This window comes from Amycolatopsis sp. WAC 01416, assembly GCF_003947485.1.
In the GTDB taxonomy this organism is placed as follows: Bacteria; Actinomycetota; Actinomycetes; order Mycobacteriales; family Pseudonocardiaceae; genus Amycolatopsis.
This window is the reverse complement of record NZ_QHHX01000013.1, coordinates 115,344-173,014: the sequence shown is the minus strand read 5'-3', so window position 1 is coordinate 173,014 and position 57,671 is coordinate 115,344. Positions and strand designations below refer to the sequence as shown.

Sequence of the window (57,671 nt, the reverse complement as noted above, 5' to 3'; positions counted from 1 at the left end):
CTCGACTTCACCGGCGTCGAAGGCGGACCGGTGCACGCTGTGTTCATCCGCGCCCCGTGGGTCGAAAAGGCGGGCGACGGAGTCGAGGTACTCGCCAGTGTCCCCGAAATGCCGGGCTCGGACGACGCGGCCGCTAGGATCGTCGCGGTCCGGCAGGGGGCGGTACTCGCCACGTCGTTCCACCCCGAACTCACCGGGGACGAACGCGTGCACAGGCTGTTCGTCGACCTCGTGCGGCAGGCTTAGCAAAACCGACACTGTGCTCAGCGGCGGGCACAGGAGTAGATGGAGGAGAGATGAGCGGCCACTCCAAGTGGGCCACCACGAAACACAAGAAGGCCAACCTGGATGCGAAGCGCGGCAAGCTCTTCGCCCGGTTGATCAAGAACATCGAGGTGGCTGGACGGACCGGCGGTGGCGACCCGGATGGCAACCCGACGCTCTACGACGCCATCCAGAAGGCCAAGAAGAACTCGGTCCCGCAGGACAACATCGAGCGCGCGCGCAAGCGTGGTGCCGGTGAAGAAGCGGGTGGCGCCGACTGGCAGACCATCACCTACGAAGGCTACGGCCCGAACGGTGTGGCCGTGCTGATCGAATGCCTCACCGACAACAAGAACCGTGCCGCCATGGAGGTCAGGACCGCGCTCACCCGGAACAACGGCTCGCTCGCCGACCCGGGTTCGGTCTCCTACATGTTCAACCGCAAGGGCGTCGTGATCATGCCCAAGGGCGAGGCCGCCGAGGACGACGTCCTCATGGCCGTGCTCGACGCGGGCGCCGAGGAGGTCAACGACCTCGACGAGAACTTCGAGATCGTCTCCGAGGCGACGGACCTCGTCCCGGTCCGGAAAGCCTTGCAGGAAGCCGGTTTCGAGTACGAGTCCGCGGATCTCACGTTCCTGCCGTCGGTCAGCGTCCCGCTGGACGTCGAAGGCGCGAAGAAGGTCTTCAAGCTCATCGACGCGCTCGAGGATTGCGACGACGTACAGAACGTCTACGCGAACTTCGATGTGTCGGATGAGGTCATGGCAGAGGTCGGCTGATCGTTTTTCCAGCCGTACCGCGGAAATCGGTCCCGGGACTAGGTGCGAGCGCTCGCGTGGGGCACAATGTCGCGCGTGACGACCTCTGAAGCCGACGCCCTCACCGCCGAAGAAGCCGAACTCCTCCAGTGGATCGAGTCGCAGGCGGAGGCTAGAGGGAACGCGGTCATCGCGGTCGAGGGTGACGAGGAGGAAGCGGCCTTCTGCTTCACCGCGTGCGCCTGGGCGTTGCACAACGTCGCGGAAGCGGTCGTGATCGGACTGCCCGAGCACATGGGGCCGGTCCTGCTCGACGCCTACGTCGACCGTGCGGCCGCCGGTGAGATCTTCGAGGTCGGCAGGCGCTACGACGATTTCTTCGAGGGCGCGCCGGTGGTCTTCGAACGGGTCGCGAAGGGGCACTATCCCGAGTACTTCGGGAGCGCGTTCCTGATCTACCCGGACGGGGACTTCCCGGCGCTGCAAATGATCGTCGCAACGCCGGACGGGCACTTCCCGTGGCATCCGGACGCGCCCGAGGGCTTCGCGCGGTACCAGCCCGTGCTGACCGAATCCGGTGACCCGGAGAGCTGGACGCCGGGCGTCGACGGTCCCTGAGGTTCGTGGTCCAGGTGGTCGTGAGTGGCGATTCGGGTTCTAACCCGAATCGCCACTCACGACCAACCCGGCTCACTCCAGCCAGGGCGTCAGGTCGGCGGCCGCCTCGGGCCACTCCGCCGCCAAAGCGGTGGCGGCCCGGAACTCCACGCAGTCGTCCGTATAAGGCGGCACCACCACCGTCCCCACCAAGCTCCACTCACCGGTACTGACCGACGCCTGCCAGACTCCGGCGGGCACCGCCACTTGCGGCCGCTGACCGGCCGCGACGTCCGGCCCCAGCACCGGCCGCGAGATCCGCCCGTCCGGATGCAGCAGCAGCATCCGCACCGGCGCGCCGGCGTGGTGGGCGTAGATCTCCAGCCGGTCAAGGCGGTGCGGCGCAGACGTTTCCGGCGGAGCCAGCAGGTAGTAGATCGCCGAAGCGGTCTCGTCGCGCCAGCTCTGCGCCCAGCGGCCGCCCTCGACGGGCAGCGGTTCCAGACCCAGATGAACGGTGAACTCGTCGAGGCTCGGCATGTCCTCATCTTGCCCGGAGGGATCCCGGGTAGCCTCAGGCTCGAACGGATGTTCGCCGGAAGTGCGGAGGAAACGCGTGCGGGTACTCGGGGTCGACCCCGGTCTGACCAGGTGCGGGCTCGGAGTGGTCGACGGCGGCACGGGCCGCACCGTCCGCGCTGTGGCCGTCGAGGTCGTGCGGACCCCGCCGGACGCCGATCTCGGCGTGCGCCTGCTGGGGATCTCCGACGCCGCCGAGCGGTGGATGGATCGCTACAAGCCCGACGCCATCGCGGTGGAACGCGTTTTCGCGCAGCACAACGTGCGCACCGCGATGGGCACCGCGCAGGCGGGCGGCGTCGTCGCGCTCGCCGCGGCCAAGCGGGGGCTGCCGGTCGTGTTCCACACCCCGAGTGAGGTCAAGGCCGCCGTCACGGGCTCCGGCCGCGCCGACAAGGCGCAGGTCACCGGTATGGTCATGCGGCTGCTCGGCCTCGAGGTCAAACCGCATCCGGCGGACGCCGCGGACGCGCTCGCGCTCGCCATCTGCCATCTGTGGCGCGAACCGATGCGGGTCCGGCTCGCCGAAGCCGAGGCCAGGGCCGCCGAGATCGCCAAGAACCACAAGGCCCGGCTCGCGGCCGCGGCACAGCGCGCCAAGAAAGACGAAGCCAAAACGCAGGGAGCGGCTCGATGATCTCCTCGGTACGCGGTGAAATCCTCTCAATCGGTCTCGACCACGTCGTGATCGAGGTCGGGGGAGTGGGCTTCGCCGTGCAGGCCACGCCCGCCACTCTCGCGACGCTTCGCCGCGGCGAGGAGGCGATGCTGCACACCGCGCTCGTGGTCCGCGAGGATTCCTTGACGCTGTTCGGTTTCGCCGACGCCGACGCCCGCGAGCTGTTCGGCCTCCTGCAGACGGTCTCCGGGATCGGGCCGCGCCTCGCGCTGGCGACGCTGGCCGTCCTCGATCCCGACAAACTGCGCTCCGCGCTGGTCGAAGGCAACATCACCGTGCTCACCCAGGTGCCCGGCATCGGCCGCAAGGGCGCCGAGCGGCTCACCCTCGAACTGCGCGACAAGGTCACCGCGCTGGCCGGCCCGACCGACGGCACACCGGTGGTGGTGGCACCCGGCGCGCTGCGGGGGGAGGTCGTCGAAGCGCTCGCGGGCCTCGGCTTCCCGGCCAAGCAGGCCGAACTTGCCGTCGACAAGGTGCTCGGCGAAGGCGAAGGCCACACAACGGCTTCCGTGTTGCGTGCCGCTTTGGCGGGCCTCGGGCGGAAGCGGTAGCAGAGCCACATGGACTATGAAGCCGTGACGGATTTCGACGCCGACGACGAGACGCTCTCGGCGCTGCCGCAGACCGGCGAACGCGAGGTCGAGACCACGCTGCGCCCCCGCAAACTGGACGAGTTCGTCGGCCAGCCGCGGGTGCGCGAACAGCTCGAACTGGTCCTGGAAAGCGCGCGCCGCCGGGGTGTCCCGCCGGATCACGTCCTGCTCTCCGGTCCGCCGGGGCTGGGCAAGACGAGTATGGCGATGATCGTCGCCGCCGAACTCAACGCCGCCATCCGGATCACCTCCGGACCGGCGCTGGAACGCGCTGGCGACCTGGCCGCGATGCTGTCCAACCTGGCGCCCGGTGACGTCCTTTTCATCGACGAGATCCACCGTATCGCCCGGCCCGCCGAGGAAATGCTGTACCTCGCGATGGAGGACTTCCGCGTCGACGTGGTCGTCGGCAAGGGGCCCGGCGCCACCAGCATCCCGTTGGAGATCGCGCCGTTCACCCTGGTCGGGGCCACGACGCGGTCCGGTTCGCTGACCGGCCCGCTGCGTGACCGGTTCGGTTTCACCGGGCAGATGGAGTTCTACAGCGACAGCGAACTGGAGCTCGTCGCCCGCCGCGCCGCCACGATCCTCGACATCGACATCGACCGGGACGGCTGCGAGGAGATCGCCCGCCGGTCCCGGGGCACACCCCGGATCGCCAACCGGCTCCTGCGCCGGGTGCGCGACTACGCCGAGGTCCGGGCCGACGGCAAGGTCACGCGCAAGATCGCGCGTGCCGCGCTGGAGGTCTACGACGTCGACGAACTCGGCCTCGACAGACTCGACCGCGCGGTGCTGACCGCGCTGGTGCGTTCCTTCGGCGGCGGTCCGGTCGGCGTGTCCACGCTGGCCGTCGCGGTGGGGGAAGAACCGACCACCGTCGAAGAGGTGTGTGAGCCTTACCTGGTCCGCGCCGGTATGCTCGCCCGCACTCCTCGCGGCCGGGTCGCCACAGCGGCCGCCTGGGAGCACCTCGGCCTGCCGGCCCCGGCCGGTGCCACTCGTGGCGAGCAGGGCGGACCGAGCCTGTTCGACCAGGACTGACCGGACCGTTCACGCGGCCCGAGGCCCGCGGTGACGACGGGTGGTGGTGGAGTTTCCGCTGGCACCTGGCACACTCGGAGAGAGCACACCCCGCCAAATCGGACAAAACAAGCGCACCGCGCGGCGTCCGCTCGAAATGGAGAATCATGAACCAGTTATTGCTGCCGCTGCTCCTGATGCTCGTTGTGGCGATTCCGCTCGTCATGGGCACCCGTAAGCAGAAGAAGGCGGCGGCAGCGCAGCAGGAGCTGCTCTCGAGCCTGGCTCCCGGTGACCGGGTGATGACCACCTCCGGTCTCTACGCGTCTGTCGCCGACGCTTCCGCCGACACCACGATCGACCTCGAGATCGCTCCCGGTGTCGTGACCACCTGGCTGCGTCAGGCCGTCCGCGAGAAGGTCGAGCCGGTCGTCGAGACCGACGTAGACGACGCTGACACGATCGACGACGAGGCCGTCGTCGAGGAGCCGGCCGTCGAGTCGAAGGACGACGAGCGCGTCGAGGAGAAGTCGGGCGCGCAGATCGCTCCTCCGCTGGAGCACGGCAAGAAGTAGCGGGCTGTAAGGCCATCCCCGACACCAGACTTTCGTAGGTGCGGGGCCAACGCCGGGCTCACGCAGCACCGAGTAGTGTCTCGGTGCTGCGTGCGTGTCCGTCGTCATAGTCGTGCCCGTTCACCGGGCATCGTCAGCGAGGCAGGTTCGCGGTACCACCGGGCTCCCGTCCGGTGTGTGAACAGCCAAGTCCATTGGGGAACACCCAGTCCGTTCGAGGAGACCGAAGCACAGTGGCCGCACCGGCCGGGCATCTCCGCCCGGGACGCTATCTCGCCTTCTTCGCCCTGATCCTGGTGGCGCTGTACGCCCTGGTGTTCTTCACCGGTAGCGGCAAGCCGACGCCGAAGCTCGGCATCGATCTGCAAGGCGGCACGAGGGTTACGCTGACCGCCCGCAATCCCGACGGCGGCGACCCTCCGCGAGAGTCCCTCGAACAGGCCCGCTCGATCATCGAGCGCCGGGTCAACGGTATCGGCGTCAGCGGCACCGAGGTCGTCCTCGACGGCAGCAACGTCGTGATCACCGTCCCCGGCGAGCAGGGCGACCAGGCCAAGGCCCTTGGCAAGACCGCGAAGCTGGGCTTCCGGAAGGTCGTGACGTCGCAGCCGGTGACCCCGGTTCCGCAGCCGTCGACCCCGCCCGCTTCGGGCACGCCGTCTTCGGCGCCGCCCACGTCGCCGGGCGTAAGCGCTCCGCCGAGCAGCCCGGCCAACGGCGGCGGTGGCGCGGTCGGCGCGCCGCAGCAGCAGCCGGACGAGAACGCGGACGAGAAGACCAAGAGGGAGATCGAGGAAGCCCGGAACCTCCGGCAGAACCCCGATCTGCTGTCGACGGACCAGGCGAAGCAGGCCGCGGCCGCCGAGAAGGCCTTCGCGGCGCTCAACTGCGACCCCAAGGTGTCGGACCCGCTGGTCGGCAACGACCTCACCGACAGGCCGCTGGTCGCCTGCGGTGACAAGAACTCGATGAAGTACCTGCTGGAGCCGGAGTTCCTTCCCGGAACGCAGATCTCCGACGCCTCCTCGGCCTACGACACCCAGAACTCCCAGTGGGTCGTCAACCTGAACTTCAAGAGCGAGGGTTCCCAGATCTGGGGCGACTTCACCTCGAAGAACACCCAGAAGCAGGCGGCGTTCGTCCTCGACACGCAGGTCGTCTCCGCGCCGACCATCCAGTCCGCGATCCTCGGCGGTCAGACGCAGATCACCGGCCGGTTCAGCCAGACCGAGGCGAAGGACCTGGCGGATGTGCTGAAGTACGGTTCGCTGCCGCTGTCGTTCGAGTCCTCGGACGCGACAACGGTGTCCGCGACGCTGGGTCTCGCGTCGCTGCAGGCGGGCCTCATCGCCGGCGGTATCGGCCTGCTGGCCGTGTTCATCTACTGCATGTTCTATTACCGGCTGCTCGGCCTGCTGACGATTCTGTCGCTCGGCTTGTCGTTCGCGATCGTGTACGGGGTCCTGGTGCTGCTGGGGCGGTGGATCGGGTACACCCTCGACCTCGCGGGCGTGGCGGGCCTGATCATCGCGATCGGTATCACCGCGGACTCGTTCGTCATCTACTTCGAACGATTGAAGGACGAGATCCGCGAAGGCAGAACCTTCCGATCCGCGGTACCGCGCGGCTGGTCCCGGGCCCAGCGCACGATTCTCGCGGCGGACGCGGTCAGCTTCCTCGCCGCGGCGGTCCTCTACCTGCTGGCCGTCGGTGACGTGAAGGGCTTCGCGTTCACTCTCGGCATGTCGACGGTGCTCGACCTCGTCGTGGTCTACCTCGTGACGCATCCGCTGGTCGCGATGATCTCCCGGTCGAAGTCGAAGTTCCTGTCCAACCCCAAGAACCTCGGCCTCGGCGCCGTGCAGCAGCTGGGCTCGGAGCGCAAGGCGGCCCGTCCCGCCACCGGTCGCCCGAACGTCAAGGAGGCGTGACCGTGGTCGACGAGAAGAACACCACCGAGAACAAACGCGAGAGTGTCTTCCACCGGATGTATGTGGGCAGCGGCGTGTTCAACGTCGTCGGCGTCCGCAAGCGCTGGTACCTCTTCTTCGGCGCGCTGGTGCTGGTGTGCATCGCGTCGATGGGGATCAAGGGCTTCAACTTCGGCATCGACTTCGAAGGCGGCACCCAGATCCAGCTGCCCGCCAACGGCAAGAGCGGGCAGATCACCGAAGAGCGGGCCAAGGAGGTCTTCGCCTCCTCGCTGGGCAAGCCCGCCGACGAGGCGCAGAAGGTCGGCAGTGGCGTCTCGTCGACCATCCAGCTCCGTTCGGACACCTTGGACGCGGCCGAAGTCGCCAAGGTGAAGCAGGCCCTGTTCCAGGAACTGGGCCCGATCGGGACCTCCGGCCAGCCCAGCGTCCAGGCGATCAGTGACAGCGCGGTCAGCGCGTCATGGGGCGGGGAGATCTCCCGGCAGGCGCTGATCGCGCTCGGGGTCTTCCTGCTGGCGGTGACGCTGTTCCTGGCGTTGTACTTCGACCCCCGGATGGCGGCCGCGGCGCTGGTCACCCTGCTGAACGACATCGTGGTGACGGCGGGTGTGTACTCGCTGATCGGTTTCGAGGTCACGCCGGCGACGGTGATCGGTCTGCTGACGATCCTCGGGTTCTCGCTGTACGACACGGTGGTGGTGTTCGACAAGGTCCGCGAAAACACGCGTGGCCTGCTCGGCCTGACCCGTCGGACCTACGGGGAAGCGGCGAACCTGGCGTTGAACCAGACGCTGATGCGTTCGTTCAACACCTCGTTGATCGCGGCGCTGCCGATCCTCGGTCTGCTCGTGATCGGCTACCTCCTGCTCGGTTCCGGCACCCTGCAGGAGCTCGCGCTGGTGCAGCTCACCGGCACCGTGGTCGGCGTGCTGTCGTCGGTCGCGCTGGCGACCCCGCTCCTGGTCGACTTCAAGATGCGTGACCCGAAGTACCGGCAGCAGGCCGATCGGGTCGCCTCGCGACGTGCGAACCAGGCCCGCAAGGCCGCCGCGGAGCGCGACGACGACTTCGACCCGGCCGACGAGGACGCCTTGGCCGCCGAACTCCGCAAGGAGAAGGCGTACGCCGCCGCGGCGAGCGTCCCCGCCCGGAACCAGAAGGCCCACAAGGGCCGCCCGTCGGGCAAGCGTAAGAAGTAATCCCGGCCGTCAAACGCTAGGAAAGGTCCTTTCATTGCAAATTTTGCAATGAAAGGACCTTTCCTAGCGTTCAGGGACCGGAAGCACGACTGGAGAGCAGGAAGTACATGGAGCTGGACAAGGCACTCGACCTGATCGCCGACGTGCCGGACTTCCCGGAACCCGGCGTGCTGTTCCGGGACCTGAGCCCGCTGTTCGCCGACGCGGCCGGCTTCAAGGCCGTCACCGACGCCCTGGCCGCCACCGTCGATCCCGACGTCGACCTGCTGGCAGGAGTCGAAGCGCGCGGGTTCCTGCTCGCCGCCGCCGTCGGCTACTCCCGCGGTCTCGGCGTGGCGTTGATCCGCAAACCCGGCAAGCTGCCGCGGGTCGCGGGCCGGGTCGATTACACGCTGGAGTACGGCACCGCGACCGTCGAACTCCCCGAAGGCGTCGTCGCGCCCGGTCAGCGTGTCGCGGTCCTCGACGACGTGCTCGCCACGGGCGGCACGGTCGCGGCGACCTGCAAACTGCTGGAAGACGCGAAAGCGCAGGTCACCGGGGTGTCGGTGGTCATGGAACTCGCCGGGCTCGGCGGTCGTTCCGTGCTTGAAGGGCGTCGTGTGGAGGCCCTCCGGGTGTGTTGAGCGGGCGTCCCCAGTGTGCCGTACGGAGGAGCGGCTACGCTTGACGTCCGAAGGCCGCACGAAGCGCAGGAGGTGCGGGTGAGCCAAGAGCTCGATGCCGCGGTGTCCTCGAAGGACGGCACCGAGCAGAACGGTGTGACGCGACAGGGGGCCGCGCCGACACCGTCCGCGACGCGCCGTGTCCGTGCCCGTCTCGCCCGCCGGATCACCGCGCAGCGCGCCGCGCCGGTCAAGCAGGTACTCGAGCCGCTCGCCGTCATCCACCGTGAGCTGCATCCGAACGCCGACCTCGCGCAGCTCCAGCGCGCCTACGACGTCGCCGAAGAGCTCCACCGGGAGCAGCGGCGCAAGTCCGGCGACCCGTACATCACGCATCCGCTCGCGGTCGCGACCATCCTCGCCGAACTCGGCATGGACACCACGACGCTGGTCGCCGCACTGCTGCACGACACCGTCGAGGACACCGGCTACTCGCTGGAGAGCCTGAAAGCGGACTTCGGTGAGAAGGTCGGCGAGCTCGTCGACGGCGTCACCAAACTGGACAAGGTCAAGCTCGGCACCGCGGCCGAGGCCGAGACCATCCGCAAGATGGTCATCGCGATGGCGCGGGACCCGCGTGTGCTGGTCATCAAGCTGGCCGACCGGCTGCACAACATGCGCACGATGCGCTTCCTGCCGCCCGAGAAGCAGGCCCGCAAGGCGCGCGAGACCCTCGAGGTCCTCGCCCCGCTGGCGCACCGGCTCGGCATGGCGACGGTCAAATGGGAGCTGGAGGACCTGGCGTTCGCCATCCTGCAGCCGAAGAAGTACGACGAGATCGTCCGGCTGGTCGCCGATCGCGCGCCTTCGCGGGACACGTACCTGCGCTCGGTGATCACCGAGCTGACCGGCAACCTCGAAGGCTCGCGGATCACAGCCAAGGTCGAGGGCAGGCCGAAGCACTACTACTCGATCCACCAGAAGATGATCGTTCGCGGCCGCGACCTCGACGACATTCACGACTTGGTGGGCGTACGGATCCTGGTCGAGGACGTCCGTGACTGCTACGCCGCGATGGGTGTCGTCCACGCGCTGTGGCAGCCGGTCCCCGGCCGGTTCAAGGACTACATCGCGCAACCGCGGTTCGGCGTCTACCAGTCGTTGCACACCACGGTGATCGGGCCGGACGGCAAACCGCTGGAAGTCCAGATCCGCACCTACGAGATGCACCGCACCGCCGAGTACGGCATCGCCGCGCACTGGCGGTACAAGGAGACCAAGGGCACCCACAACGGGAACGCCGTGGACGTCGACGAGATGGCGTGGATGCGCCAGCTCCTCGACTGGCAGCGTGAGGCCGCGGACCCGGGCGACTTCCTGGAGTCGCTCCGCTACGAGCTCGCCTCGCGCGAGATCTTCGTGTTCACGCCCAAGGGTGATGTGATCACGCTGCCGGTCGATTCGACGCCGGTCGACTTCGCCTACGCCGTGCACACCGAGGTCGGGCACCGCTGCATCGGCGCTCGCGTCAACGGCAGGCTCGTCGCGCTCGAGCGCAAGCTGGAAAACGGCGAGGTCATCGAGATCTTCACCTCGAAGGCCGAAACGGCGGGCCCGAGCCGCGACTGGCTGCAGTTCGCCGGCTCGCCCAAGGCCCGCGCGAAGATCCGGCAGTGGTTCGCCAAGGAACGCCGCGACGAGGCGATCGAAGGCGGCAAGGAGGCCATCACCAAGGAGGTCCGCAAGGTCGGCCTCCCGATCCAGCGGCTGGTCTCCGCCGAGTCGATGGGCGCGGTCGCCACCGAACTCCGGCATCCCGACATCAGTTCGCTGTACGCCGCCGTCGGCGAGGGCCACACCAGCGCGAAGCACGTCGTGCAACGCCTGGTCGCGCTCATCGGCGGGGTCGACGAGGCGGAGGAGGAGCTCGCCGAGCGCGCGACACCGTCCACCGTCACCCGTCGCCGCGGCTCGAACGACGTCGGTGTCGTGGTGAAGGGCGCCAGCGACGTCTGGGCCAAACTCGCCCGCTGCTGCACGCCGGTGCCGGGCGACGAGATCCTCGGTTTCGTCACGCGTGGCGGTGGTGTCAGCGTCCACCGGACCGACTGCACCAACGCCGACGACCTGACGGCGCAGCCCGAACGGCTGGTCGAGGTCGAATGGGCGCCGTCGGCGTCTTCGGTGTTCCTCGTCGCGATCCAGGTCGAGGCGCTGGACCGGCACCGTCTGCTCTCGGACGTCACCAAGGTGCTCGCGGACGAGAAGGTCAACATCCTGTCCGCGTCGGTGACGACGTCACGCGACAGGGTCGCGGTCAGCCGGTTCTCGTTCGAGATGGGCGACCCGAAGCACCTCGGCCACGTGCTGAAGGTGGTTCGAGGAGTCGAGGGCGTTTACGACGTGTATCGGGTCACTTCGGCTTCGTGACCACCGGTGGGGCCCGGTTATGGTTCAGGGCATGACTGACGGGTTCGAGTTCACTCGCGACGGCGAGGTCGCACGGCTGACATTCACCAGGCCGGAGAAGATGAACGCGATCACCTACGGGATGTGGTCGGCGATCCCGGACGTGGTGGGGCGGGTGGAGGCGGACCCGGCGATCAAGGTCCTCGTGCTGACCGGCGCGGGCGCGCATTTCTCGGCGGGCGCGGACATCAGCGAGTTCCGTGACCTGCGGTCCACCGCCGAGGCGGCCGAGACCTACGACAAGGCCGTCGACGGTGCCGTGGCGGCGCTGACCGCGTCGCGGAAGCCGACGGTGGCGATGATCCAGGGGAACTGCATCGGCGGCGGCTGCCAGATTTCGGTCGCCTGCGACTTCCGGTTCGCCGCGGCGGGCTCGCGCTTCGGCATCACGCCGGCGAAGCTCGGGATCGTCTACCACTTCGATTCGACACGGCAGCTGGTCTCCTTGGTCGGCCCCGCGAACGCGAAGTACTTCCTGCTCTCGGGTGAACTCGTCGACGCGCGGCGGGCACGGGAGATCGGACTGCTCAACGACGTCTTCCCGGCCGATGAGCTGGAGGCTTCGACGGCGAAGTTCGTCGAGACGCTGGCTTCGCGCTCACAGGCGTCGGTGCGCGGGATGAACCGGATCATCGAGAAGATCGTTGCGGGACAAGAGGAATCCGACGCCGAAGTGGACGAGATCCGGCTCGGTGCCCTGCACGGCGAAGACTACGCCGAGGGCGTGGCCGCGTTTCTGGCGCGGAGGCCGCCGAAGTTCACCTACCGCTGAGGCCCGTTGGGCGTACCGCGTAGCCGGTCGGTCACCGCCCGACGAATGAGCGTCCGTTCGGCGGGAACCGGACGAGGCAAACGGCAGAATCACGGATTCCGATGGAGTAATTCTCGTCGCCGCGCCGCTTTGATTTCACTCGGCGTGCTCGATTGAATTCGAGCCGTTCGGAGGCGGTGCTCGCTGTTGACGAGGTGAATTCGGGCGGTTATTCTCGCCGAGATGGGAAAACTGGGGAAGTAAAGCAGTCGGCGTGCCTCGGCACGTCTCTGGTGGGAAACGTTATTTATTTTTTGTCCATGGTCTAAGTTTCGGCTTCAGTGGTCGTTTCACAGTGCGACCGCGTCTTTTGTGTTTTGGGCTGCCCTCTCTCGGGTGGAAATCCCCTTCGGTCCCGGAGTGCTCATCAGTGTCAACCGCACCGATTCACGTAGCGCCCGGCCGGCTCCGGAAAACGATCAGGGGATTCGATGTTCGTTCGTCGCGGCCGGAAAACCGGTACTGGTGATGCCGCGCTTTTGGCGTTTCTCGTGGCGTATTCGGTGTCGTCGTTCGGGACCTTTCTCAACCTGATCGCGCTGGCCTTGTTCACGCTGGAAGTGACCGGCGGGCCGCTCGGCCTCGGCGCGGTGATGGCGGTACGCATCGGCGCCGGTTTCCTGTTCGGCGTGCCGGCGGGACGGCTCGCCACGCGGTATGAGCGGCGGCGGCTGATGGTCGTCGCGGATCTCGCCCAGGCGGCGGCGATGATCGTGCTCGGCGTCGCGGGACAGGCGGTCGGGCTGGGCGGGCTGCTCGTGGCCGCCGCCGTACTGGGTGCGGGCAACACGGTGTTCTCGGTGTCGCTGCGGACGAGTGTGCCCTCGATGGTGGGACAGGGCCGGCGGGTACGGACGAACGGGCGGCTGGTCGCTGGGCGATCACTGGGGACGGTGCTGGGCTACGCGGCGGCGCCTGTCGTGGTCATGGCGGGCGGATTCGAGGCCGCGTTCCTGATCAACGCCGCGTCGTTCTTGGTTTCCGCGGCGGTGTTATGGCTGCTTCCCTTGAACACCAACGGTTCCGGCCGGGAGACGGCGGCCGTGCCGACCGGCGGTCCCCGGGCGCGGGTGACGGCCGGACTGTCGTCGGTCGTCCTCGGTCTGGTGCTCATCCGAGGCTCCGACGCCTTCGGTTCGGCGTCGCACAACGTGGCCCTGCCGGTACACGCGGGCGCGGAGTGGCCGGGCGCGCCGTACGCCTTCATGAGCTGGTTCTGGACGGCTTGGGCCGTCGGCACCATCGCGGTGCAGTGGGTCGTCCGCCGGACTGACCACGGCAGGGTGGCGTGGCTCGGCGAACGCGCGTTCGCCGCCGGGACCGTGCTGATGTCGGTGGCGTTCGTGGTCGCGTTCACCGGCTTGCCGATCCCGGTGCTGGTGGTGGTCCTGTTCGTGGCGGGCCTCGCCGACGGGCTCACCGAGGTCGCGTATCTGAGCAGATTGCAGGCCGCGCCGGAAGCGGAACGCGCGCGGTTGTTCGGCCTGTCGGCCAGCGCGGAGACCGCCGGGTTCGCCACCGGGATGGCCACCTGCGGCCTGCTGCTCGAGGTCGCGCCTCCGCCGGTCGTCGTCGCGGCCTACCACGCCCTCCCGGTCCTCGTGGTCGGGATCGTCCTGCTGCGCCTTCGGAGCCGCCGGTCGGGGGCCGTCGGTGTGTTGCCCAGTGTCGCGAAAGCAGCGAAGAAAGGATCGTGATGGGGGAAGCGTTGGTTCACGGGGGACCGCTCGAACCGGGGACGGGCGAGCGAGTGGATCTGGCCCAAGCGCTGCGGAACGCCGCGGCCGGCGCGCCCGATCGAGCGGTGGTGACGCTGGACGCGGCGGGAAAGTCGGCTCGCTGTCCCTACCCGGAACTCCTGGCCAAGGCGAGCGCGGTGCAGGCCCGGCTGCGGGACCTCGGAGCAGGCCCCGGCGATCCGATAGTCCTGTCCGGTCTGCCGCTCTCCGAGTTCTTCCCGGCCTTCTGGGGATGTGTACTCGGTGGCGCGCTGCCGGTGCCGATGGCGGGCGCGGCGGATGACGACACGTCGCGGCGGCGGCTGAAGTATGTGGCCGAGCTGCTGCGTGATCCCCTGGTGCTCGTCGACGGCACGGCGCCGGGCTTGTCCGGCTTGCGGCTCGCGCGGGTGTCGACGGAGCCGATGAGCGCACTGCCCGAACTCGGCCTTCACTCGCCGGCGCCGGACGATCCGGCCCTGGTGATGCTGTCCTCCGGCAGTACCGGCGCCGCCAAGGCGATCCCTCTGACGCATCGCGGCCTGATGGAGTTCGCGGCCGGGTCCCGCGAGGCGCTCGGCCTGCGGCCGGATGACACCACGCTGAACTGGCTTCCGGTGGACCACAGCGGTGCCTTGCTCCTCTACCACGTGCTCGAGGTCTACTCCGGCGTGACGAACGTGCACGTGCCGACCGAGCTGGTACTGGGCAGGCCGAGCCGCTGGCTGGATCTGCTCGCCGAGTACCGGGTCGCGCACAGCTGGTCGCCGACGTTCGGGTTCGCGCAAGTGGCCGCCGAGCTGGCCGGGGACACCCGCGACCGGGATCTGTCCTCGGTCCGCACACTGGTTTGCGGCGGCGAGCAGATCCAGCTGCCGGTGATGTCGCGCTTTCTCGAGCAGACCGCCCGGTTCGGCATCGAGGAGAGCCGGATCCGGCCGGTGTGGGGGATGACGGAGACGGTCACCGCGATCACCTTCGGCAGTCTCGGTACGCCGGACAGCGTGCACCGCGTGCTGAAGTCGAGCCTCGACGGCGAACTGCGCGAAGCCCCCGATTCCGCGGAAGAGCACGAGTGCAGCACGTTCGTGGCGGTCGGTTCCCCCGCGCCCGGGGCGAGCGTGCGGGTGGTGGACGACCGCGGCGAACTGCTGCGCGAGCGTGAGATCGGCAGGCTGCAGGTGCGCTCCGCCCGCGTCACCCCCGGATACCTGCACGCCGAGGAGGCGAACCGCGCCGCGTTCCCCGCGCCGGGGTGGCTGGACACCGGTGATCTCGCGTTCCTGGCGAACGGTCAGGTGGTGCTCACCGGCAGGGCCAAGGATCTGATCATCCTCAATGGACAGAACCATTTCTGCCACGAGATCGAGGAAGTCGTGTGCGCGGCGGGCGGTGCCCATGCAGGCGAGGTGGCCGCGGTCGGCCTGCCCAACGCCGAGTCCGGTACCGAGGACCTGGTCATCCTGATGGCGGCGCGCGCGGCCGGATTCGACGCGGTCGCGAAGACGGTGCGGGAGGCGGTGTTCGGCAGATTGCGGCTGACCGTGGCGAAGGTGGTCCCGGTCGCGCCCGACGAGTTCCCGCGGACCGGCGGCGGCAAGGTCCAGCGCGCCGAACTGCGGCGACGACTGCTCGCCGGGGAACTCGGGCGGGCGGGCGCCGGCGACGTCCGCGCCACCATCCTCGCGGCGGTCCGGGAGGTACTCGGCCAGGACGTCGATCCACGCACGCCGTTCTACGAGGCGGGGATGACCTCGGTGACCGTGGTCAGGCTGACCACGACGCTGACCGCGCTGCTCGGCCGGGAGGTGCGGCCGACCCTGGCGTTCGAGTACCCGACCCCCGCCCTGCTCGCCGACCACCTGTCGGGACAGGGCCGGGTGAAGGAGCCCTCCGTGGTGGCCGCCCCGGCACACGACGACCGGATCGCGATCATCGGTGTCGCGGTGCGGTTGCCCGGTGCGACGGACCTCGACGGATTCTGGGCCGACCTGCGCGACGGCGTATCCCGGGTGCGGACGTTCGACGGCGGGGAACCGGGGGTGGTCCCGGTCGCCGGCGCGCTCGACGACGTCGACTCGTTCGACGCGGACTTCTTCGGGATGAGCCCACACGAGGCGGCACTGACCGCGCCCGCGCACCGCCTGTTCCTGGAGTGCTGTCACGAGGCGCTCGAATCGGGCGGCTACGCGGCGGCGGCCGCGGGGACCAGGATCGGCGTGTTCGCCGGGACGGGCATGCAGCTTTACGGCCACCAACGGCGCGTCGCTCAAGACGCGCCTCCACCCGCCCCGGACGAGCTGACCGCGATGCAGACGGCGATGGGAACGGAGCCCGATTTCCTGGCGGGCCGGGTGGCGCACCGGCTGGGGCTCTCGGGGCCCGCGGTCGGGGTGCAGACGGCGTGTTCGACCGGGCTGGTCGCGCTGCACCTCGCCGGGCAGGCACTGCTCACCGGGGACGCCGACCTGGCCTTGGCCGGGGCGGCGGCCGTTCACCTCCCGCAGGATTCGGGTTACCGGCCGTACCCGGGCGGGATTCTTTCGCCGACCGGTGCCTGCCGGGCGTTCGACGCCGGTGCGGACGGCACGGTCGGCGGCAACGGGGTGATCGCGGTCCTGCTGAAACGGCTCGATCGGGCGATCGCCGACCGTGACACCGTGCACGCGGTGATCCTGGGTTCGGCGGTGAACAACGACGCGGGCCGCACCGCGGGGTTCGCGACGCCGAGCGTGTCCGGGCAGGCCGACGTCGTCCGGCTGGCACTGGCACGCGCCCGGGTGGCGGCATCGTCCGTCACCTACGTCGAGGCGCACGGCACCGGTACCGCGCTGGGCGACCCTGTCGAGTTCGAGGCGCTCAGCCAGGCCTACGCGGAGGACGGCCACACCGGGTTCTGCGCGCTGGGCTCCGTCAAGCCCGGCATCGGCCATCTGGACACCTGCGCCGGTCTCGCCGGCTTGGTCAAAACGGTGCTGATGCTGAAGCACGGAGAACTGGTGCCGACCCTGAACCTGAACCGGCCCAATCCGGAACTCCGGCTGGCAGGCAGCCCGTTCGTGCTGGCGACGGAGCACACGCCGTGGATCACCGACGGACCGCGGCGGGCCGGAGTCAGCGCGCTGGGCGTCGGCGGTACGAACGTCCACGTGATCCTGGAACAGGCCCCGCTGCCCCCGCCGGCACCGGCGGCGCGGGGACCGGTGCTGCTGCCCGTGTCGGCCGTCGACGCCGAGGGGCTGTCCGCGCTCACCGTAGCCCTCCGAGATCATCTGCGCGCGCACCCGGATCTGCGGGCGCCGGATGTGGCGGCCAGCATGGCGCTCGGCAGACCGCATCGGTCGCACCGGCTCGCCGTGGTCGGGGGTGACACCACCGAACTGGCGGCCGAGCTCGGCGCGATCAGCGAGGAATCCTCTGCGCCACACCAGTTCGGCACGCTCGCGTTCGCCTTCTCCGGACAGGGTGCGGCGTATCGGGGGATGGCCGCACGGCTTCGGGACACTTTCCCCGTCTTCCGCGAAACGCTGGATGAGTTGCTGGGGCTCGCCGAGGAATTCGGGGCCGCCGGTGTGGCCGACGCCCTGCTCGGCACGCCCGATCCGGCCGCCGCACTGTCCACAGTGCCTACAGCGGAGGGACAGCCCGCGCTGTTCTGTCACCAGTTCGCGCTGGCGCGGCTCTGGCTGTCGTGGGGTGTGCGGCCGGATTTCGTGGTGGGACACAGTTTGGGGGAGTACGCGGCGCTCGCCGCGGCCGGCGGGATCGCCGTGGCCGACGGTCTGCGGCTGACCTGCTTGCGCGGCAGGCTCATGCAGGGGACCGAGGCGGGCGGCATGATCGCGGTCCGCGTCTCGCCGGAGCGGGGCGAGCGTCTCGCCGTCGCGACCGGGACCGAGGTCGCGGTGGTCAACGGCGACCAGTCCTGCGTCCTGTCCGGACCGTCGGCGGCGATCGCGGCGGCGGAGACCCTGCTCGACCGGGAAAACCTCTCCTGGCAAAGGCTTCCGGTGGACAGGGCTTTCCATTCGGCGCTGCTCGATCCCGTTCTCGACGAATTCGAACGCGCGGCCGAAGCGGTGCGGTTCGGCCCGTTGCGGATGCCGTTCGCGAGCAACCTGGGCGGGGTGATCCCGGCCGGCGCTTCGGTCGACGCGCATTACCTGCGGAGGCAGATCCGTGAGACGGCACGTTTCGACGAGTCGCTGCGAGCGCTCGAACGCGCGGATTGCAGGGCCTACTTGGAGATCGGCCCGCGTGAGGTGCTCGGCTCGATGGGACGCGCGGCCCTCCCGCACCGGTACTGGCAGCCGTCCGTGGGCTCCCCGCCCGACGATGAGTGCGCCGCGGTGCTTCGCGCGGCCGCCGCGCTGTACCGGCGCGGCACCGACCTGGATTGGGCGGAGCTGGCGCCCGACGGCCGCCGCGTCCCGTTGCCCGGGTACCCCTACCGACGGGTCCGCTTCGCGCGGCCGTCGGCTCCCGCCCCGTCAGGCGCCGGGCAGGTGAGCTCGGGGGCGGTTCTCGCCGAGGTCCGGCGGCTCGCCGCCGACCGGCTCGGCGCCGACGACCTGCCCGAAGACACGTCGTTCGTGGCGGGCGGTGCCGATTCGCTCGCCCTGATGGGGCTGGCCCGCGAACTGGAGCGTGCCTTCGGCGTGCGGATCGGCATCCGGGAGCTGCTCTCCGAAGCGGGGACTCCGGCGAAAGTGGCCGAGTTGATCGAGCGAAGTGGCGGAGCGCCTCCCGCCCTCGGCGAAAGCGAGCCGGAACCCGGCACACCGGTCGAAGACGTGTCTCTTCACGGTTTGATGGACCGGCAGCTGAAGCTCGCCGAGACCATGATGAGCCAGATGACGGAGCTGATGCACCGGCAGCTCGACGTGGCACGCGGAGTGACCCCGGACACCGTGGTATCCGCGCCGAAGCCGGTCGATCACCCGGTCCGCCCAGCGGCGAAGCCCGTCATGTCGCCCCAGGAACCGGCGACTCCCAGGGCAGGCTGCGCGTTCAGCCTCTACTTCTTCGGCGACTATCCCGACCGGGATCAGCAGGACAAGTACCGGCTGATCATGGCCGCCGCGCGCTTCGCCGACGAGCACGATTTCCATGCGCTTTGGTTGCCGGAGCGGCATTTCGACTCCTTCGGCGCGCTCTTCCCGAACCCGTCGGTGCTGGCCGCCGCGCTGGCCGCCCGTACCGAGCGGATCCGGCTGCACGCCGGGTCGGTCGTGCTTCCGCTACACCATCCCGTCCGGGTCGCCGAAGAATGGTCCGTCGTGGACAACCTGTCTTCCGGCCGCGTCGGACTGTGCGTGGCGAGTGGCTGGCACACCAGGGATTTCGCGCTGGCACCGGAGAACTTCGGCAACCATCGCGACCTGATGTACGAGGGACTGGAGACCGTGCGCCGGCTCTGGGCGGGGGAGGAGATCACTCTCGTCGCCGGTGACGGCGAGGTGGCCGCGGTCCGCCTGCATCCGGCGCCCATCCAGCGGCGCCCGCCGATGTTCGTCGCCGTGGTCGGAAACCCGGACAGCTACCGCCGGGCCGCCGCGGCCGATCTCGGCGTGGTCACCAACCTGATGACCCAGGACGTTTCCGCGCTGGCCGACAATATCGCGCTCTACCGGCGCACGCGCGCGGAACACGGGCTCGATCCGGGCTCGGGACGGGTCGTGGTGCTGGTGCACACCTTCCTCGGCGCGGACCACGAACGCGCGCGTCAGCAGGCGTTCCGGCCGTTCTGCGACTACCTGCGCTCGTCGCTTTCGCTGCTCGGCCAGGTCGGGAACAGCCTGGGGCTGAACATCGACCTGGACGGCGCGAGCGACGAGGACATCGAGTTCATGCTCGGCGACGCCTACGAACGCTACTGCGGATCCCGTGCCCTGATCGGCAGTCCAGAGCGATGCGCGCCAGTGGTGGACGCGCTCGTGGCGGCGGGGGCCGACGAGATCGCCGCCTTCGTGGATTTCGGGGTCCCGCCGGACCAGGTGCTCGACGCGCTGCCTCTGCTCGACGGCCTGCGCCGCCGCTACCAGTCGTCCGACCTCGAGCCGTCCCCCGCGCAACGCCGCATCTGGTTCCTGGAAAGGATGTTCCCCGGCACCGGCGCCTACCACGAGCCCAAGGCGATCCGGCTGGACGGACGGCTGGACGACGTGGCGCTGCGGGAGTCGGTGTCGCGCGTGGTTTCGGCGCATCCCGCCCTGCGCACGGTCTTCCACGAGCGGGACGGCGTACCGCGGAAGTCCGTGCTGCCGTCGGTGACCGTCGAATGTCCGCTCATCGACCTGTCCGGGCGCACCGAAGCCGAGGCTCTCGCCGAGATCCGAGCCAGGTTCGCCCGGACCCGGCTCGCGCTCGACACCGGGCCGCTGGTCGCCTTCGCGCTGGTCCGGCTCGCCGAAGACCGCCATCTGTTCTGTCTGGTGGCCCACCACATCGTCTTCGATTCGGCGTCGACCGCGGTGTTCCTGCGTGATCTCGCCGCGCACTACCGCGCTTGGCCGGGCCCGCCCGCGATCCGGACCGGGCCGGTGCCCGAAACCGAGGTCGAGATCGGCGATCCCGGCGAGGATCTCGCGTTCTGGCGCGACGAACTGGGCGGGCTGCCCGAACTCGCGCTGCCGACCGACCGGCCGCGGCCACCGGTGCCGTCCCGGCGGGGAGCCGCACTGACCGACGAGCTGGCGGCGGGTCTCGGCGAACCGCTGCGCGCCGTCGCGGCCGCCTGCGGCAGCACCGTGTTCATGGTGGTGCTCGGCGCGATCGGCGCCGTGCTCGGCCGGTACGGCGGGCAACGGGACTTCGCGGTCGGCACGGTCGTCAGCAGCAGGCCGGACTCCGCGAGGGACGCGATCGGCCTCTTCCTCGACACGGTCCCGGTCCGCCTCGATCTGTCCGGCGACCCCACCTTCGCGGAGTCGACCCAGCGCGTCAGGGACCGCACCACCCGGGCGTACGAGCATCGGACCGTCCCGTTCGACGAACTGGTCGGCCTGCTGAATCCCGATCGCGCAGCGAACCGCAATCCCCTGTTCGACGTGCTGATCGAATTCGAAAACGCGGTGGACGAGCCCTTCGCGCCGCCGCTGACGGCCACCGCGCTGGACATGGCCCGCGACGAGGTTCCGTTCGACCTCGCCTTCTATCTGACGGCGCACGGTGACGGGGTGCGCTGCCTGGTCGAGTACAGCACCGACCTGTTCGACGAAGCGACCATCACCCGGGCGCTGAATCTGCTGAAACAGGTTCTGCGCCAAGCCATCGCGAAGCCGTCGGCACGCCTTTCCGAGCTCACGACGCCGACCAGGGAAGACGTGGCGCTGCTCGACCGGTGGCAGCACGGCGCGCCGGAACGGGCGGCGGGGTGTCTGCACGCCGCGGTCGAGCGGCAGGTCGCCAGTACGCCCGACGCCACGGCACTGATCAGCGACGACGGTGAGCTGAGCTACCGGGAACTGGACCTTCTCGCCGAGGCGATCGGGCGTCTGCTGGTCGGTCTCGGCGTCACCCGCGGGCAGATCGTGGCGGTCTCCCTGCCGCGTGGTCCCCAGCTGATCGCCGCGCTTTACGGCGTGCTCAAGAGCGGCGCGGCGTATCTGCCGCTGGACCCGCGACTGCCACCGCAACGGTGCCGGTTCATGCTGCGGGACAGCGGTGCGGTGCTCGTGCTGACCACGAAGGCGGTCCTCGTCGCGCAGCCCGCGCTAGGGGAGTTCCCGGTGCGGCTCGCGGAGGAGATCGTGCCGGATCCGAAGGCGCCGGAGCTGCCCGAAGTGCGGCCGGATTGGCCCGCGTACTGCATGTACACCTCGGGATCCACCGGAACCCCGAAGGGCGTTCTCGTCTCGCATCGCGGTCCGGCCAACGTCATCGCCTGGCAACGTGATCAGCATCCGCCGATGCGGACCCTGCAATGGACGTCGCCGAGTTTCGACATCAGCGTGCAGGAGATCTTCTCCACCTTGGCCGCCGGCGGCGCGCTGGTGCTGCTCGACGACGAGCGGCACAAGGACCGCGACGCCGTCGCCGAAGTGATCGAACGGCACCGCGTGGAGCGGATCCTGATGCCGTTCACCCCGCTGAAGCATCTGGTCGAACCCGGCCTCACCGCGCCGTCGTTGCGCCTGATCCTGTGCTGCGGGGAGCCGCTCGTGCTCACCCCGGCGTTGCGCCGCTTCCTCGCCGAGCATCCCGATTGCGCGCTGCACAACCAATACGGCCCGACCGAGGCGTCGATCATCGCCACGGATCACCCGGTGGATCCGGACGGCGAACCCCGGCCACCCATCGGGGCCCCGATCGACGGCGTGCGGCTGCTCCTGCTCGACCAGGCCGGCCTCCCGGTCCCGCTCGGCGCCATCGGCGAGATCCATCTCGGCGGGGCCGGGCTCGCCGAGGGCTATCTCGGCAGACCGGAGGAAACCGCCGCGGCCTTCGTCGAAGCCAGGCCCGGTGAACGGTGGTATCGCACGGGCGACCTCGGCCGGTGGCGCGGCGACGGAACCCTGGAATTCCTCGGCAGACTCGACGACCAGGTGAAGATTCGCGGCAACCGAGTCGAACCCGGTGAGACACAGCGGGTGCTGGCCGCGTTGGACGAGGTGGCGGACGCGGCCGTCGTCGTCCGCCGGGATCACCGTGGCGACGCGGAACTCGCCGGCTACGTCGTGTTCGCCGGCCCGTCCGCACCGGATCCGTGGGCGCGGATCACCGAAGCACTCGCCGAAGAGCTGCCCTCGTACCTGATCCCGACCCGCTGGGTCGCGCTCGACCGGCTGCCGACGACCACCAGCGGCAAGCTGGATCGCTCCGCTCTGCCCGAGCCGACGTCGACGGCGGTGGAGGGGGACGACGCTCTGCCGTCCACGGACACCGAGCGTCGCCTGCACGCGCTCTGGTGCGCGGAACTCGGCCTGAGCGAGGTGGCGGTCGATCGGTCCTTCTTCGCCGTGGGCGGGCATTCGCTCGCGGTGGTCAGACTGGCCGGCCGGATCACCGAGGAGTTCGGGATACCGGTCTCGGTCACGGAGTTCTTCCGCGCGCCGACGATCCGCGCGATGGCCGCGCGGCTGTGCGGCCCGCCCGAACCCGCCGTCACCCGGACCGTTCCCTTGACGTCACTTCAACGCAGGCTCTGGAGACGTCAAGCGGAGAACCCACGGCCGCAGGTGTACAACGTCGGACATCGCGTGGACCTGCGGGGTGAGCTGGACCCGCCGGCGCTGCACCGCGCTCTCGACCGGCTGGTGGCCAGGCACGACGCCTTGCGCGGTCGTGTCGCGTTGTCCGGTGACGGGCCTCGGATCGAGGTCCTGGCCCCGTTCACGCTCGATCTGCCGGTGGAGCATCTGGGTACCGAAGGCGCGATCGGCGACTGGTGCGGCGCGGTCGTCGCGGAACCGTTCGTGCTCACCGAGGCGCCGCTGCTGCGTGCCCGGCTCGGCCGGATCGCCGTCGATCGCTGGGTACTGGTGCTCGTCCTGCACCACCTGGTCTGTGACGGCTGGTCCATGAACATCCTGTGGCACGAGCTTTCCGAGCTGTATGCCGCCGAGATCGGCGCGACGTCCACGCCGCTGGCCGAACCCGAGGCACAACACTCGGACTACGCACGTTGGCAGACCGGGAACGAGCACGCGGCCGACGTCCGCCATTGGCGAAGCGAACTCGCGGACGCCGACCTGCGCTGGAGGCTTCCGTACGACCGGAAACCGCCTGCCCGGCCCAGCGGTAAGGGCGATCTGTATCAGGTCTACCTCGCCCCCGAACGGCTTCGCCGCATCGACGAGGTGGCCGCGGCGGCCGGCACGACCCGATCCGTGCTCCTCGCGAGCGTGTTCCTGCTGTGGGCGCGAGAGACCTGCGGTCAACAGGACCTCGTCCTCGCCGTTTCCAGCGCCCGCCGGACTCGCCGGGAACACGAGCGGACGGTCGGCATGATCGGCGAGGCCGTGCCCCTGCGAGTCCGGCTGGGGGAAACGGAGGAACTGCCCGACGTCATGGCGGCGGTGGCGGAGAAGCTGTTCGCCTTGCTCGATCATCAGGAACTTCCGCTCGACGAGACGATCGCGCTCGCCCGGCAAGGCGTCGATCGGTATCCCGCCGTGTTGTTCACCGTTGTCACGACACCGCCGTCGGAGCTGAACCTGCCTGGTTTGTCGGCCACGGTGCACGATTCGCCGGTGGCGGGCTGCGCCAGAACGGAGCTCTACCTCGTGTTCGCCGAAGACGAGGCCGGGCTGAGAGTCACCTTTGAATATTCCACGGATTTGTTCGACGCGGCCACCATCGGCCGCTTTGCCCAAGACATCCTGCGAATGCTGGAGTGCTGCTCCGAATGAGCTGACCCTCGACGCACAACTGCGGCATCAGGACGGAAAGGAGGTTATTGAGGGGGTAAGGCAAAGGTGGCAGGTTGCGAAAGCCACTTTCGCAACGTCGGGAGCGGGGTGCGGTAGCGACGAGAGGGCCTTTCGCTGAAACCCATGGTCGAGATGCGTCGCCCCACGGCCGCGAGTGAATCCCCGCGACCCGACCCCTTTGCCTTACCCGCTAGATCTCGTCCCAGGGATTGCTTTCGTACGCTTCGCTGAGGAGCCGGGTCGTCTCCGGCGCGAACGGCAGCACGACGTCGTCCACCGAGGCCACCGGCCAGCCGACCGACTCCGAGTTGGTCAGGAACATGGCGTCGAACCCCGGCAGATCGGCCGGTCGGACCTCGCGGGTCTCTTGCGGGATCCCGTTTCGCTCGAGGCCGCGTCGCACGAGTTGCTGCGTGATGCCGTCGAGCACCGGGGCCTGCGGCCAGACCACCGTGCCGCCGTCGAGGAAGCCGACGTTCCAGATCGACGCCTCGCTGACCCGGCCCTGATGGTCGACGAACAGCACGTCGTCGTAGCCTGCCATCATCGCCTCGCGCGTGTGATGGAGCAGGCCGAACGTGCCGACGTGCTTGACCTCCGGGAGGACCCGCTCGTAGCGCACGGATCGCAGGCGCAGCGGTGTCAGCTCATGTTCCTTGGGCGGCCCGGTGCGGACCAGGACGTCCGGTGCCGCCGGTGCGCCGGGATCGGACCAGTCCATCGCGCGGGAAAAGATCAGCACCCGCACGGACAGCGCGTTCTCACCTCGAATCGCCTGCCGCACGTATTCGAGCACCGCGTCGGTGTCGAGGTCGCTCGCGAACATCCGCCGTGTGCTCGTCGCCAGACGGCGAAGGTGGATGTCCAAGCCGCGGACCTTGCCGTGCCGGACCTGCATCGCCGTGAAATGGCCGTAACCGAACGCGCCCGCCAGGTCTTCCGGCCGGGCGGGCGCGCCGTTGAGCTCCAGCTTCACGTCAGGCGTTGACCGTGACGCCGGTGAACTTGACCTCGGTGTTGGGCGGGCCGGTGCCGTCGCCGTTGCCTGCCTGCGCGTTCGCGCCGGCCTTGGCGACCTTGTCGAGCACCTTCAGGCCTTCGTCGGAAATGCTGCCGAAGACCGAGTACTCGGCGGGCAGTTCGGCCTCGCCGTAGACCATGAAGAACTGGCTTCCACCGGAGTTCGGCTGCTGCGTCTTCGCCATCGCGAGGATGCCGCGGCCGTACTTGATCTCCTTGAACGCCTCGTCCGGCATGGTGTAGCCCGGGCCGCCCATGCCGCTGGCCTCGGGGTCACCGCACTGCAGCATCTGCAGGCCGGAGGTGCCGAGCCGGTGGCACTTGGTGTCGTTGAAGTAGCCCTGCTGGGAAAGGCTGATGAAGCTCTGCACGGCGCACGGGGCGAGCGCCCGGTCCAACGTCAGCGGGATGTCGCCCGCGGTGCTCTTCAGCACGACGTTCACCGTGCCGTTCGAAGAGACGTCCTTGCCTTCCGGCTTGTTCACCTTCTTCGACGCCGGCTTGGCGGAGTCGTCCTTGTAATCACAGGCCACCGGGTTCGCCAGCGGCGTCGGCCGCTTCGGCATCGGAGCGCGCTCCGTGGGGATGGTGACCTCGGGGGTCGGAGGAGCCGAGCTCGGGGAAGCATCGGAGGCGGCATCGTCACCACTGCTACTGCTGACGATCCACCACACCGCGCCCGCCACGATGGCGACGACGCCGACGACCGCCACCGAGCCGACGATCTTGCGCCGCTTGGCCTGTTCGGCCCGTCGCACGATCTGTCGCTCGAGCTTGCGCTTCGCGGCTTCGCGGCGCTGCTGGTTGGTCGGCACCCGCCCTCCCGGTTTCCACTCGATGTTCACACGTCTGAGGTGGGAGGAGTCTATGGGCACAGGCTGTGAGACCCCTGTACAGGGGCCGCTACGCTTACTTGATCGTGATCAGGGCCATCCTGTCACCTGTTCGGCGGAAGATCTGAGGAGGCGTTTCGTGCTGGTTGTCGGTTTTCCGGCAGGCCCCCTCGAAGCCAACTGCTACCTGCTCGCCCCGGACGGCGGCGGTGAATGCGTGATCGTCGATCCCGGCGAGGACGTCGTCGAGCCGCTCGAAGCCGCGCTTTCCGCGCACGGCCTGACGCCGGTCGCGATGCTCGCCACCCACGGCCACCCTGATCACGTCGCTTCGGCGGCCGAGGTCGGGGCGCGCCACGGGATACCTCTCTATCTGCACGAGGCGGACCGGCCACTGCTCGGTCATGACGCCGGGGAACGGAAGGACGGGATCGTGCCACTCGTCGATGGCCCGCTCAGGCTGGCCGGACTGGAGATCACGGTGTCCCGCACACCGGGTCACACCGCCGGTTCGGTGGTCTTCGGGCTGACCTCCGCCGAGGGCGGCCGCATCGCGCTCACCGGGGACAGCCTGTTCGCCGGTTCGATCGGCCGGTCCACCGGTGACGGCGACGAACTCGTGCGGTCCCTCGGCGCCAACGTGATGACGCTGCCCGACGACACCGTCGTCCTGCCGGGGCACGGTCCGGCCACCACGATCGGGCAGGAGCGGGCGGGCAACCCGTTCCTGGCCGGGACGGGCGCGTGATGGCGGAGCCGACCGGGACCCCGGAGACCCCTGAACGTCTCCCGCTGTTCCACGACGACCCGAAGCTGCGTCGCAGGCGCGGCTGCTCCAGCATCGCCGGCGTCGTGATCTTCGCGGCCGCGTTCGGCGGCCTCGGCGGGCTGATCGGCGGTGAGATCGCCGGGCTCGTGGTCGCCGGCGTGATCGCGGTGCCGCTGCTCTACGTCATGTTCTACAACCTGCGCCGCCGAGTCTGGCTCGAAGGCGAAACGCTCATCGTGCGGACCTGGGGTGTGCGGCGGATCGATCTGACCGCGGCCGAACGCATCGACCTGGTGATCAGCGACGTGCGCGGCACCCGGACGGTCAGCCTGCTGGTCAACGCGGGCAAACGCCGCAAGGTCGCGAAGGTCGACATGGCCGTGTACTCCGGCGCGGGCGGTCGCGAGCTGGGCATCCTGCAGCTGCGCAAGCTGGCGAACGCGCTGCTGAACAACACCGATGCGAACGGCCTGGTGTTCTCGGAGCTGCTGGTGGCGCAACTGAAGTCGGAGGCGCGCGGGGACGCGGCGGCGGAACGGCCGCTCTACCGGCTCGCCTCGGCGGCGCCCAGCGGGAAGTACATCCAGCGGTTCACGATGGAAGCGGTCAGCCGGTTCGTGGCGACCTTGGACTGACCGGTGCGCCGCCGAGTGTCATGAAAGGGTCGTTCAGGACGAAAAATGTCCTGAACGACCCTTTCATGACATTTGCTCAGGGCGGGCCCTCGCGGTCTCCAGCTTCTCCAGCCGTGTCTTGATCTCTTCCAGCTGGTAGACGATCTCCGGCAGTTCGCCCGCGGCGAAGGTCGCCAGCCGTTCGGAGTGCTTGAGCGTCGCCCGTATGTCGTCGAGAGCGGCGGCGATCTTGGGGACCGCCTCGACGGCTTCCAGCGTCGAGACGAGCACGCGCCGCGCGACGGCGGTCAGCTGTCTCGGGACGGCGAAAACGTCCAACATGGCCCCTCCGATCACGCGGCGAACCTCGGGTGCGGCCTCTTCGTACCCGACTCCGGCCCGTGATCGCGCGGTGGGCTCGCGCTTTGAGGCGGCTGTGACTACAGGGACTCTTGTGGCTCCCGCGAGGCGATCAGCGCGGCCAGCACGGTGGTGACCGGGACCGCCGCGACGATGCCGACGCTTCCGGCCAGCGTCCGCACGATCTCCTGCGCGATGTTCTCCGCGCCGAGGATCGAGCCGAGTCCGACGCCGGAAAGCGAGGTGTACAGCAGCACCGGCAGCGCCGCCCCCGCGTACGCCATCACGAGGGTGTTGACCGCCGAGCCGACGTGGTCACGCCCGATCCGCAGGCCCGCGCCGTAGAGCTCACGCCAGCCGAGCGACGGGTTCGCCCGCCGGAGTTCCCACACCGCGCTCGTCTGCGTCACCGTGACGTCGTCCAGCACCCCGAGCGCGCCGATCACGACGCCCGCCAGGAGCAGCCCCCGCGCGTCGATCCCGTGCCCGAGCGAGCCGATCAGCTGTGAGGTGCTGTCGTCCAGCCCGGTCAGCGACGCCGCGGCCGAGAAGATCGCCGACAGGACACCGATCAGGACCAGGCTCACCAAGGTGCCCAGCACCGCCACCGAGGTTCTCGCGGACAGCCCGTGTGTCAGATACAGCGCGACGAACATGATCGCGCCGGCGCCCGCGATCGCCACCAGCAGCGGACTTTCCCCGGCGAGGATCGACGGCAGCACGAAGAGCGCCAGCACCAGGAAGCTCAGCCCGAGCGCGATCAGCGCGGCGAGCCCCTGCCAGCGGCCCAGCACGATCACCGCGAGCGCGAACAATCCGGCGAGCAGCAGCAACGGGGTGCCTCGCTGGAAGTCGACGATCTGGAACGACGCGGGGTTCGCGACATCGCCGCCGTTGTAGGACAGCACCACCTTGTCGCCCGCGGCGAACCGCGGCGTGCTCGGCTCGATCGGCAGCGTCAGCTTCAGCGGCTTTCCCGCCCCGGGGCCATCGGTCATCGTCAGTTCGCTGGTGAGACACGGTTTCGCGTCCGGCGGCGGCTCGCCGACCTGGACCTGTCCCTCGGCGAGACACGGGCCGGTGATCGTCCCGGTGACCGTGGCGTTCACCGGGACTCCCTGTGGGAAGACGCTTTTCGCCGGATCCTTGCCCCACGGGTAGAGCAGGATCATGCCGGCGACGGTCGCGACGGCGAGCGGGATCAGCAGCCACATCAGCAGCAGCCGGACCCGGCGCGACGCGGGCGCCGCCGGTCCGTGGCCGTGCGTGTGCCCGTGGCCGACCGGTTCGGGCTTCGGTTCGGCGGCGCGACGTCTGCCCGGTTCGGCCTGCCGCGGCCGCTGTGCCGGGGGACGGGGGCGTCGCGCGCCCTCGGGGCGCGGCGAACGGGACGTTCCGGGCGAACGATCGGACGGGGTGTCCGTAACCCGGCGAATCGGGCCGGTGTCGTCGTCGGAGAGGTCGCGGCGGTTCACCCGCATATCCTCCACAGTGCGTGCCGCGTGCCGCACACGGCCTAGCCGAACGCCTGCCGAAGGTGGACACGGCGATAGGCCGACGGCGGGGTGTCGAAGTGATCGATGAACGCCTGGCGAAGTGTCTCGGTGGAGCCGAACCCGCATCGCCTCGCGATCGAGGTCAGCGGAAGTTCGGTGCCGCACAACAGTTTCGCCGCGTTCTCGGTCCTCGCCGCGCGTACGTACCTGCTGGGCGTGGTGCTGAGGTGCGCGTCGAACAACCTGGTCAGCTGCCGGGTGCTGATCCCGGCCCGTTCGGCGAGGACGGTGGTGCCGAGGTCGCCCGCGAGGTGCTCGGCGACGTACGCGGTGATGTCGCGGACCAGCCGGTTTTCGGGCGGCGGGCCCGACAGGAACATGCTCACCTGCGCCTGGTTCCCCGGTCGTTGCAGGTAGGTCACCAGCATGCGGGCGACCTCCCTGGCGACGCTCGGGCCGTGGTCCTCTTCGACGAACGCGAGCGTGAGGTCGATCCCGCTGGTCACCCCGGCCGCCGTGTAGACGTTGCCGTCGCGCACGTACAGCGGCACCGGATCCACGTTCACCTGCGGGTAGCTCACCGCCAGCCGGTTCGCGAACCGCCAGTGGGTGGTGGCGCGGCGTCCGTTGAGCAGCCCGCACGCGGCGAGCACGGTCGCGCCGGTGCACACCGAGGCGACGCGGCGGGTGTCCTGCGCGAGCCTGCGGATGTGGGAGACCATCCTCGGATCCGCGGCGGCGGTCTCGTGCCCGGTGCCGCCCGCGACGATCAGCGTGTCCAGTTCGCCGGTCACCTGGTCGAGCCGGTGCTGTGCCTGCAACGTCAGCCCGGACTCGCAGCGGATGCCGCGGCCGTCGACGCTGGCGAGCATGATCTCGTATCCCGGCTTGCCCCCGATTTTGGTCGCGGCGTCCAGAACATCCGCCGGACCGGCGATGTCGAGCATCTCCGCATTGCTGTAGCCGACTATCAACACTCGTCTGGGTGAACCCGGCATGATCGAACGCTAGCAGTAATGCCCGGCCGTCGGACGTTGTTCGCAGGAATCCGGACATCCGGCCCACCGCGGCTCCGCGTCTGCGACACGTTTGTCCCATGACAGACGACAAGAAGACGATCGCGTTCGTGGTGTATCCGGGGATGACCCCGCTCGATCTGGTCGGGCCGCTGACCGTGCTGGACGGGATGGCGAGCACGGTGCAGGAGTACCGGACGGTCGTGGTCGGTGAGACGAAGGAGCCGGTCACCACCGACAACCCGCTGAAGCTCGTGGCGACCCACACCTACGACGAGGTGCCGTCGCCGTACGCGCTGCTCGTGCCCGGCGGCGCCGCTCCGACGCTGAAGGCACTCGCCGACGAGAAGCTGATCGGCTACCTGCGGAAAGCCGGGGCGAACGCGGAACTCGTGACCTCGGTGTGCACGGGATCGCTGCTGCTGGGGCAGGCCGGACTGCTGGCGGGCCGTCGCGCCGCGACGCACTGGATGTTCCGTGAACTGCTGGGCGCGTTCGGGGCGGAACCGGTCGCCGAACGCTGGGTCGAGGACGGGAACGTGATCACCGCCGCCGGCGTGTCGGCGGGGATCGACCTCGCGCTGCACCTGGTCGAGCGGCTCGTCGGAGCCGAGATCGCGCGGACGATCCAGTTCGTCATCGAATACGACCCGGAGCCGCCGCAGGGTCCGCTCGACTGGTCGAAGCGGCCGTACGGGGACCTCAAGCCGCTGCTGGAGCACACGGTGAACGAAGCACTCGCGGACGAACCTGCCCTGCGAGACCGGCTGCTCGCGCACACGGGGAAGTGAGGGGGCGGCCATCCGGGTGAGAAATCGCCGATACGGGCATAGCACCGGGTTACATTCTGGTCATCCGTACAGGTGATAGGTGGTTCGTGAAGTTCCAGGTGCTCGGCCCGCTCGCGGCCTCGGTCCCGCTGCCTTCGGCGGCTCAGCCCCGCCGGGTGCTCGCCGTGCTCCTGACCCGGCCGAACGAGTTCGTCCACCGGGACACCCTCGTGGACGAACTCTGGCCGCAGGGGCCGCCGTCGAGTGCCGCCGCGGTCGTGCAGATGGCGGTTTCCAAGCTGCGCAAGGCATTGTCACCCGGCGTGCCGTCGGACGACGTCCGGCAGCGGCTGCGGGCCGGCCGGGGCGGTTACCGGCTGACGGTGTCCGAAGGGGAGCTGGACCTCACCGGCTTCTCCGAGCTGACCGCCGCGGCCGCGCGGGCGACCGGTGACGAGCGCGGGGCACTGCTCGAACAGGCGCTCGGACTGTGGCGTGGCCGGGCCTTCGCCGACGTTCCGGCTGGTCCGCTGGTGGAGGCGCACCGGCTGTGGCTGGAGGATCAGCGGAGTTCGGTACTGGGCAAACTCGTCGAGCTGGAGCTGGCGGCCGGTGACCACAAGGCCGTCGCCGACCGGTTGGGACCCGAGCTGGCCGTCCGGCCCGCCGACGAACGCCTCGCCGGATGGCTGGCCGAGGCGTTGCACGGGCTCGGGCGGCGGGACGCGGCGCTGGCCGTCCTCGACCGGTGCCGTCACGCGCTGTGGGAGCACGCCGGTGTCTCACCGGGGGAGGAGCTGCTCGCGGCCCACCGCCGGATCGCCGGAACCGGGTGGTCGGCAGGCCGAGCGCCATGCCGTCTACCGCCTGCGACGCCGGATTTCACCGGCAGGGCGACGGAATTGGCGGAAGTGGTCCGTGCGCTGCGAAGTCCCGCGCCGGTCGTGCTGCACGGGGCGGCGGGAGCGGGGAAGAGCACGCTGGCCGTGCAGGCCGCGTGGCGGGCGCGCAAGCGGTTCCCCGACGGGCAGCTCGTCGCCGACCTGCGGGAGACCGGTGACGTGCTCGTCGGGCTCCTTCGTGCGCTCGGCCTTGCGGAAGCGGAACTCCCCGCCGACCGGCCGGGACTGATGTCGTTGTGGCAGAGCCACACCGCGGACCGGCGGCTGTTGGTGATCCTCGAGAACTGCCGGTCCGAGGCCGAGGCGCGGCCGTTGCTGCCGAGCGGTCCCGGCTGCGCGACGATCGTCACGACGCGGCGACGGCTGGCCGGACTCGTCGGCGCCAGGCCGGTCGAGATCGGCACGCTGTCCTACTCGGAAGCGCGGGCACTGCTCGGAGCCATCGCCGGGGAGACCCGGTTGTCCGCCGAACCCGACGCCGTCCGCCGGGTGCTGGCCTGCTGTGACGGCCTCACGCTGGCGGTGCGCGCGGCGGGGATGAAGCTGCTGCTGCGGCCGAGGGTGAGCGTCGCCGAGTTCGCGACCCGCCTGGAGAACGAGCGCCTGCGCCTCGACGAACTCTCCGCCGGCGACCTGGCCGTCCGCCCGGTGCTCGCCGAAGCGCTTGCCGAGCTTTCGCCACGGCAGCGGAATTCCTTGCGGTTGCTCGGTTTCCCCGGTGCCACCGAGATCGCCGACTGGTTCGCGGCGGCCATGCTCGGCCGTTCGCCGGGCGAGACGGCCAAGCTGCTCGACGAACTGGTGGACGACCACCTGCTCCACGCCGGGCCCGACCGATCCGGCGTCCTTCGGTACCGGCTGCCGGATCTCGTCCGGCTCGCGCTCCGGGAGCCGCCTGATCCGGCAGCCATCAACCGAGCGCTGACGGTCATGGCGGCGTTGGCCGAACACGCTTCCGCCGCCCTCGTCGACGGATGCCCGCCGTCTCGACGGGGTGACGCTCCCGCGGCGGCCTCGGATCGCGTCGCGGCCGATCCGATCGGTTGGCGTGTCGCGGAAACCGCGAATCTGGCCCTCGCCGTCCGGACCGCGAAGAGCCATGGCTGGACCGAGCTGACCGCGCGGCTGTCCAACGCCTACAGCGATCTCGTCGGGCCGCGCAATGGCGGGTCTCCGGCCTGGGTCGGGTTCGGCATCGTGCGCGATCGCCTCGATCTCCCCGCGGAGGCGCGGAAACTGCTGAAACTCGGGCACGCCCACGCCGACGCGGGGGACTTGGCCCGGGCGAGAACCTGCTTTTCGCTGGCCGAGGCGAGATTTCGCGCCGCGGGTGACCAGCCGGGCACCGGGGCCGCACTCGTCGCGCTCGCCGACGTCGACGCGGACTCCGGCCGGGCCGGTTCGGCGGTCCACGCCCTGCGGGAGGCGATGGACCTGTTGCGGGACTGCGGTGATCTCGCCGGGCAGGCGATGGCGTCGGCCCAATTCGGCTCGCTGTGGGACGACCTCGGCGACTTCCGCCGGGCGAAGGAATGTTTCGAAGCGAGCCTGCTCCTTTCGCTCCATTGCGAGGACGGGCGGCAACACGACCGGTCCGCCAAACGGTACGCCGACGTCCTGCGACGGAACGGTCGCGTGGACGAGGCCGGTGAGCTGCTGACGAGTGCCCTGCTCGGCACCCGTAGCTCGCGCGAACGCCACTGGGAGGCGCACGTTCTCCGTAGTTTCGGGGATCTCCACGCGAAAACCGGCGACGGGGGGGGGAGAGCGAACGGTGTCTTGCGCGGTCGCTGGAGCTGTTCGAGGACGTCGGGCACCGGCACGCCGTCGCCTACACGCATCGAAGCTTCGGTGAATCGCTGCGTCTGGCGGGTGAACATGGCCGGGCCGCCGAGCATCTGGACCTCGCGATGAGTACGTTCCGTGAGCTCGGAGACCGGCGCGGCGGCGGATATGCCTTGCTGAGCTTCGGTCGTCTGCGGGCCGACGAAGGCGTCGCGACCGAAGCCGCCGAAGGGCTCCGCACGGCGGCGGGACTGTTCCGCGAGCTGGGCTTCCCGGTGTGGGAACTGCGTGCGCTCCGGGACCTCTCCGCCGTGGACAGGAGCGGGCGCCAGCGGGATCGGGCTCGTGAAGCGTTGACCAAGATCCGCTCCAGGGTGACTCCCGCATAGCCCGGCGAAGGAGTACCGGCGACGGCGTTTGGCGAAGTTATGGCGACGGCGTGTCGACTGCGGCTGAGGCGAGCGGACTTCGCGCCGTCCCGAAATCGCGGGACTGGGGGTGGCGGCGCGTACTCGTGGCCGGGTGACGCCTTCCGAGGGCAGGAGGCGTCACCCGGTTCGACGGCTAGGCCGTGTCCTGTAAGTCATGTTCGCGGTCTTCGCGCCCAGGCGGTCCCTGACGGCACGGGCGGATGCGGCCGAGTACGACCCGGTACGAGGCCGATCCGCCCGCACCGCCAGGAACCACCTGGATCACGAAGCCCATCGAACAGACTTACCGGACACGGCCTAGGCGCTGACGTGCAGGATCACGTCCGCGTCGCCGAGAATCCCTTGGTCGAGCGGGAAGTAGCCCTGCCGCGGAGTGGGATCGGTCCGGACGCTCGCGGGCGGGACGTCGGTGGCGGGGAGCAGGCCCCAAGCCGTGGTGACGTGTTTCTGAAGGAATCCTTCGTAGGTGTCGGGTTCCGGCTCTTGGAGCGCTATGGCCTCGCACCGGCCGAGGCTGGTCGCGACGAACGTGTAGCGATCGCCGAGCAGCGGCGCCACCAGCGCGCCGGCGGGAAACCAGTGTGTCTCCGTCCCGGCCACGCGCATCGTGCTCGATTGACGGCGCAGGTGGAGATTGTGGGCGAAGACCAGCGTCCTGCCGCGAACGGCTTCGGCGGCGCGGATGTCCAGCAGATTCCGCGCCATGATGGCGTCCCTGGTGGCGACAAGGGGCGCGTATCGCTCGTGCGGCTCGAGAGGTTCGGCGCATTGCCGGTGGTAGCGCAGCAGATCGATGCCTGCCATGAGGTGGACCTCCGCCCGTGACCAGTCGTCCGTCACCGGCTCCGGTTTCCGGGAGCGGAGCGCGTCGAGCAAGTCGGCCGCGATCGCTCGCAGCCGGTAGGCGTCGGCGGTGGCGCCGGGCGACGCAGCCGCGTCCATGACGGCTTCGGTGCGGCTCCAGCGCTCGTCGTCACCGGCCGGGCCCGCGATGTCCACGTCGAGCTCCAGGAAGTCGCGGGCGTACTCGAGGTAGCGCCGCGGACTGGGCGCGGAGGTGTTCTCGGTCTGGGTGTCGAAGCCGTGGAACGAAAGCCGCTCCTCGGGAGGCCGGTTTTCGTTGTACTCGCGCATCCACGCGATCAGTCGCCTGTTCGCCTCCACACCACCGAAGACGTGTGTGAAGCCCTCGCTCATCGCCAGGTCGAGGGATCCGGTGCCGTCCCGGACGAAGTCGTTCGCGACGAGCGCGGCCACGCGATCCGTTTCGAGGGCGATCGAACGGAAACCGCGGTCGACGAGTTGGGCGAACAGCTCGTTGCGGACGTCGGCGAAGACCGGGGTCGCGTGCGTCGGCTCGCCAAGGGCGAGCAGGTCACAGGAAGGGGTCACGAAGTCTCGGATGTCTTGACTCATGAGGTTCAAGCGTATCGTTGATTCTTCGGTTGAAACTTTGCCTGCTTGCGACTAGGTCCGTGGCGGTAAAGCTTCAAACCGGCTGTCAGCTGGTCAGAGTCAAGGGTGCCTTAGGTACCTACATGGTTTCGGCTGCGGTTGATGCCAGGCCCGAGTCCGTGAAGGCCTCCTTGAGGGACCCAGAGTCCCTCAAGGAGGCCTTCACGGACTTCGGTCATCGCCACGGCGCTAGCAGTCACGACACAAGAGTTGGCCGACCCGCCACCTCGCTCCCGGCGCCACCCGCCGTGAGGCGGACAGGCAACGGCCGCCTGCCGTACCGCAACAAATCCACTTCCGAATAACTCGCCCGCATTTACTTCTTCCGCTATAAAGTTAAAGAACCCTTCGCGCGCGAAGGCGCTTCGCTTGCGAAGTGGCGCTTCGCGCATATGCGCGAGCGCAAGTTATCAGCAGTTGAGGTGAATTACCGCGTGGCAATCACCGCGCGGCCGGAGTTCGGCCCTACTTTGGCCCGCATGGTTGAGAAGGATTCGACGGCGCGGACCCGGGAACTGGGCCACCGCATGAGGGCGTTCCGGCAGCGCAGGCACTTCAGCGGAGCCGACGTCAGCCGCCGTAACGGCTGGTTGCAGAGCAAGGTCACGAGGTGGGAACAAGGGCTGCGCGAGCTGTCCGTGGTGGACGCGGCGCTGTATCTCGCGACCTGCGGCGAGGCGGAGCCCGAACGTGACCTGCTGCTGGAATTGACGCAGCCCGGCGGAGACCTGTACTGGGTGCGGCCGTACTTCGACGAGCTCGTCGACCCGATGGAATCCCTGGCTATCCAAGAGAATCTCGCGCACACGCTGGTCCGCTACGAGTCGTTGACCCTCCCCGGGCTGTTGCAGACCGAGCCGTACGCCCGCACCGCCTTCGAGCTGATCGGCAACCGCGACCAGGCGCAGCTGGACATGATCGTGAGCGCGCGGATGGACCGGCAGCGGTTGCTGCAGCGCGACAAGCCGCCGAAGTGCCGGTTCTACGTCCACGAGCGCGCGCTGCGGTCGGTCATCGGCGGTCCCCGGATCATGCACGAGCAACTGCTCCATCTCGTCCTGTCGGCGAACCTGCCCTATTGCTCCATTCGTATCGTCCCCGAAAGCAACGAGGTGAGCAGAACGATCGAGAATTCTTTCACCATCATGGAATTCACGGAACATCCGGCGGTGGTGTACACGGATTCCTATGCGGCCGGAGTGTTCGTCGACGACCGGGCGGCGGTCGAGGCGTATTATTCACTTGTCGCGCGCCTGGAAAGCGATTCCTTGACCGAGGAGCGGTCACGCCAGCTGCTCGCCGAGTGGGCGGACCGGTACGACCGGATGGAGGAGTGACCCTGACGAGGTTTCCCTCGGCGGCCTCCTGGGGTAATCCTTCCTGTAGCCGAGGAGAAGGAGTTCGTCGTGTCGAAGACGCAGGGTGGTGCCCCGGTCGCCGAGGCGGAGATCGAGCGGAAGTACGACTTGGCGGCCGACAGGCCGATCCCGCGGTTGGTCCCGGTAGGTCCCGTGACGAGCCAGGCCGATCCGAGGGTCGACCTCCTCGACGCCACGTACTTCGACACTCCCGACTTCCGGCTCGCGCAGGCGGGTATCACGCTGCGGCGGAGGCTCGGCGGAAGCGACGAGGGCTGGCACCTGAAGCTCCCCGTCGGTGAGGACAGGCGCGAGGAACTCCGCCTCCCGCTGTCCGGCAAGCCGGACAAGGTGCCCGGCGCGCTGGCGAGGCTGGTCCGGGCGCACACCCTCGGCGCCAAACTCGTCCAGGCCGCGCATCTGCGCACCGAGCGCACGTCGTACGCCTTGCTCGACGTCGAGGGCCGCGAGCTGGCGACGTTGACCGACGACGTCGTCACCGGTGAGGCCGGCGGGGACGAGGCGCACCTCGACCGCTGGCGGGAGATCGAGATCGAACTCTCGCCCGGCGCCGATCCCGCCGTGCTCGACAGCCTGGACCAGGCTGTCGTGAGCGCGGGCGCGGAGCGGTCGAGGTGGCCGTCGAAGCTTCGGCGGCTGACCGATGAGCTCGTGCCTTCGGCGCGGGGAGCGTCCGGGTCGGTGCTGGCGGATTATCTCGCTGAGCAGCTGGATGTGCTGCGACGCAACGACATCGGGGTGCGCCGGGACGTGGGGGACGCGGTGCACAAGATGCGGGTCGCGAGCAGGCGGCTGCGCAGCGGCTTGAAAACCTTTGGTCGCTCGTTCGACGCCGATGTCGCGAACGGGCTCACCGCCGAACTTCGCTGGCTCGGCGGCGAACTCGGGCCGGCGAGGGACACCGAGGTGATGGCCGCACGCCTGCACGACGAGGTCAAGGCACTCCCGGCCGAATTGGTACTCGGCAACGTCGAGCAGCTGATGACCAGGCACTTCGCGCGCGAGGCCGAAGAGTCGAAGGCGCGCGCCATCCGGGCGCTCGACAGCAAGCGGTACACGGAATTGTTGCGAGCGCTGGAAAAGCTCGTCGGCAAACCGCGGAAGATCAAGGAAGGCAAGAAGGAACTACGCAAGGCGGTCGCGCGTACGGACCGGAAGTTGCGCAGCGCCGTCGCCGCGGCGAGTGAGCTCGAAAGCGGCGCGGAGCAGGACGCCGCGTTGCACGAGGTGCGCAAGAAGGCGAAGCGTGCCCGGTACGCGGCGGACGCGGTCCGGCCGGTGACCGGCAAGAAGCTTCGAAAATGGCGAAAGAACGTCAAGGAGGTGCAAAGCACGCTCGGTACGCACCACGACTTCGTGGTCACCCGGGAGACCCTGCGGCTTCTCGGTCTCCGTGCCTACGCCGAGAACGAAAACGCTTTCACGTATGGCCTCCTGCACGGACGTTCCGTCGCCTCCGCCGAGGCCGAGCGTCGGCGCTTCGCCGGAGAATGGCAAGAGATGAGTAAAGGTTCCCACCCGAAATGGCTCAAATGAGGTAGCCCGGGTTGACCTCTCGCCCTCGCTGAGTACGGTCGAGGGAACTTGGTGGTCTGGAGAGAGGCGCCCCCAATGTTGCCTGGCCAGCGCGTTCCCGGCGAACAGCCGCCCCTGGCCGTGACCACCCGCCGCCGGAAAGACGGCGTCGTCGTCCTCACCGCGGTGGGGGAGATCGACGCGGCCACCGTCGGACGGTTCCGTACCGAACTCACCGGCGCGTGTGGCACGGGCAAGCAAGTGATCCTGGACCTTTCCAGGGTCGGTTTCCTCAGTTGCGCGGGGCTGCACGTGCTCGAAGAGGCCAACGCCGTGGCGCCCCGGTTCTCGGTGATCGTGAAGACCCCATTGGTGTCACGGATTCTGGACGTCAGCGGGGTCGGAGCCGATCTCGACGTCCGGCGTGACGTGGAGGACTTACAGGACAGCGCCTAGGCGCTGTCCTGCAAGTCATGTTCGCGGTCTTCGCGCCCAGGCGGTCCCTGACGGCACGGGCGGATGCGGCCGAGTACGACCCGGTACGAGGCCGATCCGCCCGCACCGCCAGGAACCACCTGGATCACGAAGCCCATCGAACAGACTTACAGGACAGCGCCTAGGCCCCGTCGAGTTCGACCTCTTCGGCGCTGACGTCCGGCAGCAGGCCACGCCACCGCGGATTCCGCAGGCAGCCGGACTCGGTCCAGCCGCCGAAGACGACCTCGCCGACGACGGTCGGGCGCGACCAGCGCGCGTCCCGTGCCTGTTTGTCCGGGACGGAGCGGAACGGGGATGTCTTGCGTTCCAACCGGGTCAGTCGCCGGGACAGCTCCTCCAGTTCGTCGGCCGCGAAGCCAACGCCGACGTTTCCGATGTACCGCAAGCCATCCTCGTGTGGGACGCCGAGCAGCAACGAGCTGAACGTGCCCGCCCGGCTGCCGCCACCCGGCCGCCAGCCGCCGAGCACCACTTGCTGGACCCTGGCCCCGGTGATGGAAAGCCATTCCCCGGTACGCCTTCCCGGGTGATACGCGGAGTCGGCCCGTTTGGCCACGATGCCGGCCAGCCCGTGTTCGCGGGCCGCACGTGCGACCGCGCCGCCGTCTCCGGGGTAATACCGGGTGACCTGCCAATGCGGTCCGGCGAGCCCGAGCTCGCCGAGGAGTTCCCGCCGTTGGACATAGGACGACTCGACGCAGGAACGGCCTTCCAGATGCAGCAGATCGTTCACCAGGTAGAACGCCGGATAGCGCGAGGTGAGCCGTTTCGCGGAAGCCTTCGTCGCCCGCGCGCGGTGCCCGAGCCCGTCCGGACTCGGCTTCCCGCCGTCGAAGACGACGATTTCCCCGTCAAGAAAGGCTTCCGTGGTACCGAGTTGTTCGCCGAGCCCGCGGAATTCGGGGTACAGACCGGTGACGTCGTCGCCTGAATCGTCGTACGCGGTGATCCTGCCCCCGGTCACGCGGATCAAGGTGCGGCGTCCGGACCAGTCGAATTCGTAGGCCCATTCCGCGTCTTCGGCGGTCGATGGGAGACGGCCCGGTCTGGACAGCATCGGGGCGAGGAACGAGGGGAGTTCCACGCGGCCGGGATCGGCGGGGTCGAGCCGTTTGAGCAGCCAGCCGCGATCCTTGCCGTCCTTCTTCACATTGAGGAAGAGGTATTTCCCGCGTGCGCGTTTCCCGTGGAAGACGACCTCGACCTTGTGGTCGTTGAAGTGCAGCGTTTCGTATCGGCCGGTGTCCCAGATCGTCATGGTGCCACCGCCGTATTCGCCGGCGGGTATGTCGCCTTCGAAGGTCAGGTATTCCATCGGGTGGTCTTCGGTGTGCACGGCGAGGCGTTCGAGATCGGGCGACATCGGCAGGCCTTTCGGCACCGCCCACGAGACCAGTACCCCGTCCCGTTCGAGCCGGATGTCCCAGTGCAGGCTGCTCGCATGGTGTTCCTGGATGACGAAGAGATCGTCGGCCCCGGTCTCCCCGTCGCGATCGGGAAGGGGTTCGGGTGTCCGCCCCGGTCTGCGCTTACGACGGTAATCGCCGAGTTTCTCCGCCATGGTCGGCCAGCGCACCCCTTTCCGGGTCGGGTCACGCAAGCCTAGCGCCGTTCATGGTCTTCCCGTGCGATGAAGGCCCCTTTTCCTGTGGTGAAAGCAGGAAAAGGGGCCTTCGTACCGATTTGGCTCAGTCGGTTTCGGCCAGCGCCTCCGCGAACTGCGCGGCGTAGAGCCGCGAGTACGCGCCCCCGGTGAGCAGCAGCGTTTCGTGATCGCCCTGTTCGACGATCGAGCCGTTCTCCATCACCAGGATGACGTCCGCGTCGCGGATGGTGGAGAGCCGGTGCGCGATGACGAAACTCGTCCGCCCCTCGCGCAGCGAATTCATCGCCCGCTGGATCAGCACCTCGGTGCGGGTGTCGACCGAGCTGGTCGCCTCGTCGAGGATGAGGATCGCGGGTTTCGCCAGGAACGCCCGCGCGACGGTGATCAGCTGTTTCTCGCCGGTGCTGACCGTGCCGCCCTCGTCGTCGATCACCGTGTCGTAGCCGTCCGGAAGGGTGCGGACGAACCGGTCGACGTGGGTCGCCTTGGCCGCTGCCACGATCTCCTCCTGCGTGGCGCCCGTGGAACCGTAGGCGATGTTCTCGGCGATGGTGCCGCCGAACAGCCACGCGTCCTGCAGCACCATGCCGGTCTTGGCCCGCAGATCCTCGCGGTCCATCCCGGCGATGTCGACACCGTCGAGGGTGATGCGGCCGCCGTCGAGTTCGTAGAACCGCATGAGCAGGTTGACCAGCGTGGTCTTCCCCGCGCCGGTCGGGCCGACGATGGCCACGGTGTGCCCCGGTTCGACGGTGAGCGACAGATCTTCGATGAGCGGCGTGTCCTCGGTGTACCGGAACGACACGTGCTCGAACTCGACCTGGCCCCGGAGCTTCTCCACCCGCGCGGGTTGGGCGGGCTCGGGCTCCTGCTCGTCCGCGTCGAGCAACGCGAAGACCCGCTCCGCGGACGCGATCCCGGACTGCAGCAGGTTCGCCATGCTGGCGATCTGCGTGACCGGCTGGCTGAACTGCCGCGAGTACTGGATGAACGCCTGGACGTCGCCGAGCGACAAGGTCCCGGAGGCCACGCGCAGCGCGCCGATCACGGCCACCAGTACGTAGCTCAGGTTGCCGATGAACATCATCGCGGGCTGGATGGTGCCCGAGATGAACTGCGCCTTGAAGCTCGCGCCGTAGAGCGTGTCGTTGTGCTCGCGGAAGACCTCTTCGGCCTCCTCGCGGCGGCCGAACACCTTGACCAGCGAGTGCCCGGTGTACATCTCCTCGATATGCGCGTTGAGCCGCCCGGTGGTGGACCACTGCTTGATGAACTGCGGCTGCGCCCTCTTGCCGATCTTGGCCGCGACGATCACCGACGCCGGCACCGAAAGCAGCGCGACCAGCGCCAGTACCGGTGAGATGACGAACATCATCACGAGCACACCGACGACCATCAGCAGTGACGACACGATCTGCCCGAGGGTCTGCTGGAGGGACAGCGCGAGATTGTCGATGTCGTTGGTCGCCCGGCTCAGCACCTCACCGCGCGGCTGGCGGTCGAAGTAGCTCAGCGGGAGCTTGGCGAACTTCTCCTCGATCCGCTCCCGCAGGTCGAACACGGCCCGCTGGACCAGGGTCGTGGTCAGCCGAGTCTGCAACAGCGAGAAGAACGACGCCACGATGTAGAGCAGCAGAACCCACAGCAAGACCTGACCGACGGCGTCGAGGTCGATGCGCTGACCCGGGACGAAGTCGATCCCCGAGAACAGGTCGGCGAGGGTGTTGTCGCCTTCCGCCCGAAGCCCGGCGATGACCTGTTCCTTGCTCACCCCCGAAGGCATGTCCTTCGCGACGACGCCCGCGAAGATGAGGTCCGTCGCCATGCCGAGGATCTTCGGGCCGATGACGCTCAGCGTGACACTGGCGATGCCGAAGATCAGGATCCCGTACAGCATGGCTCGCTGCGGTTGCAGCAGGCGCAGCAGGCGTTTCAGTGATCCCTTGAAGTCCAAGGCCTTCTCGGCGGGCTGGCCACCCGTGAAGCCGCGCCCGAAACCGCTTCCGCCGGAGCCGGGGCTCCGTGCCGCGCTGGCGCGCTCGCCCACCGGTTCGGCCGGCGCGTTCGTGCTGTCCGAAGTGGACTCTGTTGACTCGGGCGCGCTCATCAGGCGGCCTCCTGCTCGGTCAGCTGGGACAGCACGATCTCCCGATAGGTTTCGTTGCCGTCCATGAGTTCGGTATGCGTGCCGCTGCCGACGACGCGGCCTTCGTCGAGCACGATGATGCGGTCGGCTTGGCGGATCGTGCTGACCCGCTGCGCGACGATGACCACGGTCGCTTCGGCGGTTTCGGCCACGAGCGCCCGCCGCAGCGCGGCGTCGGTCGCGTAGTCGAGCGCGGAGAAGGAGTCGTCGAAGAGGTAGATCTCGGGGCGCCGCACCAGCATCCGCGCGATCGCGAGCCGCTGTCGCTGCCCGCCCGAGACGTTGGTCCCGCCCTGGGAGATGGGGGAGTTCAACCCCTCGGACATCCGTTCGACGAACTCCTTGCCCTGGGCCACCTCCAGCGCGTGCCAGAGTTCCTCGTCGGTGGCGTCGGCCTTGCCGTAGCGAAGGTTGCTCGCGACCGTCCCGGCGAACAGGTACGGCTTCTGCGGCACAAGTCCGACGGCGTCGGACAGCACGGTCTGATCCAGTTCCCGGACGTCGACGTCGTCGACACGCACCGAGCCGTCGGTGGCGTCCATCAGCCGGGGGATCAGGTTGAGCAGCGTGGTCTTCCCGCTGCCGGTACTGCCGATGATCGCGGTGGTCTCACCGGGCCTGGCCAGCAGCGAGATCCCTTGCAGCACCGGCTTTTCCGCGCCGGGGTAGCGGAATTCCACATCGGACAGTTCGAGTCGTCCGTGCACTTCGCCGGGGCTGATCGGGTTCGCCGGGAGGACGACGCTGGAGTGCGTGTCGAGCACCTCGGTGATGCGCTCGGCGCTGACCTCGGCGCGCGGCACCATCATGAACATGAAGGTGGCCATCATGACCGCCATCAGGATCTGCATCAGGTACGACAGGAACGCGGTGAGCGCGCCGATCTGCATGCTGCCGTCGTCGATGCGGAGCCCGCCGAACCACAGCACGGCGACGCTGGAGGCGTTCATCACGAGCATGACGATGGGGAACATCAGGGCCATGAGCCTGCCGACGACCAGCGAGACGTCCAGCAGGGAGGTGTTGGCCTCGGCGAACCGCCGCCGCTCGTGGGTGTCCTTGACGAAGGCGCGGATCACGCGGATGCCCATGATCTGCTCGCGCAGGATCTGGTTGATCTTGTCGATGCGCTTCTGCATCAGCCGGAACGCAGACCGCATCTTCGCGATGATGACCCCGACCGAGATGCCGAGGATCGGCACCGCGAGCACGAGCAGCCAGGAGAGGGTGACGTCCTGGTTCAGCGCCATGATGATGCCGCCGAAGCACATGATCGGCGCGGAAACCATCAGGGTGAACGTCATCAACGTCAGCATCTGCACCTGCTGGACGTCGTTGGTGGTGCGGGTGATCAGCGAGGGCGTCCCGAACTGGCCGACCTCGCGGGCGGAGAAGTCCTGCACCCGGTGGAAGATCGCGCCGCGGACGTCGCGGCCGACCGCCATCGCGGTGCGGGCGCCGTAGTAGACCGCGCCGATCGAGCAGGCGATCTGCACCAGCGACACCAGCAGCATGACGCCGCCGACGCCGAGGATGTAGTCGATGTCGCCCTTGACGACGCCGTCGTCGATGATGTCGGCGTTCAGCGTCGGCAGGTAGAGCCCGGCGAGGGTCTGGACGAACTGCAGCAACACGATCAGCCACAGGTCTCGCCGGTACGGGCGCAGGTGAATGCGCAACAGCTTGGTCAGCACAACGGTTTCTCCCCCAGTGGTGGGTAGGGTGTCACTTCTGGTTCGGGTTCGGGCCGGTGAGCGAGGGGACGCCCGCCGAGGCTTCGCGCAGGAGGACGTCGAGCGTCTCCAGGAACGGCCTGGCGCCCTCGTCGACCAACCAGCTGAAGAACGCCGTCTTCACCGCGGACTCCACGATCGCCGCCATGAGCCGCGCGTTCAACGCGTTTTCCGCGTCCGCGCCCGCACGTTCGAGGATGGCGCCCGCCAGCACCTGTTCGACCTTGGCGTGCGCTTTGAGGAACTCGCCCTGCACCGACGGGTGCAAGAGCAGCGACCGCGCCAGCTCGACCGAGCCGCGATTCGGCTCCCCCAGGCTGCCGTAGGCTTCCAGCGTCGCGGTGCCGACCGCCTCCCACAGCGTCTCTCCCGCAGGCCGCTCGCGCAGCGCCTCCCGCAGGAGTTCCTGCCGTTCGACGATGAACGAGCAGATCGCCTCCTCCTTGCTGGAGAAGTAGTTGTTGAACGTGCGTGGCGAGACCCCGACGGCGGTGGCGATGTCCTCGACGCGGACCTGTTCGACGCCCTTTTCCATGGCGAGTCTGAGTGCCGCCTCGCTCATGGCACGACGGGCCGCGCGCTTCTTGCGTTCGCGCAGCCCCAAGGGCGCGGGCGGGTCGAGGGGCATGCGACCAGCCTAAGGAAAACTTGCGTGGCACGCAAATTTATGCGCAATCCGCACTTTTCGGACATCCCCCGTGGCGTGGAACACGCAAGATGCAGCCGAATGGCCTAGCGTGCGGCGCTCACCAGCCGTAACGCGTTCGTGACCAGGTCACTGCCAGCGGTCGAACGGAAACCGACTGTGGACACGGATAGTGACTTCTGCTTGCATGGCCGTCGTTGTGCTGGGGAGTGCGACACGGGTCCGGGTATGCGAAGAGAAAGAAGTGGAAGCACATGGTGACGCGGGCTCGAGGCTTGCTTGACCGCTCACGGGTTCTTCTGGACCGTTCCAGGGTCGCCGCGGCGCAGTTCCTCGCCGCACCGCCCAGGCACGCTCCGTCGGCTCCGCCGGTCGAACCGGCGGTGGAACAGCGGCCCGCCGTGGACGCGCCGGAGGCCGGTGCGCTCGCGGGCGTCTGTTCCAATGTCGCGCTGCGCGACCTCAACCTGCTCGACCAGCTGCTGGCCCAGCTGGAGACGATGGAGGCGGGGGAGGAGAACTCCGACCGTCTCGCCGAGCTCTACCGGCTCGACCACCTCGCGACCCGCTTGCGGCGCAACGCCGAGAACCTGCGCGTGCTCGCCGGCCGCGACGCCGACGACACGACGGCCGGGATCTCGTCCGTGCTCGACGTGATGCGGGCCGCGATGTCGTCGATCGACCACTACTCGCGGATCACGATCGGCCGCGTCGTTTCGCTCGGTGTCGTCGGCTTCGCCGCCGAAGACGTCAGCCGGATCCTCGCGGAACTGTTCGACAACGCGGCGAACCAGTCTTCGCCGAGTTCGCCGGTCAGCGTCAGCGCGCACCTCACCGAACAGGGCAGCGTGCTGATCCGCATCGAGGACGAAGGCATCGGCATGCCGCCCGAACGTCTCGCGGCGCTGAACGAGCGGCTGGCGGCCGGCCCGGTGCTCGACGACGATTCCGTGCGGCATATGGGACTCGCGGTCGTCGGCAGGCTCGCCGACCGGCACGAGATCACCGTCAAACTCGACCGCCGCACCCCGCACGGCACGGTCGCGACCGTGCTGCTGCCGGTCCCGGTGGTGTCGGAGCTGGCCGAGAAGCAGTGGTCCGGTTCGCAGACCGTCGTGCTGCCGCAGGCCAGGATCACCAACGGAGCGCCCGTGGGCGACCCGGTCGCGACGCCGTCCGGGCTGCCGAGGCGCCGTCCCGCCCCCACCCCCGCGGCGGAACCGGAACAACGGAAGCCAAGCCCGCGTCCGCGCACGGCCTTCGAGCCGCCCGCCGACGGCGGCACCACGGCCAGCGGCCTTCCGCGCCGGGTTTCCCGCAGTATCAGGACTTTGCCCGACGAACCGGCCCCGCCGACCACCCCGCTCGCCGACGCGGCGGACGGGCACGAGGCGCTGCTGGCCGACCTCGATGCCTTCAGCGACGGCGAGCGTGCCGCTCTCGACGACCGGCACGAGCGTGAGACCGGAGGAAACACCCAGTGACCGCCCAGGACGCGACCACGGATTTCACGTGGCTGCTCGACGACTTCGTGCGCAAGGTGCACGGCGCCAGTCACGCGCTGATCATGTCCGTCGACGGTTTCCCTTTGACCGCTTCGGAATCGGTGTCCAGCGACGACGCCGAACAGCTTGCCGCCATCGCGAGCGGCCTGCTCAGCCTCGCGGGCAACAGCGCCACGTTGTTCGGCAAGGGCACCTGCGAGCAGATCATCATCCGGCTCACCCGCGGCTACTTCCTGTTCATGGGGATCGGCTCGGAGGCCGGGCTCGCGGTGCTCACCGAGCCGGACTGCGACATGAAGGTCGTCGCCTACGAGATGACCCAGTTCATCACCAACGCCGGTCACGCCCTCACTCCCGAGGTGCGAGCGGGACTCCGGCAGGTCCTGACCGCCCGACGGCCGCAGGCCTGAGAATCCGGAGAAGGAAGGGATGACCGTGTCCACCGACCAATCTCCGGACCGGCCCGTCAAGATGCGCAGCCGCAGAATCCGGCCGTACGCGCTGACGGGCGGCCGGACCAAGAGCAGCCAGCTGCTGCTCGTGGAGACCCTGATCTCGGTCCCGCGCTACGACCCGTCGCTGGCCGAGGCCCTGATGCCCGAATCGCGCGCGCTGTACGAGCGCGCCCGCGACCGCTCGTCGATCGCCGAGCTTTCGGTGGGACTGGATCTGCCACTCGGCGTGGTCCGGGTGCTCATCGGCGACCTCGCCACCCAGGGCGCCGTCTTCGTGCACCCGACGGCCCACGCCTACAACCACGATACGAACGTGCTCGAGAGGATCCTCGATGGACTCAAGCGCCTCCCGGTCTGACGCCGATCTCTTGGCGATCTCCGCCAAGATCGTGGTCGCCGGTGGATTCGGCGTGGGCAAGACGACGTTCGTCGGCTCCGTCTCCGAGGTCCCGCCACTGAGCAACGAGGCATGGATGACCGAGGCCGGCGCCGGGGTCGACGAGCTGGTGCCGCCCGGGACCAAATCCACCACCACGGTCGCGATGGACTTCGGCCGGATCACCCTGCGTGAAGACCTGCTCCTGTACCTGTTCGGCACGCCGGGCCAAGCCAGGTTCTGGTTCCTCTGGGACGACCTCTCGCGCGGCGCGCTCGGCGCCGTCGTGCTGGTCGACACCAGCCGGATCGACCAGTCATTCGCCGCGATCAACTACTTCGAGAACGACTCCGAGCTGCCGTTCATCGTCGCGGTCAACCAGTTCGAGGGCATGCCGGTGCACGACCTCGACGAGGTCCGCGACGCGCTGGCGCTGTCCCCGGACATCCCGCTGGTCACGTGCGACGCCCGCGATCCGAAGTCCGCGGTCGCGACGTTGCAGGAACTGGTGTCGCACACGCTGTCCCTCGCGGTGGTCTCCGGGCCAGGTCGCGAGTTCGCCTCACTCAGCTGAACGGTTTCTGGGAGGAACGTCGAGGATGCGCAAGGTTCTGATCGTCGGTGCCGGGCAATCGGGGTTGCAGCTGGCTTTGAGCCTGCTGTCCCACGATTACGACGTCACGGTGATGTCGGCGCGGACGCCGGACGAGATCCGGTCCGGCAAGGTGATGTCGACCCAGTGCATGTTCCACTCCGCCCTGCAGCACGAGCGGGACCACAAGCTGAACCTGTGGGAGGACGAGACCGTCAAGGTCGAGGGGCTCGGCGTGTCGATCGCCGGACCGGACTCCAGCCGCGTGCTGGACTGGTTCGGGCCGTTGGAGCACTACGCGCAGTCGGTGGACCAGCGGGTGAAGATGGCGGCCTGGCTGGAGCTGGTGGAGGACCGCGGCGGCAAGGTCGTCATCCACGGCGTCACCACCTCGGATCTGGCGCCGCTGGCGAAGCTGTACGACCTGGTCGTCATCGCGGCGGGCAAGGGTGAGCTGGTCCAGCTGTTCGACCGGATCCCGGAGCGGTCGCCGTACACCGAACCGCAGCGCGCGCTCTCGCTGGCGTACGTGCACGGCCTCGAGCGACGCCCCGAGCATCCGGACAAGGCCGCGGTGCGGTTCAACATCATCCCCGGCGTGGGTGAGCTGTTCATGATCCCCGCGTACACGCTGAGCGGGAACTGCGACATCCTGTTCTTCGAGGGTGTCCCCGGCGGCCCGCTCGACTGCTGGGACGACCGGCCCTCGCCGCAGCAGCATCTCGACCGGATCCTGTCGCTGATGAAGCAGTTCCTCCCGTGGGAGTACGAGCGCTCGAGGAACGCCGTGCTGACCGACGCGAAGGCGACGCTGGCGGGCGGATACACGCCGGTCGTGCGGAACGCGGTCGGCAAGCTGGACTCGGGGACCGCGGTGCTCGGCATGGCCGACGTCGTGGTGGCCAACGACCCGATCACCGGCCAGGGTTCCAACAACGCGAGCCACTGCGCGGCGTCCTATCTGGACTCGATCCTCGATCGCGGGGACAAGCCGTTCGACGAGGAGTGGATGGCCGCGTCGTTCGAGAGGTACTGGGAGTACGCCCAGCACGTGACGACCTGGACGAACGCGATGCTGCAGCCGCCGCCCCCGCACGTGCTCCAGATCATCGGCGCGGCGGGGGAGAAGCCCGCCGTGGCGAAGCGGTTCGCGAACGGGTTCTCCGATCCGACCGATTTCCAGCACTGGTTCCTCGATCCCGCGAAAGCGGAGAAGTACCTGGCCGAGGCCTGATTCCGGAGCCGCGATGGTCCCGCGATCGGGTTCGCGGGACTGTCGCGTCGCGCCGTTTCGGGCTACCGTGGTCACCGTGCGTGAGTACGGTCGGTGACGGCGGTGGAGGTGCGGCGCGATGCGTTCGATGTGGAAGGGCTCAGTGTCCTTCGGACTGGTGAGCATCCCGATCCAGCTCTACGCGGCCACCGAGAACAAGAACGTCTCGTTGCGCCAGGTGCACGAGTCCGACGGCGGCCGCATCCAGTACAAGCGGTTCTGCACGATCGACGGTGAGGAAGTGCCCTACGCCGAGATCGCCAAGGGCTACGAACTGCCCGACGGTGAGATGGTCGTGCTCACCGACGAGGACATGGCGGAACTGCCGCTGGCGTCGTCGCGGGCGATCGACGTCCTCGAATTCGTGCCGCTGGAGTCCATCGACCCGATCCAGTTCGACAAGACGTACTACCTCGAACCACAGAAGAACGCCGTCAAACCGTACGTTGTCCTGCGTGACGCGCTGCAGAAGGCAAGCCATGTGGCGGTCGCGAAGGTCGCCATCCGGCAGCGGGAGACGCTCGCGATCCTGCGGGTCCACAGCGACGTCCTGACGATGACGACGATGTTGTGGCCCGACGAGGTCCGCGTCCCCGATTTCGGGTTCCTGGACGAGGATCCGCCGCAGGTGCGGCCGCAGGAGCTGACGATGGCGGGTTCGCTGATCGACTCGCTTTCGGAGCCGGTGTTCGAACAGGAGAAGTACGCCGATTCCTACCGCGAGGCCCTGGAGGCCATGATCGAGGCCAAGGCCGCGGGGAACGAGACCACGAAGCCGAAGGCCGTGGGCGCGAAGGCCGACGTCGTCGACCTCATGGAGGCCTTGCAGGCCAGCGTGAGCGAGGCGAAGAAGAGCAGGAAGCCTTCGACGGCCAAGAAGACCACCGCGGCGAAGAAACCCGCGTCCGGCAAGCGAACCCCGAAGAGCGCTTGACCCTCCTTTGTGGACGGTTGTGCCCGGTGTCACCGCGACACGCCGCGCCGTATGTCAGGATCTGTCGCCCCTCGGTGGTAGTAAGGCAATCGAGGAGAACTTTTCCGAAGCGATCTTCGACCTGATCGCGGGAGGCGGCATGAACATGGAGTGCGCGTTCTGCTCCGGCGGACTCGACCACTGCCACGGAACCCTGGTGGTCCACCTCGACGGTGGTTTCACCGAATGCGGCGAGGACGGCTGCGTCGATCACGACTTCGCCCGGCACACGCTGACGATCGACTGCTTCGACGTCGATGACGGCTGCACCTGCGCCGAGGTGGAGGCCCGGCTGCTGCTACGGGCTTCTTGACCGGCGGCCAATACAACACTCCGGCCCGATTCGGGCGATCACGACCGATTGCCACTCGAAGGTGTGGGCGTTCGTGTACATCGTGGCCGGGAATGTGTTAACTATGACGGGGTCCTCCGGCTCTCCCTCCCCCTCGGAGCCGGGGGACCCCTTCATGTCACGGTGCTTCCTTCGCGGTGTCGTGGATCGGAGCGCCGTCACAGGCGCGCACCGCCTCCCAGACTCGTTCTTCATCCGCGTAGTCCCGCGCGGGAAGGGCACCCAGCGGACCGAGGACGTCATCGCCCGCTCCGGCCGCCGCGGCGGCCCTCAGGAGTTCGTCGCGTCCACACGGGTAGGTCGCCTCCGTCAAGTACGGGCGAGGGTCCGTTCCTGCCATCGGCTCTGCCTCCTTCTCGTCGTCCGAGGCGGATACCCGGCGAGCGGTGAACGGAAACAGACCGGGCACCCGGCGTGAGGGGGAACGCCGGGTGCCCGGTCTGTTTCAGCGCCGGTACCGGGGGCTCGGTACCGGTTCGGTCCGGTGCTCAGTACCAGTGGGCGCGACCGCCGATGGCCTTCCCGGTGTTCCCGAGAACGGCCAGGATGATGCCGATGACCGCGACCGCGATCCCGATCGAGTACAGAACCGGGATGCTGGCGATGACACCGACGACAATCAGGATGACGCCGAGAATGATCACGGGAACACCTTCTCCTTCGTAGTCGCCCGGCCTGGGTGCTGCCGGGGTGGGGCTACTCAAGGGATTCCCGCTTCAATCCAGGAGAAACAGGTCCATCCGGCCGAAGTTTTCACGCATTCGGCCTAGCGGCCGCCCAGCCTCGTGAGCGGCGAGGATGGTGCTGGCGAGCTTCCTCTCAGGTGCACCAGCGGTCACAGTGGCTGCGCGTGAAGGACTCCTTCCCTCGGTACATGAAGGACCCCTTCCTGTACCTAGGCGCAAGGAAGGGGTCCTTCATGTACTGGGGCGGGCAAGGTCACAGTCGTGAAGGGGCCCTTCACGACACCCCACGGACCGCGACCGCTTACGTGAGCGCCTGACTGGAGGCCTTCACGGACCGGCCTGGCATCAACCGCAGCCGGAACCCACGTAGGTACCTAAGCCACCCTTGGCTCTGACCGTCCGTGCCACTCACGAGGCGGCGTGCCTCAGTACCGGTAGTGGTCCAGCTTGTACGGACCCTCGACGTCCACGCCGATGTACTCGGCCTGGCGCTTGGTCAGCTTCGTCAACCGGACACCCAGCGCGTCGAGGTGCAGACGGGCCACCTTTTCGTCGAGGTGCTTCGGCAGCACGTGGACGTCGGTGGCGTACTCGCCCTGCTTCGTGAACAGCTCGATCTGCGCGATCGTCTGGTTGGTGAAGGAGTTCGACATCACGAAGCTCGGGTGGCCGGTGGCGTTCCCGAGGTTCATCAGCCTGCCCTCGGACAGCACGATGATCGAGTGCTTTTCACGGCCGTCGGTCGCGGGGAAGACCCACTCGTGCACCTGCGGCTTGATCTCGATCTTCTCGATCCCGGGGATCTTCGCGAGCCCGGCCATGTCGATCTCGTTGTCGAAGTGGCCGACGTTCGCGACGATCGCGTTGTGCTTCATCTTGGCCATCTGGTCGGCCATGATGATGTCGAAGTTGCCGGTGGTGGTGATGAAGATGTCGCCGCGCGCGACGACGTCGTCGAGTTCCACGACGTCGAGGCCCTCCATCGCCGCCTGCAGCGCGCAGATCGGGTCGATCTCGGTGACGACCACGCGGGCGCCCTGGCCGCGCAGCGATTCCACCGCGCCCTTGCCGACGTCGCCGTAGCCGCAGACGACGGCGACCTTGCCCGCGATCATCACGTCGGTGCCGCGGTTGAGACCGTCGATGAGCGAGTGGCGGATGCCGTACTTGTTGTCGAACTTCGACTTCGTCACCGAGTCGTTCACGTTCATCGCCGGGAAGAGCAGCTCGCCTTCCTTGGCGAGCTTGTACAGCCGCTTGACGCCGTTGGTGGTCTCCTCGGTGACCCCGCGGACCTCCTTGGCGATTCGGGTGAACCGGCCGGTGTCGCGGCCGAGGCTCTCGCGCAGGGTCTCCAGCACGAGGTGGTACTCCTCGGGGTCTTCCTCGGTCGGCTGCGGCACGGCGCCGGCGGCCTCGAACTCGACGCCCTTGTGGATCAGCATGGTCGCGTCGCCGCCGTCGTCCAGGATCATGTTCGGGAGGCGGCCGTCGCCGAAGTCGAAGAGCTGGTCGGTGCACCACCAGTATTCGGCGAGCGTCTCACCCTTCCAGGCGAACACCGACGAACCCGACGGCTTGTCGACGGTGCCCTCCCGGCCGACGACGACGGCCGCGGCGGCCTCGTCCTGCGTGGAGAAGATGTTGCACGACACCCAGCGAACCTCGGCGCCGAGCGCGACGAGCGTCTCGATCAGCACGGCGGTCTGGACGGTCATATGCAGCGAACCCGCGACCCGCGCGCCCTTCAGCGGCTGCGAGTCGGCGTATTCGCGGCGCAGTGCCATCAAGCCGGGCATTTCGACCTCGGCGAGGCGCAGTTGCTTGCGGCCGGCCTCGGCGAGCGAGAGATCGGCGACGGCGAATTCGATCCCGTTGACCTTGGACAGGGTGGGGCTCACAGGTTCTCCAATCATCAAGGAAGGCAGGGCGGAGCCGTCCTTCTCGCCGGTGGCGGGAAGGACGGTGTCAGTGCGGGGGTTCAGCGCACGGCCTCGACGACGAAGGCCGGAAAAGGGTTTCGACGCAAAGAAAGGCACCTCCGCAGTGGGAGGCGCCCTTACGTCTGTCGCGGCGGGCCGAGCGTGGCGGAAGAATTCCGTCGCAGCGCCTCTCGGCCCGGAACCCAGAATGGCAAAACGCCGCGAGCGCTGTCAAGGCGACGCGGGCGTGGCGAATTCGGCGCGGACGCCCAGCAGGCGGACCGGTCTGCCGAGGTCGAACATGCCGAGAACGGCCAGTGCCGCCTTCTCGATCTCGGCGGGATCCGAGGTCGGGGCGGGCAGGGTCACGCTGTGTGCATGGGTGTGGAACGGTGCGAACCGGACCTTGACCGCGATCCGCGCGGCGGGCCTGCCTTCGTCCGCGACGTCCTGTGAGACGCGTTTCGCCAGCGCGACGACCTCCGCGGCCATGACCCCGGGATCGGTGAGGTTCTGCTGGAAGGTCGTCTCGCGGCTGCGGGATCGCGCCACGTACGGCGTCGCGGTGACCTCGGCATCGCCGATGCCGCCGGCGAGGAGCCGGTACCACGGGCCGAGCTTCGGACCGAACCGTGCGGCGAGGTCCGCCGGATCGGCACCCGCGAGCTCCAGCACGGTGCGATAGCCCGCCTCGGCGAGCTTCTTCGTGGTCTTGGCGCCGATGCCCCACAGCGCGTCCGTCGGCCGGTCGGCCATGACGTCCCACCAGTTGTCCTGGACGAGACGGAAGATCCCGGCCGGTTTGGCGAAGCCGGTGGCGAGTTTGGCGCGCAGCTTGTTGTCGCCGATACCGACCGAGCAGGACAGCCCGGTCTTCTCGGCCACCTCTCGCCGGATGTCGGCGGCGAGTGCTTCGGGATCGTCCGTCGTGGCGCCGAGGAAGGCTTCGTCCCAGCCGAAAACCTCGACGATCACCGGGAATTCCCGCAGCGTCGCCATCACCCGATCGGACACTTCTTGGTAGGCGGGCGCGTCCGTCGCCAGGAAGATCGCCTCGGGGCAGCGTTTCGCGGCGGTTCGCAACGGCATCCCGGACCGGATGCCGAATTCCCGCGCTTCGTACGACGCCGTCGCCACGACGGCCCGTTCGGCCGGATCTCCCGTGCCGCCGACGACCACGGGTTTGCCGCGCAGCTCTGGCCGCCGGGCGACCTCGACCGCAGCGATGAACTGGTCGAGGTCGACGTGAAGTACCCAGCGCACCCACTCCCGGACGGCCATGAAGCGAGCTTAGGCCGCGTTCTGCGTGTCCGCCCTAGGAACGTTCGGCGATCTCGTCGCGCATCCGCTGCTCGTTCTCCTGTAGCTCAGGCGTGAAGTTTTCGCCGAAATCCTCGGCTTCCAGGATCTTGCGGACCTCGAGCACGATGTCACCGTGCGGGGGAGTGGGACAGCGCTGCGCCCACTCGATCGCTTCGGCGCGCGTAGGGACATCGACGATCCAGTAACCGCCGACGAGTTCCTTGGCCTCGGTGAACGGGCCGTCGGTGACGGTGGTTCCGGCCGCGTTGATCGTGACCCGCGCGCCCTTCGAGCTCTCCTGCAGGCCTTCGCCGCCCACCAGCACCCCGGCGTCGAGCATGTCCTGATTGAACTTCGCCATGGCGGTCAAGGCCTCCATCGGCGGCATTTTCCCGGCTTCGGAATCCTCGTCCGCCTTGATGATGATCATGAACCGCATGCGTCTTCCTCCCAGTGAACCGGACGTATCGCCCGGAACCCTACCGGCGAGCGGGAAGACGATCAGTCGCGACCGAACCGCGACAGATGCACGATCACCGCGGCGGTCACGGTGATCATCCCGGTCAGCAACAGGGCAGGGCTGTTCACCACGACGCCCAGCAGCATCAGCAGACCGGCGGTGAGGTCGAGACCCAGGAGGACGGCCAGCCGGAGCAGCGGGGGCCGGGCGGGCCTGCCGGAGCGGAGCCGAGCGGCCAACGCCGGCTCGGTGAGCTCGAACCAGCGCTCGATCTTTTCCAGCTCTTGCCGATCGTGATGGCTCAGCATCGGGCTTCTCCTTCGGCGCGCCTCGGCCGTCGACACCCACGGAATACCCAGGAGCGGTGCCGGATAAGCATCGAATTTCCCCAGATTTCGTATAACGACCTATACGGCTTGGCGCTTGCCGGCCTCCGCGAGTGGATTTGTTGCGCCATTAGGGGTTTGGGCACAGCGAAAGATCGTCAAAGAGGAGAGGGCTCGGTAGCTTCTGAGCTTGTGGCCAGGGCGGCCGCGGTTGCTCAATCTGGGAGGACACGAGCGATGACCATTCCTACCGAACCGATCGGCAGTATTCCCCGTCCGGCCTACCTCATCGAAGCATTCGGTGAGCACGCGGCTGGACGACTCGACGCCGACGGGCTCGGCGAGTTGCAGGAAAAGGCCCTCGTGGACACCGTCAGGCGACTGGAGGAGACCGGTTCCCCGGTCATCACCGACGGAGAGCAGGGTAAGCCGAGCTTCGCCACGTATCCCTTGGCGGGCCTCACTTCGCTGGCTCCGGATGGCGTCGTCATCCCCTTCGCCGACGGGCACACCCGGCAGCTTCCGCGGCTCACCGCCGGACCGTTCCGGTATCAGACCTACGCCGACTCCTATCTGCGCGAGGTCAAGAAACACGCGACCAGGCCGGTGAAACAGGCGGTGATCGCGGCTTCCGCGGTCAGTCTCGTCTATCCCGGTGAGGAATTGGCCGGATACGGCAGAGACCAGTTCATCGCCGACCTGGTGAACGAAGCCGAAACCGATATCCGCCGCAGTCTCGACGCGGGTGCCGACAGCGTTCAAATCGACTTCACCGAAGGTCGGTTGTCGCTGAAGCTCGACCCTTCCGGTGGACTGTTGCAGTCCTTTGTGGACCTGAACAACGCGGTGCTGGACCGCTTCTCCGAGGAGGAGCGGAAGAAGATCGGTGTGCACACCTGTCCCGGGGGAGACCAGGACTCGGCGCACAGCCTCGACGTCGACTACGCCGACCTGCTCCCGACGCTGTTCCAGCTGAAGGTGGGCAACGTCTACGTCCAGCTGGCGAGCGAGGCGGAACCCGAGCGGGCGCTGAAGGTGATCGCCGAGCACTCCCGGCCGGAGCAGCGGATCTTCGTCGGCGTGACCGATCCGATCGACCCGCGCGTCGAAACCGCGGAGGAGGTCCGGGACAGGGTTCTCCAGGCCGCACGGTACATCTCACCGGACCGCCTGGGCACCTGTGACGACTGCGGGTTCTCGCCGTTCGCCGACGACATCTCGACGTCGCGGGAGACCGCGTTCGCCAAGATCGCCGCCCGCGTCGAAGGTACGCGTCTCGCCGCCGAAGCCCTCTGACGTCGTGTGATGGGTGCCTTCGTCAGTTCTGGACCGCGACCCGGATCCCGAGTCCGACCAGGAAGGTGCCCATCACCGCGTCCATCGTCCGCCGCACCCGGCCGGAGCTGAAGAACCTCCGCAGCGAACCGACCAGCGTCGCCAGGACGAAGGTCCACACGACGGCCACGGTGGTGGCCAGCACGGCCAGCTGCAGGGTCTGTGCGGTCGAGGCCGAATGCGGGAGGAACTGGGGGATGAGCGCGAGGAAGAACATCGCGACCTTCGGGTTGAACAGGTTGGTGAGCAGTCCCTGCCGGAACGCCTCCTTGGGCACGACGACGGGCGCCACCCTGTCCTTGAGCTCGCTGTAGTCGCCGCGGCGCACCGCCAGCCACGCCTTGACGCCGAGGAAGATCAGGTACCCGGCGCCGATCAGTTTCACCACGGTGAAGGCGATCGCCGACGCGGTGAGGATCGCCGCGACCCCGAGCGCGATCGCGACCACCCAGACGAAGACGCCGAGCGCGATGCCGAGTCCGGCGGCGATCCCGGCCTTGCGCCCGCCGAGGATCGCGCTGCGGGTCACCACCAGGAAATCCGGGCCCGGTGCCATCGCGCCGAGCAGGCAGATCAAGACGAACGAGAGTGCGGTTGCCCCGGGGATCATCTTCCGATGCTATCCGGGCCGTCGATGTCCCTGGCCATCACTGCGCCCGCGAGGTCGACGCCGTCGGGCGTCGTCACCGTCACCCGTTCGACCTCGGTGAAGCCGAACGACAGGTACAGCGGGACACCGGGCAGGGTCGCCGTCAACGTCAGCGAGGTGAATCCCTCGGCCTTCGCCGCGAGACGACAGGACTCGAGGATCGCACGTCCGAGTCCACGCCGGGTCCAGTCACCGCGGACGAACATCGCGCGTACCCGCGCGGGTTCGGTGGCGGGGTCGAGCGGACGGTCGTCGTCAGCCGCATCGCCGGCGCCGGCGTGCGTCTTGTTGCGCCTGCTCCAGCCTCC

General features: G+C 68.6%; 49 protein-coding genes (2 of these 49 cut by a window edge). 30 read left to right on the top strand and 19 right to left on the bottom strand.

The window, feature by feature from the left end; genetic code table 11:
- From pdxT to DL990_RS37140, 3 genes are all read left to right on the top strand, one after another.
- A protein-coding gene (gene pdxT / locus DL990_RS37150; protein WP_125801484.1) for a pyridoxal 5'-phosphate synthase glutaminase subunit PdxT crosses the window boundary here: on the top strand, positions 1–246 show its final stretch. Its footprint begins 384 nt before the window's first position; only the last 246 of its 630 coding nucleotides appear in the window; its start codon lies off the left edge, out of view; it ends in the stop codon at positions 244–246.
- 50 nt (positions 247–296) lie between these two features.
- On the top strand, positions 297–1,046 hold the full coding sequence (locus tag DL990_RS37145; protein ID WP_076161730.1) for a YebC/PmpR family DNA-binding transcriptional regulator: 750 nt from the start codon (positions 297–299) through the stop codon (positions 1,044–1,046).
- Between the two features lie 66 nt (positions 1,047–1,112).
- Positions 1,113–1,643 carry a DUF4262 domain-containing protein gene (locus tag DL990_RS37140; RefSeq protein ID WP_125788096.1) on the top strand — a complete coding sequence of 177 codons (531 nt, stop codon included), beginning with the start codon at positions 1,113–1,115 and terminating at the stop codon, positions 1,641–1,643.
- A gap of 72 nt (positions 1,644–1,715) precedes the next feature.
- Here the strand turns inward: DL990_RS37140 and DL990_RS37135 are convergent, their stop codons facing one another.
- Positions 1,716–2,162 carry a cupin domain-containing protein gene (locus DL990_RS37135; RefSeq protein WP_125788097.1) on the bottom strand — a complete coding sequence of 149 codons (447 nt, stop codon included), beginning with the start codon at positions 2,160–2,162 and terminating at the stop codon, positions 1,716–1,718.
- Positions 2,163–2,238: 76 nt separating this feature from the next.
- Between DL990_RS37135 and ruvC the strand changes: the two genes are divergently transcribed.
- From ruvC to DL990_RS37080, 11 genes are all read left to right on the top strand, one after another.
- On the top strand, positions 2,239–2,838 hold the full coding sequence (ruvC, locus tag DL990_RS37130) for a crossover junction endodeoxyribonuclease RuvC (protein ID WP_125788098.1): 600 nt from the start codon (positions 2,239–2,241) through the stop codon (positions 2,836–2,838).
- Complete coding sequence (ruvA, locus tag DL990_RS37125) at positions 2,835–3,434, top strand: Holliday junction branch migration protein RuvA (RefSeq protein WP_125788099.1); 600 nt, start codon at positions 2,835–2,837, stop codon at positions 3,432–3,434. Before ruvC ends, ruvA begins: the two co-directional genes overlap by 4 nt.
- Positions 3,435–3,443: 9 nt before the next feature.
- Entirely contained in the window at positions 3,444–4,520 is a 1,077-nt protein-coding gene (gene ruvB, locus DL990_RS37120) for a Holliday junction branch migration DNA helicase RuvB (protein WP_125788100.1), read from the top strand.
- Between the two features lie 146 nt (positions 4,521–4,666).
- Positions 4,667–5,074: a preprotein translocase subunit YajC gene (gene yajC, locus DL990_RS37115; protein ID WP_125788101.1), complete on the top strand. Its 408-nt coding sequence runs from the start codon at positions 4,667–4,669 to the stop codon at positions 5,072–5,074.
- A gap of 233 nt (positions 5,075–5,307) precedes the next feature.
- Entirely contained in the window at positions 5,308–7,005 is a 1,698-nt protein-coding gene (gene secD, locus DL990_RS37110) for a protein translocase subunit SecD (protein WP_199746756.1), read from the top strand.
- Positions 7,006–7,061: 56 nt separating this feature from the next.
- On the top strand, positions 7,062–8,207 hold the full coding sequence (gene secF, locus DL990_RS37105) for a protein translocase subunit SecF (RefSeq protein ID WP_233599120.1): 1,146 nt from the start codon (positions 7,062–7,064) through the stop codon (positions 8,205–8,207).
- 107 nt (positions 8,208–8,314) lie between these two features.
- Positions 8,315–8,833 carry an adenine phosphoribosyltransferase gene (locus DL990_RS37100; protein WP_125788103.1) on the top strand — a complete coding sequence of 173 codons (519 nt, stop codon included), beginning with the start codon at positions 8,315–8,317 and terminating at the stop codon, positions 8,831–8,833.
- Between the two features lie 102 nt (positions 8,834–8,935).
- Entirely contained in the window at positions 8,936–11,242 is a 2,307-nt protein-coding gene (locus DL990_RS37095; RefSeq protein ID WP_370308427.1) for a bifunctional (p)ppGpp synthetase/guanosine-3',5'-bis(diphosphate) 3'-pyrophosphohydrolase, read from the top strand.
- Positions 11,243–11,273: 31 nt separating this feature from the next.
- Complete coding sequence (locus tag DL990_RS37090) at positions 11,274–12,053, top strand: enoyl-CoA hydratase/isomerase family protein (RefSeq protein ID WP_125788105.1); 780 nt, start codon at positions 11,274–11,276, stop codon at positions 12,051–12,053.
- Between the two features lie 470 nt (positions 12,054–12,523).
- Positions 12,524–13,789 (top strand): MFS transporter, encoded by a 1,266-nt coding sequence (locus DL990_RS37085; protein ID WP_125801483.1) that lies wholly within the window; start codon positions 12,524–12,526, stop codon positions 13,787–13,789.
- On the top strand, positions 13,789–24,162 hold the full coding sequence (locus DL990_RS37080; RefSeq protein WP_125801482.1) for a non-ribosomal peptide synthetase/type I polyketide synthase: 10,374 nt from the start codon (positions 13,789–13,791) through the stop codon (positions 24,160–24,162). Before DL990_RS37085 ends, DL990_RS37080 begins: the two co-directional genes overlap by 1 nt.
- Positions 24,163–24,373: 211 nt before the next feature.
- Here the strand turns inward: DL990_RS37080 and DL990_RS37075 are convergent, their stop codons facing one another.
- Together DL990_RS37075 and DL990_RS37070 are read right to left on the bottom strand one after the other, a co-directional pair.
- Positions 24,374–25,159, bottom strand: a complete 786-nt coding sequence (locus DL990_RS37075) for an aminotransferase class IV family protein (RefSeq protein ID WP_125801481.1) — start codon at positions 25,157–25,159, stop codon at positions 24,374–24,376.
- Position 25,160: 1 nt separating this feature from the next.
- The gene (locus DL990_RS37070) at positions 25,161–26,018 is read right to left on the bottom strand and encodes a peptidylprolyl isomerase (protein ID WP_125788109.1); all 858 of its coding nucleotides are present in this window, start codon (positions 26,016–26,018) and stop codon (positions 25,161–25,163) included.
- A 157-nt stretch (positions 26,019–26,175) separates the two neighbouring features.
- Between DL990_RS37070 and DL990_RS37065 the strand changes: the two genes are divergently transcribed.
- On the top strand, positions 26,176–26,784 hold the full coding sequence (locus DL990_RS37065) for an MBL fold metallo-hydrolase (protein WP_125801480.1): 609 nt from the start codon (positions 26,176–26,178) through the stop codon (positions 26,782–26,784).
- The gene (locus tag DL990_RS37060; RefSeq protein WP_125801479.1) at positions 26,784–27,440 is read left to right on the top strand and encodes a hypothetical protein; all 657 of its coding nucleotides are present in this window, start codon (positions 26,784–26,786) and stop codon (positions 27,438–27,440) included. Before DL990_RS37065 ends, DL990_RS37060 begins: the two co-directional genes overlap by 1 nt.
- 63 nt (positions 27,441–27,503) lie before the next feature.
- On the opposite strand, the gene DL990_RS37055 is transcribed toward DL990_RS37060, so the two are convergent.
- The 3 genes from DL990_RS37055 to DL990_RS37045 all read right to left on the bottom strand — a co-directional run bounded on the left by DL990_RS37055 (position 27,504) and on the right by DL990_RS37045 (position 30,273).
- Positions 27,504–27,761, bottom strand: coding sequence for a hypothetical protein (locus DL990_RS37055; protein ID WP_125788112.1), 258 nt, complete (start codon positions 27,759–27,761; stop codon positions 27,504–27,506).
- 98 nt (positions 27,762–27,859) lie between these two features.
- Positions 27,860–29,254 carry a YibE/F family protein gene (locus DL990_RS37050; protein ID WP_125801478.1) on the bottom strand — a complete coding sequence of 465 codons (1,395 nt, stop codon included), beginning with the start codon at positions 29,252–29,254 and terminating at the stop codon, positions 27,860–27,862.
- 41 nt (positions 29,255–29,295) lie between these two features.
- Positions 29,296–30,273, bottom strand: a complete 978-nt coding sequence (locus tag DL990_RS37045; RefSeq protein WP_125801477.1) for a GlxA family transcriptional regulator — start codon at positions 30,271–30,273, stop codon at positions 29,296–29,298.
- A gap of 98 nt (positions 30,274–30,371) precedes the next feature.
- Between DL990_RS37045 and DL990_RS37040 the strand changes: the two genes are divergently transcribed.
- From DL990_RS37040 to DL990_RS42030, 3 genes are all read left to right on the top strand, one after another.
- Positions 30,372–31,082 (top strand): DJ-1/PfpI family protein, encoded by a 711-nt coding sequence (locus DL990_RS37040; protein ID WP_125788115.1) that lies wholly within the window; start codon positions 30,372–30,374, stop codon positions 31,080–31,082.
- 86 nt (positions 31,083–31,168) lie between these two features.
- Positions 31,169–33,877, top strand: a complete 2,709-nt coding sequence (locus DL990_RS37035; protein ID WP_233620680.1) for a BTAD domain-containing putative transcriptional regulator — start codon at positions 31,169–31,171, stop codon at positions 33,875–33,877.
- Positions 33,874–34,137, top strand: coding sequence for a hypothetical protein (locus DL990_RS42030; protein WP_233620679.1), 264 nt, complete (start codon positions 33,874–33,876; stop codon positions 34,135–34,137). The genes DL990_RS37035 and DL990_RS42030 overlap by 4 nt, the downstream gene beginning before the upstream one ends.
- Positions 34,138–34,476: 339 nt before the next feature.
- On the opposite strand, the gene DL990_RS37030 is transcribed toward DL990_RS42030, so the two are convergent.
- Positions 34,477–35,595: an erythromycin esterase family protein gene (locus DL990_RS37030; RefSeq protein WP_125801476.1), complete on the bottom strand. Its 1,119-nt coding sequence runs from the start codon at positions 35,593–35,595 to the stop codon at positions 34,477–34,479.
- 518 nt (positions 35,596–36,113) lie between these two features.
- Between DL990_RS37030 and DL990_RS37025 the strand changes: the two genes are divergently transcribed.
- The 3 genes from DL990_RS37025 (at position 36,114) to DL990_RS37015 (ending at position 38,984) form a co-directional block, all read left to right on the top strand.
- Positions 36,114–36,971, top strand: coding sequence for a helix-turn-helix transcriptional regulator (locus DL990_RS37025; RefSeq protein ID WP_125801475.1), 858 nt, complete (start codon positions 36,114–36,116; stop codon positions 36,969–36,971).
- A gap of 69 nt (positions 36,972–37,040) precedes the next feature.
- A complete protein-coding gene (locus tag DL990_RS37020; RefSeq protein ID WP_199746755.1) occupies positions 37,041–38,549 on the top strand; it encodes a CYTH and CHAD domain-containing protein in 1,509 nt (502 codons plus the stop codon).
- Between the two features lie 75 nt (positions 38,550–38,624).
- The gene (locus DL990_RS37015) at positions 38,625–38,984 is read left to right on the top strand and encodes an STAS domain-containing protein (RefSeq protein ID WP_125801473.1); all 360 of its coding nucleotides are present in this window, start codon (positions 38,625–38,627) and stop codon (positions 38,982–38,984) included.
- A 160-nt stretch (positions 38,985–39,144) separates the two neighbouring features.
- Here the strand turns inward: DL990_RS37015 and DL990_RS37010 are convergent, their stop codons facing one another.
- The 4 genes from DL990_RS37010 to DL990_RS36995 form a co-directional block, all read right to left on the bottom strand.
- The gene (locus DL990_RS37010) at positions 39,145–40,602 is read right to left on the bottom strand and encodes a DNA polymerase ligase N-terminal domain-containing protein (RefSeq protein WP_125781955.1); all 1,458 of its coding nucleotides are present in this window, start codon (positions 40,600–40,602) and stop codon (positions 39,145–39,147) included.
- A gap of 112 nt (positions 40,603–40,714) precedes the next feature.
- Positions 40,715–42,739: an ABC transporter ATP-binding protein gene (locus DL990_RS37005; RefSeq protein ID WP_125781941.1), complete on the bottom strand. Its 2,025-nt coding sequence runs from the start codon at positions 42,737–42,739 to the stop codon at positions 40,715–40,717.
- On the bottom strand, positions 42,739–44,472 hold the full coding sequence (locus DL990_RS37000; protein WP_125781939.1) for an ABC transporter ATP-binding protein: 1,734 nt from the start codon (positions 44,470–44,472) through the stop codon (positions 42,739–42,741). Before DL990_RS37000 ends, DL990_RS37005 begins: the two co-directional genes overlap by 1 nt.
- Positions 44,473–44,503: 31 nt before the next feature.
- On the bottom strand, positions 44,504–45,139 hold the full coding sequence (locus DL990_RS36995) for a TetR/AcrR family transcriptional regulator (RefSeq protein WP_125781937.1): 636 nt from the start codon (positions 45,137–45,139) through the stop codon (positions 44,504–44,506).
- Between the two features lie 272 nt (positions 45,140–45,411).
- Here DL990_RS36995 and DL990_RS36990 point away from each other — a divergent pair, with 272 nt between their 5' ends.
- From DL990_RS36990 to DL990_RS36960, 7 genes are all read left to right on the top strand, one after another.
- The gene (locus DL990_RS36990; protein WP_125781935.1) at positions 45,412–46,641 is read left to right on the top strand and encodes an ATP-binding protein; all 1,230 of its coding nucleotides are present in this window, start codon (positions 45,412–45,414) and stop codon (positions 46,639–46,641) included.
- Positions 46,638–47,072, top strand: a complete 435-nt coding sequence (locus tag DL990_RS36985; protein ID WP_125781933.1) for a roadblock/LC7 domain-containing protein — start codon at positions 46,638–46,640, stop codon at positions 47,070–47,072. Before DL990_RS36990 ends, DL990_RS36985 begins: the two co-directional genes overlap by 4 nt.
- 19 nt (positions 47,073–47,091) lie before the next feature.
- Positions 47,092–47,475 carry a DUF742 domain-containing protein gene (locus DL990_RS36980; protein ID WP_125781931.1) on the top strand — a complete coding sequence of 128 codons (384 nt, stop codon included), beginning with the start codon at positions 47,092–47,094 and terminating at the stop codon, positions 47,473–47,475.
- Positions 47,450–48,067: an ATP/GTP-binding protein gene (locus tag DL990_RS36975; protein WP_125781929.1), complete on the top strand. Its 618-nt coding sequence runs from the start codon at positions 47,450–47,452 to the stop codon at positions 48,065–48,067. The genes DL990_RS36980 and DL990_RS36975 overlap by 26 nt, the downstream gene beginning before the upstream one ends.
- A gap of 25 nt (positions 48,068–48,092) precedes the next feature.
- On the top strand, positions 48,093–49,319 hold the full coding sequence (locus DL990_RS36970) for a styrene monooxygenase/indole monooxygenase family protein (protein WP_125781927.1): 1,227 nt from the start codon (positions 48,093–48,095) through the stop codon (positions 49,317–49,319).
- A gap of 118 nt (positions 49,320–49,437) precedes the next feature.
- Positions 49,438–50,292 (top strand): Ku protein, encoded by an 855-nt coding sequence (locus DL990_RS36965; RefSeq protein ID WP_125781925.1) that lies wholly within the window; start codon positions 49,438–49,440, stop codon positions 50,290–50,292.
- Positions 50,293–50,431: 139 nt separating this feature from the next.
- Complete coding sequence (locus tag DL990_RS36960) at positions 50,432–50,644, top strand: hypothetical protein (RefSeq protein ID WP_125781923.1); 213 nt, start codon at positions 50,432–50,434, stop codon at positions 50,642–50,644.
- Positions 50,645–50,801: 157 nt separating this feature from the next.
- Here DL990_RS36960 and DL990_RS36955 read toward each other — a convergent pair whose 3' ends face one another.
- The 6 genes from DL990_RS36955 to DL990_RS36935 form a co-directional block, all read right to left on the bottom strand.
- Positions 50,802–51,023, bottom strand: a complete 222-nt coding sequence (locus tag DL990_RS36955) for a DUF2795 domain-containing protein (RefSeq protein ID WP_125781921.1) — start codon at positions 51,021–51,023, stop codon at positions 50,802–50,804.
- A gap of 148 nt (positions 51,024–51,171) precedes the next feature.
- Positions 51,172–51,327, bottom strand: coding sequence for a DUF6131 family protein (locus DL990_RS41600; RefSeq protein ID WP_199746754.1), 156 nt, complete (start codon positions 51,325–51,327; stop codon positions 51,172–51,174).
- A gap of 467 nt (positions 51,328–51,794) precedes the next feature.
- Positions 51,795–53,270: an adenosylhomocysteinase gene (gene ahcY / locus DL990_RS36950; protein ID WP_199746753.1), complete on the bottom strand. Its 1,476-nt coding sequence runs from the start codon at positions 53,268–53,270 to the stop codon at positions 51,795–51,797.
- Positions 53,271–53,522: 252 nt separating this feature from the next.
- On the bottom strand, positions 53,523–54,572 hold the full coding sequence (locus DL990_RS36945; RefSeq protein WP_199746752.1) for a DNA polymerase IV: 1,050 nt from the start codon (positions 54,570–54,572) through the stop codon (positions 53,523–53,525).
- 34 nt (positions 54,573–54,606) lie between these two features.
- The gene (locus DL990_RS36940) at positions 54,607–55,032 is read right to left on the bottom strand and encodes a YciI family protein (RefSeq protein ID WP_125801472.1); all 426 of its coding nucleotides are present in this window, start codon (positions 55,030–55,032) and stop codon (positions 54,607–54,609) included.
- A gap of 62 nt (positions 55,033–55,094) precedes the next feature.
- Entirely contained in the window at positions 55,095–55,361 is a 267-nt protein-coding gene (locus tag DL990_RS36935; protein WP_125801471.1) for a DUF3040 domain-containing protein, read from the bottom strand.
- A gap of 255 nt (positions 55,362–55,616) precedes the next feature.
- Here DL990_RS36935 and DL990_RS36930 point away from each other — a divergent pair, with 255 nt between their 5' ends.
- Positions 55,617–56,675, top strand: coding sequence for a cobalamin-independent methionine synthase II family protein (locus DL990_RS36930; RefSeq protein WP_125781913.1), 1,059 nt, complete (start codon positions 55,617–55,619; stop codon positions 56,673–56,675).
- 22 nt (positions 56,676–56,697) lie between these two features.
- On the opposite strand, the gene DL990_RS36925 is transcribed toward DL990_RS36930, so the two are convergent.
- Together DL990_RS36925 and DL990_RS36920 are read right to left on the bottom strand one after the other, a co-directional pair.
- Positions 56,698–57,324: a LysE family translocator gene (locus DL990_RS36925; RefSeq protein WP_125796852.1), complete on the bottom strand. Its 627-nt coding sequence runs from the start codon at positions 57,322–57,324 to the stop codon at positions 56,698–56,700.
- A protein-coding gene (locus DL990_RS36920) for a GNAT family N-acetyltransferase (RefSeq protein ID WP_125801470.1) crosses the window boundary here: on the bottom strand, positions 57,321–57,671 show its 3' portion. 216 nt of this gene lie beyond the right edge of the window; only the last 351 of its 567 coding nucleotides appear in the window; its start codon lies beyond the right edge, outside the window; it ends in the stop codon at positions 57,321–57,323. The genes DL990_RS36925 and DL990_RS36920 overlap by 4 nt, the downstream gene beginning before the upstream one ends.

Bases quoted from the DNA above. Each gene is read 5' to 3' on its own strand.
- DL990_RS37145 (WP_076161730.1), top strand. From the start codon at position 297: ATGAGCGGCCACTCCAAGTGGGCCACCACGAAACACAAGAAGGCCAAC.
- DL990_RS37140 (WP_125788096.1), top strand. From the start codon at position 1,113: ATGTCGCGCGTGACGACCTCTGAAGCCGACGCCCTCACCGCCGAAGAA.
- DL990_RS37135 (WP_125788097.1), bottom strand. From the start codon at position 2,162: ATGCCGAGCCTCGACGAGTTCACCGTTCATCTGGGTCTGGAACCGCTG.
- ruvA (WP_125788099.1), top strand. From the start codon at position 2,835: ATGATCTCCTCGGTACGCGGTGAAATCCTCTCAATCGGTCTCGACCAC.
- ruvB (WP_125788100.1), top strand. From the start codon at position 3,444: ATGGACTATGAAGCCGTGACGGATTTCGACGCCGACGACGAGACGCTC.
- yajC (WP_125788101.1), top strand. From the start codon at position 4,667: ATGAACCAGTTATTGCTGCCGCTGCTCCTGATGCTCGTTGTGGCGATT.
- secF (WP_233599120.1), top strand. From the start codon at position 7,062: ATGTATGTGGGCAGCGGCGTGTTCAACGTCGTCGGCGTCCGCAAGCGC.
- DL990_RS37100 (WP_125788103.1), top strand. From the start codon at position 8,315: ATGGAGCTGGACAAGGCACTCGACCTGATCGCCGACGTGCCGGACTTC.
- DL990_RS37090 (WP_125788105.1), top strand. From the start codon at position 11,274: ATGACTGACGGGTTCGAGTTCACTCGCGACGGCGAGGTCGCACGGCTG.
- DL990_RS37085 (WP_125801483.1), top strand. From the start codon at position 12,524: ATGTTCGTTCGTCGCGGCCGGAAAACCGGTACTGGTGATGCCGCGCTT.
- DL990_RS37080 (WP_125801482.1), top strand. From the start codon at position 13,789: ATGGGGGAAGCGTTGGTTCACGGGGGACCGCTCGAACCGGGGACGGGC.
- DL990_RS37060 (WP_125801479.1), top strand. From the start codon at position 26,784: ATGGCGGAGCCGACCGGGACCCCGGAGACCCCTGAACGTCTCCCGCTG.
- DL990_RS37055 (WP_125788112.1), bottom strand. From the start codon at position 27,761: ATGTTGGACGTTTTCGCCGTCCCGAGACAGCTGACCGCCGTCGCGCGG.
- DL990_RS37045 (WP_125801477.1), bottom strand. From the start codon at position 30,273: ATGCCGGGTTCACCCAGACGAGTGTTGATAGTCGGCTACAGCAATGCG.
- DL990_RS37040 (WP_125788115.1), top strand. From the start codon at position 30,372: ATGACAGACGACAAGAAGACGATCGCGTTCGTGGTGTATCCGGGGATG.
- DL990_RS42030 (WP_233620679.1), top strand. From the start codon at position 33,874: ATGAGTACGTTCCGTGAGCTCGGAGACCGGCGCGGCGGCGGATATGCC.
- DL990_RS37030 (WP_125801476.1), bottom strand. From the start codon at position 35,595: ATGAGTCAAGACATCCGAGACTTCGTGACCCCTTCCTGTGACCTGCTC.
- DL990_RS37025 (WP_125801475.1), top strand. From the start codon at position 36,114: ATGGTTGAGAAGGATTCGACGGCGCGGACCCGGGAACTGGGCCACCGC.
- DL990_RS37015 (WP_125801473.1), top strand. From the start codon at position 38,625: ATGTTGCCTGGCCAGCGCGTTCCCGGCGAACAGCCGCCCCTGGCCGTG.
- DL990_RS37005 (WP_125781941.1), bottom strand. From the start codon at position 42,739: ATGAGCGCGCCCGAGTCAACAGAGTCCACTTCGGACAGCACGAACGCG.
- DL990_RS36995 (WP_125781937.1), bottom strand. From the start codon at position 45,139: ATGCCCCTCGACCCGCCCGCGCCCTTGGGGCTGCGCGAACGCAAGAAG.
- DL990_RS36990 (WP_125781935.1), top strand. From the start codon at position 45,412: ATGGTGACGCGGGCTCGAGGCTTGCTTGACCGCTCACGGGTTCTTCTG.
- DL990_RS36980 (WP_125781931.1), top strand. From the start codon at position 47,092: ATGACCGTGTCCACCGACCAATCTCCGGACCGGCCCGTCAAGATGCGC.
- DL990_RS36975 (WP_125781929.1), top strand. From the start codon at position 47,450: ATGGACTCAAGCGCCTCCCGGTCTGACGCCGATCTCTTGGCGATCTCC.
- DL990_RS36970 (WP_125781927.1), top strand. From the start codon at position 48,093: ATGCGCAAGGTTCTGATCGTCGGTGCCGGGCAATCGGGGTTGCAGCTG.
- DL990_RS36965 (WP_125781925.1), top strand. From the start codon at position 49,438: ATGCGTTCGATGTGGAAGGGCTCAGTGTCCTTCGGACTGGTGAGCATC.
- DL990_RS36960 (WP_125781923.1), top strand. From the start codon at position 50,432: ATGAACATGGAGTGCGCGTTCTGCTCCGGCGGACTCGACCACTGCCAC.
- DL990_RS36955 (WP_125781921.1), bottom strand. From the start codon at position 51,023: ATGGCAGGAACGGACCCTCGCCCGTACTTGACGGAGGCGACCTACCCG.
- DL990_RS36945 (WP_199746752.1), bottom strand. From the start codon at position 54,572: ATGGCCGTCCGGGAGTGGGTGCGCTGGGTACTTCACGTCGACCTCGAC.
- DL990_RS36940 (WP_125801472.1), bottom strand. From the start codon at position 55,032: ATGCGGTTCATGATCATCATCAAGGCGGACGAGGATTCCGAAGCCGGG.
- DL990_RS36935 (WP_125801471.1), bottom strand. From the start codon at position 55,361: ATGCTGAGCCATCACGATCGGCAAGAGCTGGAAAAGATCGAGCGCTGG.
- DL990_RS36930 (WP_125781913.1), top strand. From the start codon at position 55,617: ATGACCATTCCTACCGAACCGATCGGCAGTATTCCCCGTCCGGCCTAC.
- DL990_RS36925 (WP_125796852.1), bottom strand. From the start codon at position 57,324: ATGATCCCCGGGGCAACCGCACTCTCGTTCGTCTTGATCTGCCTGCTC.